The sequence below is a fragment of the Terribacillus saccharophilus genome, assembly GCF_046592595.1.
Classification (GTDB): domain Bacteria; phylum Bacillota; class Bacilli; order Bacillales; family Amphibacillaceae; genus Terribacillus; species Terribacillus saccharophilus_C.
This window is the reverse complement of sequence record NZ_JAWVPF010000002.1, coordinates 403,701-461,371: the sequence shown is the minus strand read 5'-3', so window position 1 is coordinate 461,371 and position 57,671 is coordinate 403,701. Positions and strand designations below refer to the sequence as shown.

The following is a 57,671-nucleotide window of genomic DNA, read 5'->3' as shown; positions in this document are numbered from 1 at the left end:
GCAGCTCCTTGGCCATAGCTCTCGTTACTATTCCGTCAAATGCCATATGATTCACCTCATTCTCTGCTAGTATAGCATTTTATCGGACAAGCACGCATATATTTACTCTAGAAATAAGGGTGGAGGTATGCAATGTGCGATGGTATCAAATCTCAGCAGAGGAAACAGCTAAACAAACAAACTCCGACACACATAAAGGACTTAGCACAAAGGATGTACAGCAACGGCTGAAGCGGGATGGAAGGAATGAATGGAAGGAAGAGAAAGGCGTCTCCCAGCTTGCCTTGTTCTTCGGCCAATTCAAAGACTTCATGGTACTGGTACTGCTTGCAGCGACGGTCATCTCAGGATTGCTGGGCGAGTATATTGATAGCATTGCCATACTGCTGATCGTTCTGTTAAATGCGCTGATCGGCTTCTTTCAGGAAAGGAATGCGGAAAAATCTCTCAGCAAACTGAAGGAATTGAATGCCCCGATGGCGCGTGTGCTGCGGGATGGGCAATGGACGAGGATTTCATCAGCCGAACTGGTCGTTGGCGATATCGTATCATTGACTGCGGGTGACCGGGTGCCTGCCGATCTGCGATTGGTTAATGTCACGAGTCTGGAAACAGAGGAATCGGCACTTACTGGGGAATCACTGCCGGTTGCCAAAGTGACCGAAAAATTGAATGCAGATCAGCTAGGGCCCCAGGATCAGCAAAATATCGCATTCATGAGTTCTCTTGTGACACGAGGCAGCGGGACCGGAATCGTCATCGGAACCGGTATGAATACAGCAGTCGGGCAAATCGCTGAGCTACTTGTAGATACAAAACGGAAACAGACGCCGCTTGAACGAAGGCTGGAGAAGCTCGGAAAAGTACTTATCGTCATAGCCCTGCTTCTCACCGCCTTAACAGTACTAGCAGGGGTTTATAGGGGCAATCCGTTGTATGAGATGCTGCTTGCAGGTGTATCACTGGCGGTAGCTGTCATACCGGAAGGACTTCCTGCCATCGTGACAGTCGCTCTTTCGCTTGGTGTGCAGCGTATGATCAAACAGAAGGCTATCGTCAGACGATTGTCTGCTGTAGAGACACTTGGCTCAGCTACAGTCATCTGTTCAGATAAAACAGGGACGCTTACAGAAAATCAAATGACGGTCAAAGAGATTTTCCTCGAAGGTAACACGTATACAGTAACGGGCGATGGGTACGATCCATCGGGTGGATTTTACCGGGACGGAAAAGAAACAAAAGAAGAAGCACTGCATCAGTTTCTTCGTTATGGTGTGCTGTCCAGCCATGCAAAGGCATTCCGAAAAAAGAAGCGCTGGATGATTGATGGTGATCCGACGGAGGGCGCGCTTGTTGTCGCTGGTAAAAAAGCGGGAATTGAAGCGGATGATCTAAATAGCTACAGTATCGTGCATGAAATACCTTTTGACAGCAAACGGAAACGGATGACGGTATTGGTCAAAACACCTGACGGAAAACTGGTTGCGATCACAAAGGGAGCACCAGACGTTTTAATAGAAAAAGCTGCGTATCATGGAGCAGAGAAAAACCTGCTTTCCGGCAAAGATAAGCAAGCATTATATGAAGCAGTAGATCAAATGGCTGCAAAAGCGCTGCGGACGATTGCTGTTTGCGTCCGTCATTTCCCAGCTGGATATCAGCCGAAAGAAGAAGAGCTGGAGAAAGAAATGGTATTCATCGGCTTGAACGGATTGATCGACCCGCCGCGTAAAGAAGCGAGAGATGCAATTATCGACTGCCGTAAAGCTGGCATCAAGACGGTCATGATTACAGGTGATCATGTGAAAACGGCCGCTGCCATTGCGAATATGCTGCATATTCTGCCCCCAGCCGGCAGAGTGGTGGAAGGCAAGGAATTGGATCATATGTCAGATGAAGAACTGCAGGCAGAAGTGGATAGTATGTATGTGTTTGCGCGTGTGACTCCCGAGCACAAACTCAGAATTGTCCAAGCTCTGCAGCATGTCGGCCATATCGTGGCAATGACCGGTGATGGCGTCAATGATGCCCCGGCAATCAAAGCGAGCGATATAGGCATCAGCATGGGTGTCACAGGGACGGATGTTGCCAAGGAAGCAAGTGCGCTTGTCTTAATGGACGATAACTTTGCTACTATCAAAGCTGCCATCAAGGAAGGGCGGACGATTTACTCCAACATAAGAAAGTTTGTGCGCTACTTGCTTGCTTCCAATGTAGGGGAAATCCTGGTGATGCTGTTTGCCATGATTCTGGCATTGCCGATGCCGCTAGTACCTATCCAAATATTATGGGTGAACTTAGTGACGGATGGTCTGCCAGCCATTGCCCTCGGGATGGACAAGGCAGAGGATGAAGTAATGAAGCAGAAACCGCGTCATCCGGATGAAGGAATTTTTGCCAGAGGACTTGGAACGAAAATCGTAACACGTGGTATTTTGATTGGATCTGTGACGATCATTGCTTTCATGCTGATGTACCAAGGAGATCCGGAAAGACTTGTTTATGCGCAGACAACAGCGTTTGCTACATTGGTCATGGCACAGCTGATCCATGTATTTGACTGCCGCAGTGAAAAATCGGTATTTGCCCGCAATCCTTTCGGGAACGGCTGGCTTATCGGAGCTGTCGTCTCCTCTGTGGTTCTATTGCTTGCTGTTATCTACGTGAGTCCGCTGCAGCCGATCTTCCACACAACAGATTTGATTATGCGGGACTGGTTGCTGATTTTGGCACTTAGTGCGGTTCCTACCGTCTTGTTCGGTTTTATAAAGAAATAGAGGAGAAGCATGCTGACTAGCAACACAGGCAGCATGCTTCTTCTGTTCCTGCGTTCTTATGACAGGACAAACAGCCTTTATTCTGATACACTGTGACTACTAAAAAGCCGGAGGGATTAGCTTGGCGAAAAGCATGACAGGGTATGGCAGAGATGCAGCATCCGGTAACAGTCTTACGGTCACAGCGGAATTGAAGGGTGTCAATTCCAGGTACTTGGATATCAAATGCAAGCTGCCCAAAGCGGCTTCCTTTCTTGAATCGGCTGTGAAGGAGCAGCTGCAGCACTCTGTAAGCCGGGGTAAGCTGGAACTGACAGTGGATATTGATGGCAGTGCTTTGCGAAAACGCGAATTATCCATTGATTGGGAATTAGCTGAGGAATATATGGTTAAGCTGAAAGCTATACGCACCGCCTTTGATCTTCGCGGGGATATAACGATTGATACATTACTCTCCCAATCTGCCGATATACTCATGGAAGAAGCACAGCCAGAGCTGACAGAGCTGCCAGGCTTGGTGGAAAAGGCAGTGCAAGGCGCATTAGCAGCATTCATACAAATGCGAGTTGCGGAAGGAAGTGCTTTGACCAGGGATATTCAAAACAGGATGACTGACATCCAAGCGATGCTGGAGCAATTGACGGAGCTCAGGCCTCAGGTGATGGAAGCATACAAGCGGCGCATCGAGGATAGGATAAACAGCTATGTTGCCGGCAGTTTGCCGGAAAACAGCCGTCTGTACCAGGAAATAGCGCTGCTGGCTGAAAAAGGTGATATAACAGAAGAACTCATCCGATTGGAGAGTCACTTGGATCAGCTTGCTATGAACCTGAAAAAGGAAGGACCTGTCGGCAGAACTTGTGATTTCATATTGCAGGAGATGCAGCGGGAAGTGAATACGATCGGTTCCAAATCCACAGCTTCCTCTATCAGTATAATCGTAGTCAGTCTGAAATCGGAGCTGGAGAAGATAAAAGAGCAAGTGCAAAATATAGAATAGTGTTGAGTTTGGAATAAGATATATTTATAATGAATAAGATATGGTTTATTTGATGATAAAGGTATAATGAGTAAAAGACCCTTCTATGAAGCAGAGCGGTAGAGGGAATCCTAATGACATTATAAGAGTTTGGAACGCCAGTCAAAAGAGCAGTACAGCAAGAAGGGAGAAGCAAGATGAGTTTAAGATTGATTAATATCGGGTTCGGAAATGTCGTTTCCGCAACCAGGATAATCTCGATAGTTTCTCCTGAATCGGCTCCCATCAAGCGCATCATCACGGTTGCCCGTGACGCGAATAAGCTGGTGGATGCTACATATGGTCGGCGAACAAGAGCTGTCATCATCACAGATAGTGACCACGTCATCCTTTCGGCCGTACAGCCTGAAACGGTGGGACAGCGTGTCCTGCGTGACGATGAACTATCTGAGGAATAGCTAGGAGGAAGCACATGATTGAACAGAAAGGGATCCTTTTCATCCTGTCCGGACCTTCCGGTGTTGGAAAAGGGACGGTAAGGAAGGCATTATTCGAACAGGACACACATTTGCGTTACTCAATCAGCATGACAACCAGAAACATGCGGCCGGGAGAACAGGATGGCGTGGACTATTTCTATAAATCGAAGGAAGAATTCGAGCATTTGATTGGTCAGAACAAGCTCCTTGAATATGCGAGCTATGTAGACAATTATTATGGCACTCCTCGTGATTATGTAGAAGAGACGTTGGAAGCAGGTCATGACGTCTTTCTTGAAATCGAGGTGCAAGGTGCACTTCAGGTGAAAGAGAACTTCCCGCAAGGTGTATTCATCTTCCTTATTCCGCCTAGTCTGGAGGAATTGAAGAATCGAATCGTCGGACGCGGTACTGAGACGCCGGATCTTGTGAAGAACCGCCTGAATGCTGCCCGGGACGAAATCGAAATGATGGATGCTTACGACTATGTAGTCGTCAATGATCAGCTGGATCACGCTGTGTCGAAGATTCAATCCATTGTACAAAGTGAGCACTGCAAACGCGAACGCGTTGCAAAAGAATACAAGAAAGCATTGGAGGTTAATTGATATGATGCTAGAACCGTCTATTGATAAACTACAGGAAAAAATCAATTCTAAATACACATTGGTTACGTTGTCTTCCCAGCGTGCACGTCAGCTTCAGGAAACAAAGACAACGAAGATTGCAAACCCGAAATCGCATAAATATGTTGGTATCGCGCTGGAAGAAATTCAAGCTGACCAATTGGAATACACAGAAGAATAAACGGTGAGGATGCCAGGTGCATCCGATGGAGATGCCCTCGCGATGGTGAACACCAAGCGGGGGTTTCTTTCTTATTGTGCATCAGGAGGGGGAAGTGAAATGAATTTAGCTGGAAAGACTATTTGTCTGGGAGTTTCCGGAGGCATCGCTGCATACAAGGCATGTGCATTGACAAGCAAACTGACACAGAAGGGTGCAGATGTGCATGTGATCATGACCAAGCATGCAGCAGAATTCGTGACACCGCTCACGTTCCAGGCTTTATCCCGCAACCCGGTATATACCGATACCTTTGACGAAAAACACCCGGAGAAAATTGCTCATATAGATTTAGCGGACAAAGCAGACTTATTTCTGCTTGCGCCGGCAACAGCTAACCTGATAGGAAAACTTGCAGCTGGTATGGCAGACGATATGCTGACAACGACATTGCTTGCAACAGAGGCACCAGTTTACATTGCGCCGGCTATGAACGTTCATATGTACGCGCATCCTGCAGTGATCCGAAATATGCAGCAGCTTGATGACTGGGGCTACAACTTTATCGAACCAGAAGCAGGGTATCTTGCTTGTGGATATGTCGGAAAGGGCAGACTGGAGGAACCGGAATCCATTATCCGAATCCTGGAAGAAAGAACAGAGCCCAAGCGTGATCTGGAAGGTAAAAAGGTGCTAGTGACAGCTGGACCGACACAGGAAACGATTGATCCGGTCCGCTTCTTTACAAATCATTCCTCGGGTAAGATGGGTTACGCTCTTGCGGAAGCTGCTGCTAAACGCGGCGCTGATGTGACGCTTGTGAGCGGACCGACACAGTTACCTGCACCTGCTGGCGTAAAACGGATGGATATTACAAGCGCCCATGAAATGCTCGAAGAGGTACTGGCAGTATACGATGAACAGGATATCGTCATCAAAGCTGCAGCTGTGGCTGATTACCGGCCGGTACAAACATTCGATTCCAAGGTGAAAAAACAGGATGGGAATATGTCCATTGAAATGGAACGGACAACGGATATCCTCCTGACGCTCGGACAGCGCAAGCAGCATCAATTCCTTGTCGGCTTTGCTGCCGAGACTAATGATGCCGTCATGTATGGTAAAGGAAAGCTCGAGCGCAAGCATTTAGATGCCATTTGCGTGAATACAGTCGGGAAAGAGGGCACAGGCTTTCAATCTGACAGCAATGAAGTGATTTATTTAAATAGAGAAGGTAAGGAACAGCATCTGCCTACTGATACGAAGAAACACATTGCCTGCCGGATTCTAAATGAGATCGCAGAAGATATGGAGGCTCGCAGAAAATGAACATCGCGAAGGTTGTTGTCGACGTCCCGGCCAGTCAGACCGACCGCGTGTATGATTATCTGATTCCTGAACACCTGATCAACGTGCTCCAGCCGGGGATGCGTGTCATCGTCCCATTCGGAAATCGCCGCATCATGGGTTTCGTCCTGGAGATTGGCAATTCGGCTGAAGTGGACAAGCTGAAGGAAATACAGGAAACGATGGATTTGCTTCCGGCACTGACTCCTGAATTGCTTGATTTAGGAGTGTGGATGGGAGAGCAGACATTAAGCTTCCATATCACCGCCCTCCAGGCGATGCTGCCGCAAGCGATGAAGGCGACATACAAGAAACTGCTTGTCCGAACTGGAAACATACCAGAAGCCTTGCGACCATTATTTCTGGAAGACGACACGAGCATATATGAGCAATTCGAACAGAGCGGTATACCGCTGACAGTACTGCAGCAGGCGATCAAAGCAGGTCAAGTCGAACTGCGCTACCAAGTAAACTCCAAGGAAACGAAGAAAACAATTCGTATGATAGATGCAGACAAGCCTGTTGAAGAACTTCAAGAGGCGTTAGCTAATGTCAACGCCCGTGCTATGAAACAAAAAGCACTGCTTGAGCATTTCATTGAAGAGCCGGGTCAGATTGCTCAGAAACAATTGCTGGAAATGTATCAGACAACCGCTTCTACTCTTAAGCCCCTGTTGGATGCAGGCTTGCTGCATTCCTATGACAAAGAAGTATTGCGGGATCCTTATGAAAATAAACAAATTGAGCGTACACAACCACTGCAGCTATCTGATTCACAGGCGAATGCACTCGAACCGGTATTGGAGAGCATCCATTCTGACACACATGAAGTATTCCTTCTTCATGGGGTCACAGGAAGCGGAAAGACGGAAGTGTATTTGCAAGCAATCCAGCAGGTGCTGGAAAAAGGGCAGGAAGCAATTGTATTGGTTCCTGAAATCGCACTTACTCCGCAGACAGTCAACCGATTCAAAGGAAGATTCGGCTCTGATGTTGCTGTGCTGCACAGTGCTTTATCTGCAGGTGAGAAGTACGATGAATGGCGAAAGATACAGCGCAAGCAAGTGAAGGTGGCCGTGGGCGCCAGATCTGCGATTTTTGCCCCTTTTGAAAATTTAGGAATCATCATCATCGACGAAGAGCATGAAACAAGTTACAAACAGGAAGATCATCCAAAATATCATGCCCGGGATATTGCTGTTTTCCGTGGTAAATATCATCATGCTCCAGTGGTGCTTGGCAGTGCTACCCCTTCGCTCGAATCGTATGCGAGAGCGGAAAAAGGCGTTTACCATATGCTGGAGCTGCCGGAGCGTGTGAATCAGGCATCAATGCCAGATTATCAAATCATCGATATGCGGGATGAGCTGCATGCCGGCAATCGGTCGATCTTTGCCCGCGAATTGCTCGAACAGATGAAAGAACGCATACGCCGGAAGGAACAGATCGTCCTCTTCCTTAACCGTCGCGGCTACAGCACATTTGTAATGTGCCGCGACTGCGGTCATACAGTGGAATGTCCGCATTGCGATATCACACTCACATACCATAGAAGCAGTGAACAGCTCAAATGCCATTATTGCGGCTATGAAGAGCAGATGCCTTCCATCTGCCCTGCATGTGAAAGTGATACAATACGCTACTTTGGTACAGGTACGCAAAAAGTGGAAGAAGCACTCACGCAGCTGCTGCCTGAGGCCCGTGTGATTCGAATGGATGTCGACACAACCAGGCGCAAGGGTTCGCATGAAAAGCTGCTTGGCGCATTTGGCAGAGGCGAAGCTGACATTCTGCTCGGTACCCAGATGATTGCCAAAGGTCTGGATTTTGAAAGAGTGACGCTTGTCGGTGTCCTGGCGGCAGACTCGATGCTGCACTTGCCGGATTTCCGTGCAGCAGAGAAGACATTCCAGCTGCTCACACAGGTGAGCGGACGAGCTGGGCGGCATAGTCTGCCTGGTGAGGTCATCATCCAGACGTACTCACCGGAGCATTATAGTGTTGAACTTGCAGCGTCAGGGGATTACCGGCCATTTTTCCAGACGGAAATGCAAACACGCAGAGCCTTTCAATATCCGCCGTATTATTATCTCGCGCTATTGACAATCAGTCACCAGAACCAGGTAAAAGCGATGCAAACAACCCAGACGATTGTACAGCTGCTCCAGAAGCACCTGTCCGATCAGGTCCGGATTCTAGGACCTACCCCATCACCACTGGCGCGGATCAAAGATAGATATCGCTTCCAGTGCATGGTAAAATACAAAAACGAACCGAACCTTCGGGATGTGATCAGGAGAATCCTCCATCACTACGAAGATGCCCGGAAAAAAGAAGATTTGCAAATACACGTTGATTTACAGCCGTATTCGCTCATGTAGGAAAGGAGCTTTTTTTGAATGAAACGAATCGTATTCATGGGTACACCAGATTTTGCAGTACCCGTACTAAAACAGCTGACAGAGGAAGATTGCGAGGTGGTGCTCGTTGTCACCCAGCCTGACCGCCCGAAAGGCCGCAAGCGCATCCTCACCAGTTCACCTGTGAAGGAGGAAGCTCTCAAGCACGGGATCCCGGTTTATCAGCCGGAGAAAATCAAGCAAAGTTACGAAGAAATCTTTTCCTATGAGCCGGATTTGATCGTGACTGCTGCGTTTGGACAGATATTGCCAAAAGAATTGCTTGATTATCCGCAATATGGCTGTATCAATGTACATGCCAGCTTGCTGCCGGAACTTCGCGGCGGTGCACCTATCCATTATGCCATCCAGCAAGGAAAGGCTGAGACGGGCGTTACAATCATGTATATGGTCGAAAAGCTGGATGCCGGCGATATGCTCCTGCAGCGTTCGGTACCAATTACAATGAAGGATCATGTAGGTACGATGCATGATAAATTGGCAACACTTGGTGCGGAAATGGTTCACGATATCCTTCCTGATATTTTTGCTCGTTCCGTGAATCCAGTCAAACAGGACGAAGAGAAAGTAACCTTTGCCCCAACAATAAAACGGGAGCAAGAAGTGATTGATTGGAACCGATCAAACTGGGAAGTGTTCAATCATATCCGAGGCATGCATCCATGGCCTGTAGCTTTTACAATGTACAGGGACAAGCCTTTCAAGATATGGTGGAGTGAACTTCTGGATCGTGAATATGAAGGAGCACCTGGAGAGATTGTAAGCGTTGAAGCCGATGGCATTATCGTTGCATGCGGTAATAACACGGCAATTAAATTGACTCAGGTGCAGCCAGCAGGCAAAAAGCAAATGACTGCAGCAGATTATCTGCGCGGTGTAGGCAAAGACATGCAAGCTGGAGAAAGGTTGGGCCAGCATGAAGAAGTATGAACTGCGTGACACAGCTGTCACTTTGTTATCCCGTATTGGAGACCAGGGAGGCTACAGTCATTTACTGCTGGATCAGACAATCCGCAATAAAGGTTTTGACAGCAGAGACACAGGTCTGCTAACCGAAATCGTCTATGGAACATTATCTTATAAACTGACGTTGGAGTATTTCCTTCGTCACTTTGTAACAAAGAAATTGGAACCATGGGCGAAATGGCTTTTATTATCTGCCTTTTATCAAATGTACAAATTGGACCGGGTGCCCGATCATGCTGTCATCCATGAATCCGTCGAAATAGCCAAGCAGCGGGGCCATAAAGGTATCGCATCGCTTGTGAATGCAGTCCTGCGTAATGCCCAGCGAAAAGGATTCCCTAAATTGGATGACATCCAAGATTCTGCTGAGCGCATCTCACTGGAAACAAGTCACCCGCAGTGGCTTGTCGAACGCTGGATTTCACAATATGGAGAGAAGACAGCACGCGAAATGTGTGCCGTTAACCAAGTGGAAAAGCCGATAAGTGTGCGCGTGCAGCCAATGCTGATCTCGCGCGAGGAAGCGATGGAAGAGCTGGAGTCCCAAGGATTCAAGATTCGTCCATCAAGTATCAATCCGCAAGGCATCATCGTGGAAGAAGGGAACATCCTGAAAAGTGATTTATTCCTTTCCAATCAGGTGACTGTCCAAGATCAGACGAGTATGCTGGCTGGTCAGATGGTTGATGCGGCAGCAGGTATGACAGTTTTGGATGCGTGCAGTGCACCGGGCGGAAAAACGACTCATATTGCCGAAACTATGGAAAATAAAGGGAAACTTTTCGCCTATGATCTGCATGCCAAGAAAGCAAAGCAGGTACAGCAAAAAGCGGAGAAGCTGAAGCTGACTATTATCGAAGCCAATCAAGCAGATGCACGGAACTTGCAGGAGCAGCATAAACCGGAGAGTTTCGATCGTATTTTACTTGATGCACCATGCTCCGGACTAGGTGTGCTTAGAGGGAAGCCGGATATCAAGTATCATAAATCGGAACAAGATGTTTTGTCACTTGCTTCCATTCAGGCTGACTTGCTGGAAGAGGTGGCACCGCTTTTGAAGAAGGACGGAAAATTAGTTTACAGTACGTGTACAGTGGATCAAGCCGAGAATGAACAAGTTGTCCGAGCTTTTCTGGAGCAGCATCCAGAATTTCAAGTCGATCCGGAATTCCAGGCTGATTTACCGCAAGCTGTCAAGGATGCCCCTGGTCTAACGGATGCAGGTTTGCAAGTATTCCCTCAGGATTTTGATACGGATGGCTTTTTCCTTGTCCGGCTTGTTAGAAAAGGGTAAAAAATGTGGTAGGATGAATTTGGAGCAACAACAGACTGCATATAGATGAGGTGAAAAGCGTGAGAGGTTTTTTCATTACCGATCGTGGTCAGATCAGAAGTCATAACGAAGACGCAGGCGGGGTATTTTCCAATTCCAATGAACAATACCTTGCTGTCATTGCTGATGGTATGGGCGGACATAAAGCAGGTGATGTTGCCAGTCAGCTAGCCATTTCCCATTTACGCACATGGTGGGAGTCTGCTGCCAGCTTCGATTCTCCGCAAAAGACAGAAGAGGCAATCAAGCAAGCAATTAAAGCTGTCAATTTACGCGTGTATGAAGAATCACGTCAGAGCGCAGAATTGACAGGCATGGGAACGACAGTTGTCGCTGCTGTTTGCACAGACGATTTCGTTACCATCGCCCATATTGGGGATAGCCGCTGCTACTTGCTGAATGAAGAAGGGTTCAAACAAGTGACAGAGGACCATTCCCTCGTAAATGAACTGGTCCGATCTGGTGAGATAACAGAACAGGACGCCGAGCACCATCCGCGGAAGAATGTCTTGCTGCGTGCACTCGGAACGGATCAGGATGTAGAGATGGATTTGGTGTCGATCACTTGGGAAGCCGGAGATCGCCTTCTGTTGTGCTCGGATGGATTGTCAAATAAATTCGACAAGCAGGAGCTTTTGGAGCACCTCACTTCTGGAGAAGAGATTGAACATATTGCTTCGCAGCTCGTGACGGTTGCCAATGAGCGAGGCGGGGAAGATAATATTTCCCTGATCATTGCCGATTTGGCTGATACACCTGTCCGGGAGGGTGCATAGCATGCTCGAAGGACGTACGCTGAATGAACGGTACGAAATTCACCGTCTGATCGGCGGAGGCGGTATGGCAAATGTTTATCTTGGCCAGGATATCATCCTCGATCGCGAAGTCGCCATCAAAGTCCTGAAGCTGGAATATGCGAATGATGATGAATTCATTGCAAGGTTTCACCGGGAAGCCCACGCGGCAACCAGTCTTTCACATCCGAATATCGTTACGATATATGATGTGGGGGATGAGGAAGGCATCTACTATATGATCATGGAATATGTCAGCGGAATGACATTGAAGCAGTACATACAGACGCATGGTCCAATTGTGGTACCTGATACAGTCGATATAATGAAACAAGTCACTTCCGCGATTTCACACGCACACGCGAATGGAATCGTTCATCGTGACATCAAACCGCAGAATATCCTGATAGATGACTATGGAAAAGTAAAAGTAACCGATTTTGGCATCGCCACAGCGTTGAGTGCGACATCATTGACACAGACGAATGCCATGTTGGGTTCTGTGCACTATTTGTCACCCGAACAAGCCAGGGGAGGCATAGCTACCAAGAAGTCAGATGTTTATTCCCTAGGTATTGTCATGTTCGAATTGCTAACTGGTCGTTTGCCATTCTCCGGTGAATCAGCCGTCAGTATTGCTTTGAAGCATCTTCAGACGGACACACCATCCGTCAGAAGATGGGCTGGCGATATTCCGCAAAGTGTCGAAAATATCGTATTAAAAGCTACTACCAAAGACCCTTTTTACCGTTATATGAGCACATACGATATGGAGACGGACTTGGAAACATGTCTGAATCCGTCCCGGGCGGATGAACCGCGTTACGCGCCGCCGAAGGATGATGGAGAAACTACGAAAGCTATTCCGATCATTTCGGAGAAGGATCTGAATAAAGCGTCGTTAGCTGATACGATCGTACATAACGGTCATACGAATCCACCGAAACAAGAAGAGCAGAAAAAACCGAAAAAGAAGAAAAAACGATGGAAAGTGCTTATATGGATTACTGTCATACTCTTATTGCTTGCGGGTGCAGGCGTAGGTATCGTACTTGCTACAGCACCAAAAGAAGTTACGATGATCGATGTAAGAGGGGATTCTTACGCAGATGCTGTCGATAAGCTATCTGACCTTGATTTGCACGTAAAACGGGAAGCGACCGCTTCTGATACGGTAGAAGAAGGAAGTGTCGTCAAGACAGATCCCTCAGCTGGCAGTAAGATCAAAGAAGGTACCAGTGTGACAGTCTATACAAGTATCGGCAAGGAAAAAGAAGAATTTGATGATTACGAGGGAAAAACATTTTCCCAAGTGGAAAAACTATTGGATGATAAGGGTTATAAAAATGTACGCTCTTATGAGGAGTTCTCTGATGAGCCAGTAGGTACGATTATCTCTCAAATACAGCCGCAAGCGGGATCAAAGGTGGTCCCAGAGGATACAACAGTCATTTTTGAAGTAAGCAAAGGACCGGAAGCAGTGACGTTGACAGATTTGATTGGGATGACGGAAGAGGAAGCGCAATCCTATTTAGATAAAAATGATTTGGATGGCAACTTTATCGAACAACCGTCAGATGAAATCGAAGAAGGTGTCGTGATTCGGCATGATCCAGGATCAGGACAATCAATTGAAGAAAATGGCAGCGTTGATTTGTATGTTTCAACTGGTCCGGAGAATCTGCCTCCTGCGACGCATACGGTAACATTTACTGTTCCTTATGAGCCAGCTGATACTCAAGAGGGTGAAGAAGGACAAGATGGAGAGACACAAGATGATCCTGTCCCGCAGACAGTCCAGCTTTATGTAGGAGATGCAGATCATGATGTAACGGAGCTCTATGATGAACGTACGATCACAGAAGATGAGGAAATTACGCTTACGCTCAGCATACCTGCTGGCGGAGAAGCTGAATATCGTGTTTTGCGTGATGATGAAGTAGTTTTGGAAAAAACGGTTCCGTATGAAGACAGGGAAGGTGAATAAATGCCATCAGGTAAGATTATGAAAGCACTGAGCGGATTTTATTACGTGCTTACAGAAGACGGAGAGACCTATCAATGCCGTGGCAGAGGTGTATTCCGAAAACAGAAGATAACACCGTTGGTCGGTGACCAAGTAGAATTCGAAGCTGAGACGAAGCAAGAAGGCTATGTACTGGATGTACGCCCGCGGAAGAATGAGCTTGTCAGGCCGCCGATTGCCAATATCGATCAGGCAATCATCGTAACATCTGCAGCACAGCCGGATTTCAGCACAGCATTGCTTGACCGATTCCTTGTATTGGTGGAATCAAAAGCTATCGAGCCAATCATCCTCATTACGAAAATGGACATGCTGTCAGACGATCAATTGGATAGAATTGAAGCTTTTAAAAAGGACTATCAAGAGATTGGATATTCGGTTGAGATGCTTTCCTCCAAAGAAGAAACCAATTTGGAGCAAGTGCAGCTCCATATGAAAGATAAGATTTCAGTCATAGCAGGTCAGTCAGGTGTCGGCAAGTCTTCGATGCTGAATGCTATTGATCCGCATCTGGAATTGGAAACAAATGAGATATCCGAAAGTCTGGGTCGCGGACGCCATACGACAAGGCATGTGGAACTTATACCAATCGGCGGCGGCCTTGTAGCGGACACACCCGGATTCAGCTCATTGGAGTTCACTGAACTGGAAGCTGAGGAGCTGCCATCTTGTTTCCCTGAATTCAGGGCAAGAGAAGACGACTGTAAATTCAGGGGCTGCATGCATCACAAGGAACCGAAATGTGCGGTAAAACTAGCGGTCGAATCAGGAGAGGTCCCTGAATACCGCTACACGCATTATCTGCAGTTCCTAGAGGAAATCAAATCGAGAAAGCCGAGGTATTAATGATGACGAAAATCGCACCATCTATTCTTTCAGCTGACTTCGCCAATTTGGCAAATGAAATTCGGGATGTGGAACAGGGCGGAGCCGACTACATCCATGTTGATGTCATGGACGGTCATTTTGTCCCGAATATAACGATCGGCCCCCTTATCGTAGAGGCAATCCGTCCTGTGACGAAGCTGCCCCTTGATGTGCATTTGATGATCGAAAATCCGGATCAATACATTGAGGCTTTCGTCAAGGCTGGAGCCGATATCATTACAGTGCACCAAGAAGCTTGTGTCCATTTGCACCGTACAATCATGATGATCAAAGAACAAGGAGTAAAAGCTGGCGTAGTATTGAATCCTGCCACTCCGGTCAGCTTGATTGAAGAGATCTTGCCAGAGTTGGACATGGTGTTATTGATGACGGTGAATCCGGGCTTTGGCGGCCAGCGATTTATTCCTTCCGTGCTGAAGAAAGTAGAAGAGCTGTCCAAGCTTCGCGAAGCACTCGAGCTTGATTTTGAAATCGAGATAGATGGCGGTGTGAATATCGAAACAGCAGGTCTATGTACGGATGCAGGGGCGGATGTGTTAGTTGCCGGAAGTGCTGTCTATAATCAGGAAGACCGGGCTGAAGCAATTGCGGCAATCCGGAAAGCAGCTGAATGAAGTATGAGTACCAAGCTTAGTATCGGGCTTGTCGGCGGTGCAGGTAGACTGCCGGACTTACACTCTGAACATCATCACGTTTGGATCGGAGCAGACGCAGGTGCATTGGCACTTGCATCTGCCGGCATCCGGATGAAAGTGGCAATCGGTGATTTTGATTCTGTATCAGAAGAAGAATTGCTTACGATCCGTCAGTATGCAGATCAGGTGCTGGTTTATCCGCCCGAAAAAGATGAAACGGATTTTGAACTCGCGATTCGGCAAGCGGAAGAAATGGGCGCCGCTTATGTAGCAGTATATGGAGTGACTGGCGGAAGGCTTGATCATGAACTGATCAACATCCAGATGCTTTACCGGCTGCTTGACAGTTTCGAGCAAGCAGTGATCATTGATTCGCAAAACAATATCCGGATGCACCGACCGGGCTCATACCGGACAGAACAAGATGATACATACCGATATATATCATTTCTTTCCTTCTCCGAGCAAGTTACTGGTCTAACATTGACTGGCTTTAAATATCCTTTAACAGATGCTTCAATCCATTGGGGAGAAACATTGTCCATCTCCAATGAGCTTGTTGCACAAACTGGTACTTATTCATTCGCTTCAGGCATAGTAATAATGATAAAGAGCAAGGATGTTTAAAAGCTACAGCGTTAGGCTGCTCAGGAAAAAGGAGGAAGGGGATCTTATGAAATTTTATACCTTTAAACTCCCGAGGTTCATCGGTGGCTTTGTCCGCGTCATTATCGGAACGTTTAAAAAAGATTAGCACAAAAAAAGCACTCCTTTTGAAAAAGGGTGCTTTTTTTGTCGCATGCGAATGCTACCATAAAAGTATTTTAGAAATGCTATTTATACGCGTTCGATGTTACCTTTTTTAAGCGCACGAGCTGAAACGTAAACTTTTTTCGGTTTACCGTCAACAAGAATGCGAACTTTTTGAACGTTTGCTTTCCAAGTACGTTTATTAGCGTTCATGGCATGAGAACGAGCATTACCAGAACGAGTAGTACGTCCTGTGATTACACATTTGCGTCCCATGTTATCCCTCCTAATATTACGAGTAGTTTGTAACACTAAACAAATTTATCACAACTCGGCACGTAATGCAATAATCTAACAAAAATATATCAAGAAAAATTACTTGACAGTAATCTGTTTAGCTGGCATTGTAAAAAGGGCTAATTTTAATCCGCTTTCAAATGGAGCTTCCATATAGTATAGTAGGGATAGATTTGAGAAGCGTTAGGAGGAGCCGTATGACCCTTCATCTGAATACAGAAGATGGAAGTATTACGATCGCCACGGATGTGATCGCAACATTGGCAGGAAGTGCCGCGGTAAAATGCTACGGCATCGTGGGTATGGCTTCCAAACATCAATTACGTGACGGCATAGCAGAAATTCTCCGCAGGGAGAACTACTCGAAAGGGATAGTTGTTACCCAGGCGGATAACAAAGTCCAGATCGACTTGCATATTATTGTAAGTTATGGAACGAAGATATCCGAGGTTGCACATAATGTGCAGTCCCAAGTGAAATATACATTGGATCGGGCATTGGGCGTACTGACGAGCTCTGTGAACATTTATATACAAGGCGTCAGTGTTTCTGCAGACTAGGATAGCCGGCAGATTTAAGGAGGAAACAGTTTGAGTGTTGGAAATGTGGATGGAAAGACATTTGCGGGAATGCTGCTGACTGGTGCACATCATCTGGCGAATAACGCTGAGACGATTGATGCGCTTAATGTATTTCCTGTGCCAGATGGCGATACGGGGACAAACATGAATTTGACGATGACGTCTGGGGCAAAAGCTGTGCAAGAGTCCGATAGTGAAGAAGTCGGCGTGCTTGCTGCTGCTTTTGCCAAAGGTCTGCTGATGGGAGCAAGGGGTAACTCTGGAGTCATCCTCTCTCAGCTTTTCCGTGGCTTTGCCAAAGCATTGGAAGGGCAAAAGGATCTGACAGCCGGTCAGCTGGCCAATGCATTGGATGCAGGAGTCAAAACGGCTTATAAAGCTGTGATGAAGCCTGTTGAAGGAACAATCCTTACAGTAGCAAAGGATGCTGCAGCAGCTGCAGTCGAAAAATCCAAGTCTGAGGCGGATCCAATCCAGCTGTTCAGATATGTGGTGGAATCTGCAAAAGAAAGTTTAAGCCGTACACCTGATTTGCTTCCAGTTTTGAAGGAAGTCGGTGTTGTGGACAGCGGAGGTCAAGGTCTGGTCACTGTTTATGAAGGATTCCTTGCAGCATTGACAGGAGAAGAACTGCCTGCGGAGGTACAGCATGGCAAGATGGAGAATCTCGTCAGTGCGGAGCATCATAAGCAGGCGCAGGACTTTTTGGATACAGCTGATATCACATATGGCTATTGCACAGAATTTATGGTCAAATTCGAAGCGGACAAGCTGAAGGAACATCCTTTCGATGAGCAGGCGTATCGTGAGGAATTGAACGGCAGAGGCGATTCCTTGCTTGTTGTAGCTGATGAAGATGTTGTGAAGGTGCATATTCACACAGAGTATCCTGGTGAAGTGATGACATATAGCCAGGCATTCGGCAGTTTGATCAATATGAAAATAGAAAATATGCGGGAACAGCATGCAGCGATTGTCGGTACGAAAGAAAAGAAGGAACGCAATCAGCATGCCATTGTAACGGTAGCAATGGGAGATGGTGTGAAAGCATTGTTTGAGAGTCTTGGAGCAAATGTAGTCATCTCAGGCGGACAGACCATGAATCCAAGCACACAGGACATTGCGGATGCCATTAAAGCAGCCAATGCAGATTCTGTCTATATCCTTCCTAATAATAAGAATATCATCATGGCTGCTGAGCAGGCAGCTGAAATGGCCGAGGTGCAAGCATTTGTCGTTCCGACGAAGACGGTGCCGCAGGGGATGCGTTCATTGCTAGCTTTCGATGCTTCCCAGCAAGCAGAAAGCAATGCTGAGGCTATGACAGAAGCAATCTCTCAAGTGAAGTCCGGACAAGTGACACATGCTGTTCGTGATACGACAATCGAGGGAGTAGCAATAAAAGAAGGTCAATTTATCGCAATCCATGAAAGCAAGATCATAGCAGCTGCTTCCAGCGCGGAAGAAGCGCTTGAGCTGCTTCTTGAGCAAATGGTCAGTGAAGAGGATGAATTGATTACAGTTATTCGCGGAGAAGACGCGGCCGACGCTGAAGATCGCTTGGAGGATTTCGTAGAAGGAAAATTCCCTGAAGCGGAATTGGAGATCCACGAAGGAAATCAGCCTGTATACACGTACTTGGTCGCAGTTGAATAATTACGGGGAAAGCTCCTTGACGGGAGCTTTTTTCAATGGTTGCAGTAGGAACATATGTGTGATGCATGCTAAAATAGAAGAAGAAGGAGTGATCCTATGAAATATCAATCCGTATTCGATATTATCGGGCCGGTCATGGTCGGTCCATCCAGTTCGCATACTGCCGGAGCGGCTCGTATCGGCCGCGCAGCAAGATTGATCTTTGGAATAGAACCGACTTGGGCAACGGTACATTTATATGGCTCGTTTGCGAAAACGTATCGCGGTCATGGCACGGACTTGGCGATTGCCGGCGGCCTGCTCGGCTATGATACAGATGATGATCGAATCAGGTTCGCATTGGAGACAGCAAAAAAACAAAATATGAAAATTGAATTCATTGAAGATACAGCTGCTACGGAACATCCAAACACAGCAAGAATCAAGCTGGGTACAGAAGAAAGCAGCATGGAGCTGGTAGGAGTATCTATCGGCGGCGGAAAAGTGGAAATCACAGAGCTGAACGGCTTTGAACTGCGTATGTCGGGCAATAAGCCGGCTATTTTGATAATGCATAATGATCGTTTTGGTGCGATAGCTTCCGTGACGCAGATATTGGCACAGCACGAGATAAATATAGCGCATATGGAAGTTTCCCGGAAGGATGTCGGGAAGGACGCGCTCATGGTGATCGAGACGGATCAAAACGTGGAAGATGATGTGATGCATATATTGGAAAAAGCTTCTCACATCAACCGTGTTTCCCGCTTGATCAATTAAACAGGAGGAATGAATATGTTTCGCAACGTAGCGGAATTGCTTGAACAAGCAAAGGCGGACAGTATTTCCATATCAGAGGTGATGATTCGCCAGGAGATGGATGTGCATCAACGTTCCCGCGAGGAAGTAATGGGACAGATGGAGCGGAATCTGGTAATCATGGAGGAAGCAGTGGAACGGGGGTTGCAAGGTGTAACATCCCACTCTGGTCTGACGGGAAATGATGCAGTTTTGCTTCAGCAATATATGGCTAAAGGCAACACACTTTCTGGCAATCTGCTTTTGGATGCCGTAAGCAAGGCTGTTGCAACCAACGAAGTAAATGCAGCGATGGGCATGATTTGCGCCACACCGACAGCAGGTAGTGCCGGCTGTGTGCCGGGAGCTTTATTTGCTGTGAAAGAAAGATTAAATCCGACTCGGGAAGAAATGATCCGTTTCTTGTTCACAGCAGGTGCATTTGGATTCGTGGTAGCCAACAATGCATCCATCAGCGGTGCTGAAGGCGGCTGTCAGGCTGAAGTAGGTTCTGCAGCCGCGATGGCTAGTGCAGCTGTCGTGGAAATGGCCGGTGGATCACCAGAACAAAGTGCCGAAGCATTTGCGATTACATTAAAGAATATGCTGGGTCTTGTATGCGATCCAGTCGCTGGTTTGGTGGAAGTACCGTGTATCAAACGAAACGCAGCTGGTGCTTCTAATGCAATCGTATCAGCTGATATGGCGCTGGCAGGTGTGACAAGCAGAATACCTTGTGATGAAGTGATCGGAGCAATGTACCGGATTGGCAAGAGTATGCCATCAGCGCTTCGGGAAACAGCCGAAGGAGGTTTGGCTGCCACGCCGACAGGGCGCCGACTGGCAGATATGATTTATGGGATAAACAAAGGGAAAGAGTGAGGAATGTGCTGAAGCAACCGGTTGATCAAGTCAAGGGGATCGGTGCGAAGCTTGCGGAAGGATTGGCGAATATGGGGATCTTCACAGTCGAAGATCTCCTTTTTCATCTGCCGTATCGGTATGACGTTTTCGATGTCCAGCCGTTAGCTGAACTGATTCATGATGATAAAGTGACGATTGAAGGTGAGATCGCCTCACCGGCCCAAGTGCAATATTACGGGCGGAAAAAGAACAAACTAACTGTAACCCTGTTGGTTGAGAATGTTGCAGTGAAGGCGATCATGTTCAATCGTGCATTTGCCCAAAAGCAGCTGATGCCTGGCAAGAAGGTGACGATGACAGGGAAATGGGACCAGCATCGTCTGCAGCTTACTGTCAGTAACTTCAAAGTCGGCGGAGCAGACGAGCTGACACCAGTGCAGCCTGTCTACGGTGTGAAAGGTACAGTGACAGTACGACAGCTGCAAAAAAGTGTAAAACAGGCGCTGGAACAGTATGATGAGGACATTGAGGAAATTCTGCCCGAATCATTTTTAGCTTCGTATAAATTGCCAGATAGAAAAACAGCATTGCATTATATGCACTTTCCTCCTGACAGAAAGGCGCTGGCTCATGCTCGGAGACGATTCACATACGAAGAATTTTTGCTGTTCCAGCTGAAAATGCAGTTTATTCGAAAACAAAAAAGGGAAGCGTCCGCTGGTGGAAGCTTAGCTTATGATAAAGAAAAGGTACAAGGTTTTGTAGCAACGCTTCCTTTTACATTGACGAATGCACAGCAGCGTGTGCTGAAGGATATTATGCGTGATCTCCATTCTCCTTACCGGATGAACCGTCTGTTACAAGGGGACGTTGGCTCCGGTAAAACGGCTGTTGCAGCCGTTGCGCTTTATGCGGCTGTTACAGCAGGTAAACAGGGTGCCATCATGGTTCCGACCGAGATTTTAGCAGAACAGCATGCACAGTCCTTATCCAGTATGCTGGATGGTTTTGCAACAGTTGCGCTGCTCACTGGCAGTGTCAAAGGCAAGCGCCGGAAAGCTGTCCTGGAACAGATAGTAAATGGCGAGGTGGACATTGTTGTTGGAACACATGCGCTGATTCAGGATGAAGTACACTATAAAAATCTTGCACTTGCTATAGTCGATGAACAGCATCGATTTGGCGTTGCGCAGCGACGAACACTTCGGGATAAAGGGCTTCATCCGGATGTTTTGTTCATGACTGCTACTCCGATTCCGCGGACACTGGCCATCACAGCATTCGGTGATATGGATGTATCGGCTATCGATGAGATGCCAGCTGGACGTAAAGAAATAGAAACATATTGGGTAAAAGAAAATACGATAGATCGGGTACTGGATTTCATTCGGAAGGAAGTGGCAGCTGGACATCAGGCATACGTCATAAGTCCGCTGATAGAGGAGTCGGACAAGCTGGACATCCAGAATGCAGTCGATCTGCATCAAATGCTATCAGCTGTCTTTGAGCCTGATATTCGTGTTGGCCTCATGCATGGACGCTTGCCTTCTGATGAAAAAGATGCGGTTATGAAGCAATTCGCAGAGAATGAAACCCAAGTTCTTGTTTCCACCACAGTAGTGGAAGTCGGGGTGAATGTTCCGAATGCTACGCTTATGATCATCTATGATGCTGAGCGTTTCGGGTTATCCCAGCTGCATCAGCTCCGGGGGCGTGTAGGTCGTGGAGATGCACAAAGTTACTGTATATTGATTGCTGAGCCAAAAGGTGAAATAGGAAAAGAGCGTATGCGTATCATGACGGAAACCACGAATGGATTCGAGCTGTCCGAACAGGATTTGCAGCTGCGGGGTCCAGGTGATTTCTTCGGTAAAAAGCAGAGCGGTATTCCAGAATTCAAGGTTGGCGATATGGTGCATGATTACCGGGCACTTGAAACTGCGCGTAAGGATGCAGAAGAAATCATTGCAGAAGAAAGACTGGAAAATGACCCTGCTTATCGCAATTTATTACAAGCGCTGGATACAGAGTTTGCGCTGAATGGGAATGTGCTTGACTAAAAACGGCTGTTGCAAATTCTGGTCTGCTATTATATATTACTTTTAGTACCTAGTCTTAATTTTGGCGGTGGAGAAATGAGAAGAAGCAAAAAAGACAGACAGGACTTACTGCGTGAAACGATTGAAAAAACACCGTTCATAACAGATGAGGAATTGGCGAAGAAATTCGCAGTCAGCATACAGACAATCCGCTTGGATCGTATGGAGCTGACGATTCCGGAGCTGCGGGAACGAATTAAGCACGTCGCTAATTCTCAGTGGGATGAAACCGTGAAATCTATGAATATTGATGAGGTAATCGGAGAAATCATCGATTTGGAGCTGGATGAACGGGCGATCAGTATATTGGATATAAAACCAGAGCATGTTTTCACACGGAACCAGATTGCCAGAGGGCATCATCTGTTTGCGCAGGCCAATTCCTTGGCTGTTGCGCTGATCGATGACCCGTTCGCACTCACCTTCCATTCAGAAATCACCTTCACCAGACAAGTGAAACTCCATGAGCGGGTAGTAGCCAAAGCTAAGGTAATTAGACAGGATAGGAAGCGGACGGTCATCCAAGTGGATAGTGCTGTTGATCAAGAAGAAGTATTCAAAGGAACGTTCGAGATGTTCCGCTCGAGCGTCAAAGAAGGGAAATAAGTTATGCGAATTGCAATTGACGCAATGGGCGGCGACAATGCACCGGAAGAGATTGTCAAAGGTGCCGTGCTCGCAGCCAAAGAGGATTCATCCTTGGAGCTGACACTGGTTGGGGATCAAAGCAAGATTGAGCCTCATTTAGGTGAAATCCGTCCGGCTAATATCCGGATCATACATACAGAGGAGTACATTACTGCTGACGACGAACCTGTCCGGGCTATCCGGCGCAAAAAGCAATCGTCACTTGTACTTACTGCTCAGGAAGTGAAAGAAGGCCGTGCCGATGCTTGTGTTTCTGCGGGAAATACAGGTGCACTGATGACAGCCGGTCTGATGATCGTCGGCCGTATTAAAGGCATTGAGCGTCCGGCACTATCTCCAACTCTTCCGACAGTGGATGGAAAAGGATTTGTCCTGCTTGATGTTGGCGCCAATATTGATGCTAAAGCAAACCATCTATTGCAATACGGCGTGATGGGCTCCATCTATGCGGAAAAAGTTCGCGGGATAGAAAATCCTCGCGTAGGATTGCTCAACGTAGGTACGGAAGAAGGGAAGGGCAATGATCTTACGAAGAAAGCTTTCGAGCTTTTAAGTAAGGCACCAATAAACTTTATTGGTAATGTAGAAGGACGGGATTTTCTTTCCGGGGATTTTGATGTTGTCGTGACGGACGGCTTTAGCGGCAATATTGCGCTGAAAACAACTGAAGGAGCAGCAACCATGTTCTTCTCGATCATTAAGAAGGCATTCTTGAAGAATATGAAAACAAAGCTTGCTGCTGGCATGATGAAACCAGAATTGAAGGAACTTAAAGCAAGCACAGAATATGCGGAGTATGGCGGCGCTGCATTGTTTGGTCTTGCTGCACCAGTTGTGAAGGCGCATGGTTCCTCCAATGCGCGTGCCATCCAAGTTGCAATCCATCAGACCAAACAAATGGCAGAAAATAATGTAACAGGAATCATCAAAGATACGATACAGAGCATGAAACAGGACGAGGAGGACGTTAAGTGAAACGAGTAGCTTTTGTATTCCCTGGACAAGGTTCACAAGCAGTGGGCATGGCTCAGGAGATGTACAACGAATATAACGAGGTAAAAAGTCTTTTCCAGGCAGCGGACGAATTATTGCCGCAGCCTATTACACCTTTGATGTTCGAGGGTCCGGCAGAAGAGCTGACGAAAACAGAAAATGCTCAGCCGGCATTGCTTTTGACAAGTGCTGCTATTTACCAAGTATTGCAGAATGAGGGTGTCAAACCAGTCGTTACGGCCGGACACAGCTTAGGAGAATACAGTGCACTTGTTGCGGCGGGCGTATTCCGTGCAGAAGAAGCTGCTGTGCTCGTTAACAAGCGCGGCCAGCTGATGGAAAAAGCCTATCCGGCAGGAGAAGGATCAATGGCTGCAGTATTAGGCTTGAGTTTGGACGACATCAAGGCCGTTCTTGAGACTGTTGATAAGGAGCATAGCGAAATTGTCGATGCTGCGAATATCAACTGCCCTGGTCAGATCGTTATCTCCGGTACGAAAAAAGGTATCGAACTTGCCGAGCCTCTTTTGAAAGAAGCTGGAGCTAAACGTGTGCTTCCGCTAAACGTGAGCGGTCCGTTCCATTCCAGATTGATGAAGCCGGCTGCAGAAGAATTCGCATCTGTACTGGCAGACGTGGAGAAAGCTGATGCATCCATACCGGTTTATGCAAACGTAACAGCAGAAAAAGTACTGGATCAAAAAGAAATCGAGCAGCTGCTCGTACAGCAGTTATACTCTCCGGTCCGTTTCGAAGAGATTGTTGTCAATATGCTTCAAAATGATGAACTGGATGCCATTGTAGAAGTGGGGTCAGGAAAAGTGCTTAGCGGATTAGTGAAGAAAATCAACCGCCGTACAACAACTTTCAACGTACAAGATCCGGAATCATTGCAAGCATTCTTGACGTGGTACAAGGAGGAAGCATAATGCTATCAGGTAAAGCAGCACTCGTTACTGGTGCATCCCGCGGGATTGGCAGAGAAATCGCGCTGGAACTTGCGCGCAATGGAGTGAATGTAGCGGTAAATTATTCCGGAAGCAAAGAAAAGGCAGAGGCCGTTGCTGAGGAAATCCGTGCCCTTGGGCAGGAATCGATCGTAATCCAGGCGAATGTAGCAGAAGAAGAAAGCGTAAAAGATATGGTCAAGCAGACTATTGAAGCATTCGGAAGTTTGGACATACTAGTGAATAACGCTGGTATTACGCGGGACAACCTGCTGATGCGTATGAAGGAAGCAGATTTCGATGCAGTCATCCAGACGAATTTGAAAGGTGTATTCCTTTGCACGAAAGCAGTAACTCGTCAAATGATGAAACAAAAGGCTGGCCGTATCATCAACGTAGCGAGCATTGTTGGGGTCAGCGGTAACCCTGGACAAGCCAACTATGTCGCTGCAAAAGCAGGAGTCATCGGTTTGACGAAAACGGCTGCCAAAGAGCTTGCTGCGAGAAACGTTCTAGTGAACGCAGTTGCTCCAGGATTCATCACGACTGATATGACGGATGAGATGACAGATGAGCAGAAGCAGGCAATGCAAAGCATGATTCCGCTGGGTAAACCAGGCAAGCCGGAAGACGTTGCCCGTGTCGTTCGTTTCCTTGCATCCGAGGATAGTAACTACATGACAGGCCAAACGCTGCACATCGATGGCGGCATGGTGATGTAAGACAATGAAAAAATTGTAGTTTTCCGGGACAATATGTCCTATAATACTGAAGGGAGGTGAATTTCCTATGGCAGATGTATTCGAGCAAGTAAAACAAATCGTTATTGATCGTCTTGATGTAGACGAATCCAAAGTAACACTAGAGGCTTCTTTCAAAGAAGATCTAGAAGCAGATTCCCTTGATGTTGTGGAATTGGTTATGGAATTGGAAGATCAATTCGACATGGAAATTTCTGATGAAGATGCGGAAAAAATCGCTACTGTTGGCGACGCTGTAAACTACATAAACAGCAAACAGTAAGATTTAAATAAGATGCATAGGAGAAAGTCCCGTCACTTTGTAGGCGGGACTTTCTCCGCATCATCACAACAATTGGAAAGTGGGGACAGCAGAATGAGCTTATATACACTGCAGGAGAAGCTTGGGATTCATTTCCACGATGAAGCTTTATTGCAGAATGCCTTGACCCATTCATCTTATGTGAATGAACATCGTCACCTGAAGAAGACGGATAACGAACGTTTGGAATTCCTCGGCGATGCTGTATTGGAGCTTGGTGTATCACAATTTCTGTACAAGCATTATCCTGACATGCCGGAAGGGAATATGACGAAGTTACGCGCTGCTATCGTCAGAGAGGAATCCCTCGTACTGTTCGCCAAAGAAATGGATCTTGGTACATATGTGCTGCTTGGAAAAGGCGAAGAGCGCACAGGAGGCAGAACACGTCCTGCATTGCTGGCAGATGTGTTCGAAGCATTTGTCGGTGCTTTGTATCTTGATCAGGATTTCGATGTGGTACTCGGATTTTTTGAAAAAATCGTCTTCCCAAAAATCAGTCAAGGTGCTTTTTCACATGCGATGGATTATAAGAGCAGGCTGCAGGAGGTTATCCAGCAGGACAAAGATAAAGTGATCACGTATACGATCGTTGATGAAAGAGGTCCTGCCCACAGTCGTGAATTCGTTGCAGAGCTGAAGGTTCAGGGAGAGCTTGTCGGAACTGGAACAGGACGGACAAAAAAGGAAGCAGAGCAGCAGGCTGCCCGGATTGCGTTGGAATCTTTAACAAAATAGAAAAAACGGCGGAGAACAAGTCAGTCTCCGCCGTTTTTTCTATTTTCGGTAGTTCGCCAGCTCCTGGATGAATGCTTCTGTCTCCGAGACACTTAGCTGTCCTTTTGATTCGATATGATCATATAAGAACTTAATATCATGGTACTTCTCAAGCTTGTAGTCCTCTGGCTGCATGATGGCACGGTTGACGACAACGAGCCGGTCGGCAATGCCATTAATCAGGATGGACAGGTTCTCCTCTGATGCTTGTTCGAGCTTCATAGGCGAGCCTCCTTTGACGTAATTGATACCTATTATGTACCCTTACTTTATGATAAAATAAATAAGTTAAAAACAAAAGAAAAACCAATAACAATGCAGAAATAAGCGATAAGCTTTCAATATAGGAGAATGAGTATGTTCCTGAAACGATTAGAAACCGTCGGATTCAAATCATTTGCCGAAAAAGTGACACTTGACTTTGTACCAGGTGTAACGGCAGTGGTGGGTCCGAATGGAAGCGGGAAAAGTAATATAACCGATGCCATCCGCTGGGTATTAGGCGAGCAGTCGGCAAAAAGTCTGCGAGGATCCAAGATGGAAGATATCATCTTCCAGGGCAGCGATACGAGAAAAGCGCTAAATGTGGCGGAAGTGACACTTGTATTGGACAATGCCGATCAGACGTTACCGCTGGAGTATCAGGAAGTGAGTGTGACCAGACGGGTATTCCGTTCGGGAGAAAGCCAATTTTTGATCAATAACCAAAGCTGCCGTCTGAAGGACATCATTGACTTGTTCATGGATTCCGGTTTAGGAAGGGAAGCCTTCTCCATCATCAGTCAAGGAAAGGTAGAGGAGATCCTGAGCTCCAAACCGGAAGAAAGGCGATCTATCTTCGAAGAAGCTGCTGGTGTACTGAAATACAAGCAGCGGAAGAAGAAGGCTGAATATAAGCTGGCAGAAACACAGGAGAATCTAAACCGAGTTGAAGATATCACGTATGAAATTGAAGGGCAGCTGGAACCATTACGTGAGCAAGCTGCAATTGCGAAAGACTTTCTGGAGAAAAAAGCACAGCTGAAAGATGTCGAAATCGGATTGCTTGTTGCTGAAATCGAGCAATTACATAAGGAGTGGCAAGCGGTACTTCAGGAGCTTGAAGTGAACAAACGTGAGCTTGAAATCCAGAAGCAGGCGATAGGAGAAAAAGAACAGCTGCTGGTGTCGGAGAAGACAGAATTGCATGCGCTGGATGCTTCTATTGACGAACTGCAAGCCTCCTTACTGATCGTGACACAAGAGCTTGAGAATTTGGAAGGCAAGAAACAGCTGTTGAATGAGCGCTCCAAGCATCTGGCAGAAAACAAAGAAAAGCTGGAAAAAGACACAGAACAGCTTGGAATTACGCTGGGTCAGCAGCTGAAACAGCTCGGGCAGGAGCAAGCAGCCCTGGATGCATTGGATACAGAGAATAAAACAATCAAATCAGATTTGCGGTCTTTGGATAAACAGTTATCCAGAACACAGGAAGATCTGAGTGAACAAATCGAAGAAAAGAAAAGTGATTACATCGATTTGCTGAATGAACAAGCTGCCAAACGCAATGAAACAAACTCACTCAAACAGCAGCTCACTGGCATCGACGCAAAAAAAGAACGGCAGCGAACCAAATATAAAGATGTCGTTTTGAATCGTGATGAAATCAGTGAAAAACGAGAACAATTGGCTGCAAGTTTGAAAGATGCAACCGTAAGCCGCGAACAGGCTGAGGAAAAAGCAGATTCACTGCGGATGGAAGCTGCGCAGAAACGGGAGCAGTATCAGGAAGCACAGAGCAAATTGTACACTGGCTACCAGCATATTGAGAAGCTTCGTTCCAAGCAGGAGATGCTGCAGGAAATGAAAGAGGAGTTTCAAGGATTTTTCCAAGGGGTAAAAGCAGTCCTCAAAGCGCGCCAGGATCAAAAGCTTGAAGGTATCGAGGGTGCTGTCATCGAGCTGATCGATGTACCGTCTGCGTACGTCACTGCGATGGAAACCGCCCTGGGAGGACAAGCACAGCATATCGTGGTTGATACAGAGGCGAGTGCCCGTCAGGCAATCAATTGGCTGAAACAAACGCATAATGGCCGGGCGACATTCTTGCCGCTATCATCGATTCAGCCGAAACAGATTCCGGTGAATGTGCTTGGGAATGCTTCTAATAGGGAAGGATTCATCGGTATTGCGGCAGATCTCATTCAGGTTGATCCGCAGTACAAGCGGGCAGTCGATTTCCTTTTAGGAAATGTGGTCATTGCAGAAGACCTGCAGCATGCCAATGCGATTGCTGCCGCTCTTGGCAGAAGATACCGCGTCGTTACGCTGACAGGTGATGTCGTAAATCCAGGTGGATCTATGACAGGGGGAGCGCAAAAGCGCAACAGTCAATCTCTGTTTACGAGAGAAAAGGAAATGCAGGAAGTAACAGAGAAATTATCTGATTTCCAGGCGCGAACAGAAGTATTTGAACGTAAGGTTGCCCAGCTGAAAGAGGAACTTCAGCAATTGGAGACGTCAGCTGAGGAAACCCGGCATACCTTGAAGCAGCTGCAGGAAGCAGAACAGGAGCTCCAGGCAGCATTTACCGAGACGAGTATCCGCTTTATGCATGCCAATGACAACCTCACCATGTATGACCAGGACAATGCGCAGTATGACGCAGAACGGGAAGAAGTGGAAAAGCGCATCGAGCAGCTGCAGGCTGAACTTGCCGGTTTGGATCTCAAGCTCCAGGATATACAGCAGGAGATCAGTGAGCTGACAGAAGCCCACCAGGCATGGCAGCAAACAAAGGAAATTAAACGGGAAGAACACCAGGCTCTGCAGATACGTTCGGCAGAAAGCCTTGCGAAGCTTGAAAATCAGCGTCAGCGTCTCCGTGAGTTCACCGAGCAGCTGGATCTGACGAAACAGAAGTATGAGGAGCAGCAGCGAGTGCTGCAGCAAATGGCCGAAGTTGGCGAGAAAGGCCAGACAGAGGAAGAAATCGCTGAGCTGATCACAGTGAAGCAGCAGCACAAACAACAGACGACAACCTTGATCGAGGAGCGTAAAGCTGAACGGCAGGAGCGCTATGACTGGGTGCAGGAAGAAGAGGTGTCTGTCAAAGAAGCGAATCGTCTCCATCAGAATCTGGTACAGCAAGTACAAGATCAGGAAGTCCGCTCCAACCGTTTGGATGTGGAGCTGGAGAACCGCCTGATGAATTTGCAGCAAAGCTACTCCCTGTCCTTCGAAAAAGCATTGGCGACATTTGGAAGAGCAGAAGATATCGAAACTGCCCGGACAGAAGTGAAGCTGATCAAACGTGCCATTTCGGAACTTGGCAGCGTCAATGTAGGTGCAATCGAGGAATTTGACCGGATTAATGAAAGATACAGCTTCCTTACCGAACAAAAGGATGACCTTTATCAGGCGAAATCGACATTGCTTGCTGTAATTGACGAAATGGATGAAGAAATGAAGCGTCTGTTCGAAGATGTGTTCAATAAGATTAAAACAGAATTCACGGAAGTGTTCCGTTCGCTCTTTGGCGGGGGTCACGCGGAGCTGAAGCTGACTGATTCCAATAATCTGCTGGAAACCGGAGTAGATATTATCGCACAGCCGCCAGGCAAGAAGCTGCAGAATCTAGGATTGCTCTCAGGCGGAGAACGCGCCTTGACTGCAATTGCCTTGCTGTTTGCTATTTTGCGAGTAAGGCCTGTACCATTCTGTATTCTCGATGAAGTAGAAGCAGCATTGGATGATGCAAACGTCAGCCGTTTTGCGCAATACATGAAGCAATTCAGCGAAAAGACACAGTTCATTGCCATTACCCACAGAAAGGGTACAATGGAGGAAGCGGACGTTCTGTATGGCGTAACGATGCAAGAATCGGGTGTATCCAGATTGGTATCTGTACGGCTGGAAGATGCACCTGAACTAGTGAATGTATAAGAAAGGAAGAACAAAATGAGCTTTTTTCAGAAACTGAAAAACAAATTCTCCAATACAAACAATGAAACAGAGCAGCAAGCACCTGAAAAGTACAAAGAAGGTCTGAAAAAGACACGTACTTCCTTCTCTGATCGGATGAATAACCTAATGGCGCGCTATCGAAAAGTGGATGAGGACTTCTTTGAGGAATTGGAAGAAGTACTGATTGCTTCAGACGTAGGCGTGAATACAGTGATGGATCTGGTGGATGAGCTCCGAATGGAAGCAAAGCGTCAGAATATCAAAGACAGCATCCAGCTGAAGGATGTTATCTCAGAAAAACTGGTTGAAATTTACCAAGGCGATGAGGATGAGCAGCCGCAGAAGCTCAAAGTAAATGAAGAAGGACTTACGATTTACTTGTTTGTCGGCGTCAACGGTGTCGGTAAAACGACAAGTATCGGTAAGCTGGCATATAAGCTGAAGCAGGAAGGCAAAAAAGTCGTCATGGCAGCCGGGGATACATTCCGGGCTGGAGCGATCGAACAGCTGCAAGTATGGGGAGAGCGGACTGGTGTAGAAGTGATTCGCCATAATGCCGGCAGTGATCCAGCAGCTGTCATCTATGACGGTATCAAAGCAGCGCAGGCCCGCGGTGCAGATGTTTTGCTTTGTGATACGGCAGGACGTCTGCAAAATAAAGTGAACCTGATGAATGAATTGAACAAAGTACATCGCGTCATCGAACGTGAAGTTCCTGGAGCTCCGCATGAAGTGCTGCTCGTCTTGGATGCAACGACAGGGCAGAATGCTCTTGCACAGGCAAAGACATTCCAAGAAACAGCCAATGTTTCAGGCATCGTTTTATCCAAGCTCGATGGAACAGCCAAAGGTGGTATTGTACTGGCAATCCGGAACGAAATGAAGATCCCAGTTAAGTTTGTCGGGCTCGGCGAACAAATGGAGGATTTGCAGGAATTCGATCCAAATGCGTTTGTATATGGTCTGTTTGCTGATTTGATGCAGGATGAAGAAAAGGCAGAATAGCAGATTCTTGACAGCTGCGCACTAGGTTGGCTACAATTTTGTAAAGGCATTTCACTTAACAAGGGGTGCGGCGCATGTTAGAGAAAACAACTCGGATGAATTATCTATTCGATTTTTATCAGGCACTGCTAACGCCGAAGCAGCGCAGTTATATGGAAATGTATTATCTGGAAGATCTGTCACTCGGGGAAATTGCGGAATCATTTGATGTTTCCCGTCAGGCAGTCTATGATAATATCCGGCGTACCGAAGCGATGATTGAGAGCTATGAGAAAAAGCTGCATCTTTATGATCGTTTCAAGGAGAGGAGTGCTTTGCTGGATGAGCTGGAGGAAATAACAGATTCCAGCAGCCAGCCCGGTGCTAAAGAATTAATCCAAAAGATAAAAGAATTAGATTAGGAGGTCGATTCCATGGCATTTGAAGGATTAGCCGACCGACTGCAGAGTACGATACAGAAAATTCGCGGGCGCGGTAAAGTTACAGAACAAGATGTAAAAGAAATGACACGCGAAGTACGACTTGCTCTTTTGGAAGCAGACGTTAACTTCAAAGTTGTAAAGCAGCTGATCAACAAAATCAAAGAGCGGGCCATTGGACAGGAAGTAATGGAGAGCCTGACACCCGGCCAGCAGGTCATCAAGGTTGTTCAGGAAGAACTGACACAGCTCATGGGCGGCGAGCAGAGCAAGATTGCTGTCGCAGACAGACCGCCGACTGTCATTATGATGGTTGGTTTGCAAGGTGCAGGTAAAACGACAACAACTGGAAAGCTTGCAAACCTTCTGCGCAAGAAGCATAACCGCAATCCATTGCTCGTAGCAGCTGACGTCTATCGTCCAGCAGCCATCGACCAGCTGGAGACGCTCGGCAAGCAGCTTAGCCTGCCGGTATTTTCAATGGGGACAGAAGCTAACCCTGTCGATATTGCGAATGAAGCGATCAAGAAAGCAAAAGAAGAGCATCATGATTATGTCATCATTGATACTGCGGGCCGTCTGCATGTAGATGAGAAGCTGATGGATGAACTGACACAAATCAAAACGAACGTCAAACCTGCTGAAATCTTCCTGGTGGTGGATGCCATGACAGGTCAAGACGCTGTAAACGTAGCGGAGAGCTTTGACAGCCAGCTCGATATTTCCGGTGTCGTATTGACAAAGCTCGATGGTGACACACGAGGCGGGGCTGCATTATCCATCCGGGCTGTTACTGGAAAGCCAATTAAATTCGTCGGTATGGGGGAACGCACGGACCAGCTGGAAGCCTTCCACCCGGAACGTATGGCTTCCCGTATCCTCGGCATGGGAGATGTGCTTTCCCTGATTGAGAAAGCGCAGGAAAATGTCGATGAGAAGCAAGCGCGTGACTTGGAAGAGAAAATGCGCAGCATGAGCTTCACCTTTGACGATTTCCTGGAGCAGATGAGCCAGGTGAAGAAAATGGGTCCTCTTGGTGACCTTCTTGATATGCTTCCTGGAGCAGGCAAGATGAAGAACATGAAGAACGTCCAGCTGGATGAGAAGCAGCTTGTGTACGTCGAAGCGATCATCCAATCGATGACGCGCAAGGAACGGCAGGAGCCTTCTTTAATCAATGCCAGCCGGAAGAAACGGATCGCAAAAGGCTCTGGCCGCAGCGTCTCCGAGGTCAATCGTCTTCTGAAACAATTCGAAGATATGAAGAAGATGATGAAGCAAATGACGAACATGCAAAAGGGCAAAAAAGGGCGCGGAATGAAATTTCCTTTTATGTAATGTAAAAACCCTTTACAGTGATTATTTAATCTGATACAATCATATCTTGTGAGAAACATTATTTTGGAGGTGCAACAACATGGCAGTTAAAATTCGTCTAAAACGTATGGGTTCTAAAAGAAACCCTTTCTATCGTGTCGTAGTTGCTGATTCTCGTTCTCCTCGTGACGGACGTATTATCGAGCAAATCGGAACATATAACCCAACAGTTAACCCAGCTGAGGTTAAATTGGATGAAGTAAAAGCGATGGACTGGATGGCTAAAGGCGCTAAGCCAAGCGACACAGTTCGTAACCTTTTCTCTAACGAAGGAATCTTGAAAAAGTTCCACGACTCAAAAAACCAGAAGTAAAGGGCTGATCGATTCTGAAAGCACTCATTGAAGCGATGGTTGCTCCGCTTGTTGATTTTCCCGAGCATATCGTCGTGCGTCAAAGGGAAGAGCAGCATAAGGTCATCTATCAGCTTCAGGTGCATGAATCTGATATTGGCAAAGTGATCGGCAAGGACGGCCGTAATGCTCGTGCCTTTCGCACAGTGCTGCGGGCTGCATCCGCTGATCATAAAAAACGCATTTATCTGGACATAATGTAAAAGGGAGAGGGAAACCTTTCCCTTTTTTACAATGTAAAAAAAAGCTTTTCCAGCAGAAAGCCGGGGTGTCCGATGAAGATTATCCGAAGCTTGCGCGTCGATGAAGTGATCACTGAATCCAGCAAAAAAGCCATCAGAGAACGTCTTCAAAAGACAGCGCGTCAACTTGACCAAGAGTGTCAACAGCTGTTGTTCGAGAAACGGAAACTCGAAAAGAAACAAGGTGTATCCAAACAGGATGTGCACAAGCGTTTCCAGGCAGAGATCCGGAAACGAGAGGAAAAAGCGGCTACGATCGCATTCCAGCTAACGCAGCTGGACGTACTGCCGATTGGCAGTGAGATCATGATCCAAGAGGTTGAAGCTCTTGTTGAAGTTGAAGTAGGCATGAAATGGGACGAGCTTACCACGAAAAAAATCGTCATCCAAGATGGCATTGTCATCCGGATAGAATAATGAAGGTGATACTATGGATATAAAAATGTTTAATGTAGGAAAAGTCGTCAATACACATGGGATAGCTGGAGAAGTCCGTGTTGTTCGAATTACGGATTTCGATGAACGCTTTGAGCCAGGAGAAGAACTATATTGGTTCCAAGATGAAAACAGCAAGCCGCAAAAACTAATTGTAAACACGCACCGGAAGCACAAAACTTTCGATTTGCTTACATTCCAGGGGTATACATCGATTAATCAAGTGGAAGAATTGAAGGGCGGTATCCTGAAAGTCCGTGAAGATCAGCTCAGCGATTTGGAAGAAGATGAGTTCTATTACCATGAAATCATCGGTTGTACAGTGGAGACAGCCGAGGGAGAGATGCTTGGCAAAGTAAAAGAGATCCTATCCCCTGGTGCAAATGATGTTTGGGTCGTACAGAGACCAAAACAGAAAGACCTGCTGATACCGTATATCGAACCAGTCGTCAAACAGATTGATGTTGATGCCAAGCGTATCGTCATCGAACCAATGGAAGGATTGCTAGATCTATGAAAATCGACATCCTGACACTTTTCCCGGAAATGTTCGAAGGTGTGCTGCAGCATTCCATACTGAAAAGAGCGCAAGAGCTTGGAGCCTTTCAGCCCAATCTGGTGAACTTCAGGGAATTCACAACCAATAAACATAAAAAAGTAGATGACTATCCATATGGCGGCGGAGCAGGTATGGTATTGGCGCCGCAGCCAATCTTCGATGCAATCGAACATGTGACAGAGGGATCTGCCAAACCTCGTGTCATTCTCATGTGCCCGCAGGGTGAGCCGTATAACCAGAAGAAAGCGGAGGAATTGGCGAAAGAAGAGCATTTGATCTTTATTTGCGGTCATTATGAAGGATATGATGAACGTATTCGCGAGAACCTTGTAACGGATGAGATCTCTATCGGGGATTATGTACTGACTGGAGGAGAAATCGGTGCGATGGCGGTTATGGACAGTGTTGTCCGTCTTCTGCCAGATGTATTGGGCAATGCTGCATCTGCACCTGAGGATTCATTCTCGACCGGACTGCTGGAACATCCCCACTATACACGCCCTGCTGACTTCCGGGGTATGCAGGTGCCGGAAGTGCTTACTTCCGGCGATCATGGCAGAATCGAGGCTTGGCGGCGTGAGCAGTCGCTTTATCGGACAGCCACAAGACGGCCAGATCTGCTTTCGGATGCAGAGCTGTCCGACAAAGAACGCGATCAAGTGAAAAAGTGGCAAAAAGATTGAATAATGCTTTGAATTCATAGGCCAAGTATGGTATATTAAATGCTGTGCTTACAACGGTAAGCGCCATATTACAATGTTCCGCTGTCGTAAATTTGCGAGAATGAGCATTGGTGAGAAGGAGTTGAACAGAATGCAGGAACTAATTCATGACATTACAAAAGAACAGCTTCGCGCTGATCATCCTGAATTCCGTCCCGGAGATACTGTTAAGGTTCACGTTAAAGTAGTAGAGGGAACACGTGAGCGTATCCAGTTATTCGAAGGTGTCGTTATCAAACGTCAAAACGGTGGAATTTCTGAGACTTTCACAGTACGTAAGATTTCTTCAGGCGTTGGTGTGGAACGTACTTTCCCAGTACACAGCCCGCGTTTGGAAAAAATCGAAGTTAGCCGTCGTGGTAAAGTACGTCGTGCGAAACTTTATTACCTACGTAAACTTCGCGGAAAAGCTGCTCGTATCAAAGAAATCCGCTAAGTACCAGAAAAGAGAGCTTGCTTCGTCAAGCTCTTTTTTTGCTATATAGACCAAATAGATCTAGTAGACAATTGGAGGCTTATAGATGGCCAAACAGAAAAATGAATGGCTAGATTGGCTGAAGGCTTTGATCATCGCTGTCATCATTGCGGTGGTCGTTCGGATGTTCCTGTTTGCTCCGATTGTAGTTGACGGACCTTCCATGCAGCCAACCTTGCATGATAATGATTTCATGATCGTGAATAAGATAAGCTACCGGTTCGGCGAGCCTGATCGGAAGGATATCATAGTCTTCCACGCTACTGAATCAAAGGATTACATCAAACGGGTTATTGGTGTGCCGGGAGATCATGTCGAGATGGTCGATGATACATTGTATATAAATGGTGAAGTCGTGGATGAACCTTATCTGGAAAGTGAGAAAGCGGCGCTTGAAGATGGCGGTAACCTGACAAATGACTTCACTCTTGAAGATCTGCCGGGCAATTACGAGGAGATTCCAGAGGGCTATGTGCTTGTACTCGGGGATAATCGCAGAAATTCAACCGATAGCAGATACATCGGCTTAATACCGGAAGATCAAATTGTCGGTAAAGTACAGCTAACGTTCTGGCCGCTGGATCGCATCGGTCTGACAAAATAGGAGGAACATATTCTCGTGACGATTCAATGGTTTCCCGGCCATATGGCCAAAGCTAGAAGAGAAGTAGAAGAAAAACTGAAGCTCGTAGACTTTGTCATCGAGCTGGTGGATGCAAGGGCACCGGAAGCATCACAGAACCCGATGCTTCGCAAAGTGCTGGGCGACAAGCCGAAGATGGTCGTGCTTATGAAGAAGGACTTGGCTGACAAATCGGTTACGGATGCTTGGATCCGGCATTATGAGGAACAAGGTACACCGGCTCTTTCGGTCAATGCTGATGAGAAAAACGATATTCAGCGTGTTGTCCAGCGCGCTCATGATATGCATGCTGCAAAACGTGAAAAATGGAAGCGCAGAGGCGTGCAGAATCCGCCGCCTGGTCGTGCGATGATCATTGGTATTCCGAATGTGGGTAAATCCACACTCATTAATCGACTGGCAAGTAAAAAAATAGCTAAGACAGGCGACCGTCCAGGTGTTACGACACAGCAGCAGTGGATCAAAGTGAAAAAGGATTTCGAACTGCTGGATACACCGGGGATACTTTGGCCGAAATTCGAGGATCCGCAGGTTGGGTTGGTATTAGCTGCAATTGGTACGATTAAAGATCAGATTTTGCCGATGGAAGAAGTAGCAACGTTCATCCTTAACTATCTGAAAGAGCATTATCCAAAGCAGCTTGCAGAAAGATATGCGATTGAAGATATTGCCATGGATACAGTTGAAATGTTCACCCATATCGGTAAATTCAGAGGTGCGCTTGAAGCTGGCGGTGCAATCAATTATGAAAAAACGTACGAAATCATCATTCGAGATCTTCGCAGTAAGCGAATTACGAATGTGACGTTCGAAAAACCAACAGTGTAAGAAAGGGACATACATATTTCTTTTATGTATGTCTTTATTTTTTGTCTACATAACCGATAAACAGAGAAAAGGGAGATTGTTCATGAAAGATGTGTTGACGATCCAGCAGATACGGACTCATTTACAGGAAGGCACATACTCGGATGAGATGCTTTCATCCTGGGGAGAAGATCATCGTACAGGTGTCCAGAAGCTGATGGATGCACATAAAAAGAAACTAATGAAAGAACAGGAGCTTCGCGAGCAATACGATCGAATGTGCAGCTTTGAAAATACCTGTTATGCCAAAGGAAAGCAGTACATTGCAGGTATAGATGAAGCAGGCAGAGGTCCGCTTGCAGGGCCGGTTGTTGCAGCAGCAGTGATTTTGCCAAGAGATGCCTATATAGCAGGCTTGAATGATTCAAAACAGCTCAGCGAGGCGAAAAGAGAGGCTTTATATGATCAAATCCTAGACATTTGTATCGCTTATGGAGTCGGTATCGTTTCAAGCCAAAGAATTGATGAGGTCAATATCTATCAAGCTGCCAAACTGGCAATGCTGGAAGCGGTCGATAAGCTGGAATGCCAGCCGGATCATGTGCTGGTCGATGCTATGCCGCTCTCTGAATTGTCTTGTACGCATGAATCTTTGATTAAGGGAGATCAGCGCAGTGTCTCAATTGCAGCAGCAAGTATCATTGCGAAAGTCACGCGAGACCGAATGATGAAAGAAGCTGATTCAGCTTATCCTGGTTATGGTTTTAAAGATAATATGGGTTATGGGACTAAACAGCATCTGGAAGCACTGCGTGAGCAGGGGATCACGCCGTTACATCGACTGAGCTTTGCTCCAGTGAAGGATCTTTCCCGCGTTTAAGAAGGAAGTGACGTCTTGTATCATCTTAGTATTCAAAGCGCTCAATCTATCAAACAAGCGCAGCAGTCACAACAGGAAAGAAACTTTCAGCCTGGTGAGGTAGTGACCGGGAAGATTACAAAGTTTTTCCCTGATAATAAAGCATTGCTGCAAATCGGTGCCAAGCAAGTTATCGCACAATTGCAGGCATCATTGACTGCAGGAAATACGTATTGGTTTGAAGTAAAAGAAGGCGGCGAGCGTCCTCTATTGCAGGTGCTGCCTCAACCAGGAGGAAAACAAGCTGATGTTTCCCAATTGATTGAGCTTGCCGGCATAAAACCGAATAAAACGAATATCAGCCTGTTGGAAGGTTTGCTGAAACAGCAGACTGCTTTTACGATGCCGCAGCTGAAACAAGCATTGAATCTTTTGCAGCAGAAAGAAGTACAGCCTGTAGAAGTCAGGAAAGAATCTCTACAGCTTATGCTTCAGCGGCAGCTGCCCTTGACAGAAAATGTCCTACAGGCAATCACAGCTCGTCAAACACAAGACATGACAGCTTCCCTTCATGAGCTTAAGCATACGATAGCTGTAGGAAGTGATAAAGCAGCTCCGCTTCAACAGATGCTAGGAAAATTGGCACCAGCTGGGCCAGCAGTACAGGAACAGCAGCTTGTACAGCAGATTGTACAAGAAGCAAAAGCAGGAAAACAGGATATATTTCTAGCTATACGCCCATCTTTTCCTGCTTCGGTACCATCCTTTGCAGCTTGGCAAGACGAATGGCTGGCATATGATAACGAATTGGTTGTAAGCAAGAGTAGTGCTCCGCAGCAGGTAACCCAGGAATCAGGGAGTTCGTCCAATAAACCAACGGCTGCACTTCCATTTTCACAAGTACTTGAGCGTTTCATGTCTGATATACAACTAGTCGGCAAGCAAGCTCCAGCTATCCAAGAAAGCCTCCAGACGACACTGAAGACTGCCCAGCAGCTGCTGGGCATGTTTCCGGATCGTACATTGCCCGCTGACATAACCAGCAGTCTGCGTACAGCCTTGGAATCTTTCCGTTCCATTCCAATGGCCCAAGATGTATACAGCCAGCTGGCAAAAGGGAATGCGGATAATGGCCAACTGCTGGCGAAGAGTACGGAACTAGTGCACCTGCTCCAAGTGGCTCAGACGAATGAGCAAAGCAAAGATGGTGATTTTTTTAAAAATCTCATGCAGGATATTCTCCGCCAGACTGGTTTTTCATATGAACGTGAATTGAACGACACGGATCTTGCGGATTTGCCTTTGAAAGGTCTGCTGATGCAGCAAGCAGCACAAGGTAATGAAACAGCGGAGCTTTCTTTCCAGCTTCTGCAGCAAATCACCGGAAGCCAGCTGCTGCAGATTCAGGATGATAAACAAATGGCTTACATCCAGCTTCAGCTCCCCGGAGCTCCATTTGGATTTGATAAGGATATCCTGATGGAAATGGAAGGCAGAAAAGAAGCGGATGGACAGTTATCTTCTGAGCACTGCCGTATTTTATTTTATTTGCATCTGCCCTTTCTTGATGACATGGTGGTGGATATGTATGTGCAGAAAAAGGCTGTCAATCTGCATATTTATACAAATGAACAAAAAGCTGAACAAGTCATGCGTCCGCTTCAGCATAAACTGAAAACAGCACTCGATACGAACGGCTATCATCTATCTTCAGTAAAATACACGGTTAGCAAAAACACGAGAGAAGCAGATCGTATGGATACAAATTTCCATGCTGCACATGTCGAACAGAAAGGTGTCGACTTTCGCATATGACAGAGAAAAGAAACATAATCCAAGCTGCGGCCTTGAAATATGACGCTGCTAAAAAACAGGCGCCAGTGCTTACAGCTAGCGGGAAGGGCCTGACTGCCGAGGCAATCATAAAACGTGCGAAGGATAATGGGGTGCCCATACAGCAGGATCCTGCCTTAGTAGGTCTTTTGACAGAGCTGAAAGTAAATGAGACAATTCCAGCAGATCTCTATGAGGCAGTTGCAGAGGTCTTTGCATTTATCTATCAGGCGGACAAGCTTGCAGGAAAATAAGCGTCTCTTTGCCAGGAGGCTTTTTCCATAAATTCTCTTATGAAAGCATTTTCATAATTCTGCAGCAAAAGGGCACCTTCTTCTTTGTCCGCCCTTATAAGTTTTATGTAGATTCTGTCTTTTCCATAGTTTTTGGTAGACTTTTGCAGAAGAAATCGTTTACAATAGTCTTGCACGGAATCTGACGGGGAGGGTACAGAATGAATATTCATGAGTATCAAGGCAAAGAGGTTTTACGTGAATTTGGTGTGTCTGTTCCTGCTGGTAGAGTGGCATTCAGTGTCGAGGAAGCTGTGGAAGCAGCCGAAAGCCTGGGCACAAATGTATGCGTTGTCAAAGCGCAGATCCACGCTGGCGGACGCGGAAAAGCAGGCGGTGTGAAAGTAGCGAAAAGCTTGGATGAAGTTCGTACATACGCCGAGGAAATCTTAGGCAAGACGCTTGTAACGCATCAGACAGGCCCGGAAGGAAAAGAAGTGAAACGGCTTCTTATCGAAGAGGGCTGTGATATCCAGAAAGAATATTATATCGGTCTTGTTCTTGACCGCAGCACATCCCGAATCGTAATGATGGCGTCTGAAGAAGGCGGTACAGAGATCGAGGAAGTTGCAGCAGAGACACCGGAGAAAATCTTCCGGGAAGCGATTGACCCTGTTGTCGGTTTGACTGGCTACCAAGCTAGAAGATTGGCATTTGCTATTAATATTCCGCCAGAGTCTTTGAACAAAGCTGTAGGGTTCATGATGAGCTTATATCAGGCTTTCGTTGAGAAGGATTGCTCTATTGCTGAGATCAATCCGCTTGTTACGACTGGCGACGGTCAGGTACTGGCACTCGATGCTAAACTGAATTTTGATGAAAATGCACTATACAGACATAAAGATATTGTCGCGCTTCGCGACTTGGATGAAGAAGATGAAAAAGAAATCGAAGCCTCCAAGCACGATTTAAGCTACATTTCCCTTGATGGGAATATCGGCTGCATGGTAAATGGTGCAGGCCTGGCAATGGCAACGATGGATATTATCAAACACTACGGCGGAGATCCCGCTAACTTCCTCGATGTTGGGGGCGGTGCTACGACTGAGAAAGTGACCGAGGCTTTCAAGATCATCCTGGCTGATCAAAATGTTAAAGGTATCTTAGTCAATATTTTCGGAGGCATTATGAAATGTGACGTTATTGCCGAAGGTGTAATCAGTGCATCCCGTCAAGTCGGATTGGATATTCCGCTTGTCGTGCGTTTGGAAGGAACAAACGTTGAGCAGGGCAAGAAGCTGCTCGAGGAATCCGGATTGAACATCACATCGGCAGCGTCCATGGCAGATGCAGCAGAGAAAATCGTCGCACTTGTAAACTAACGGGGAGGTACTAATTCATGAGTGTTTTTATTAATAAGGAAACAAGAGTACTCGTACAAGGTATTACTGGGTCTACTGCGCTTTTCCACACAAAGCAGATGATTGAATACGGCACCCGTATTGTTGCAGGTGTCACGCCGAAAAAAGGCGGCACTGAAGTGGAAGGTGTACCTGTTTATAATACTGTGAAAGAAGCAGTCCACGAGACGGGCGCTACTGCTTCTGTCATTTATGTTCCAGCAGCTTTTGCAGCTGACGCGATTTTGGAAGCTGTGGACGCAGAGCTTGATCTTGTCATCTGTATCACGGAGCATATTCCAGTCATGGACATGGTACGTGTAAAACGGGCGATGGAAGGCAAGAAAACTAGATTGATCGGACCGAACTGCCCAGGTGTCATCACGCCAGAGGAATGTAAGATTGGTATCATGCCTGGATATATCCATAAAAAGGGTCATATCGGTGTTGTATCACGGTCTGGTACATTGACATATGAAGCGGTGCATCAGCTTACACAGGCTGGCATCGGTCAGTCCACAGCGGTTGGTATCGGCGGCGACCCAGTTAACGGTACTGATTTCATCGATGTATTGAAAGCATTCAATGAAGACAGAGAGACGAAAGCGGTTATCATGATCGGAGAAATCGGTGGAACAGCGGAAGAAGAAGCTGCCGAATGGATCCGTGAAAATATGAACAAACCTGTTGTAGGCTTCATTGGCGGTGCAACAGCACCTCCGGGTAAGCGTATGGGTCATGCTGGTGCCATCATTTCAGGCGGAAAAGGCACAGCTGATGAAAAAATCAAGGTTTTGGAAGCATGCGGTGTAAAAGTAGCGGATACACCGGCAGTTATGGGAGAGACTTTGATTGAAGTGCTGAAAGAAAAGGGACTGTACGAAATCTGTCAAACGCATTAAGATGAAAGTGGGCCGATCATTCGGCCCGCTTTTCTATCTTTTCCAGAGACAGGAGTGGAATATTGGAGAAACGTAAAAGATTATTGTTGCTGCACCGAGTGCTGCGGGGACGACGCAAAGTCCTGCAGCGTATCCTTACGCTCGACCCTCAATTGGACAACCTTCTACATTCACCCTTCCATGAACTGATGATTCATTATCAGCTCCCCAAATCTTTTGCAATTACTTTGTCCCAAGAACTGCAGGACGAAACGCATCTTACTTCTTTGGAACAGGATATGAAGACCTATTGCACGCTAACTTGCTTTGATGAGGCTTATCCCGCTGCTCTAAGGCATATACCGGATCCCCCGATTGTACTTTATGCTGCCGGCAATATCGACATCCTTGACAGGATGCCGGCAATCAGCGTGGTGGGCACGCGCCAGCCGACAAAAGCTGCTGCCGAAAAAGTGGCTCATTTTTTAGATCCATTAGCTGCTGCCGGGTGGACGATAGTCAGCGGCATGGCAAAAGGAATCGACAGTATGGCACATCATTCGGCAATCCGCGGTAATGGCAATACAATCGCTGTATTGGGAGGCGGGCTGCGTCAGGTATATCCTCGGTCGAATCAGGAGTTATTTGATAAATTGGCAGTCAGACAGCTGGTTCTCAGTGAATATTTTCCTGATCAGCCGCCGCGCCAGTATCATTTCCCTGAACGAAATCGGATCATCAGCGGACTCGGATTCTGTACCCTTGTGGTCGAAGCCAAAAAACATAGCGGTACGATGCACACCGTCATGCATGCATTGGAACAGGGGAGGGATGTATTCGCTATACCGGGCGATCCCCTGGAGGACCGGACAGCGGGTTGTCACCAGATGATTTCAGAGGGAGCTGGAATCATATTTGAACCAGGTCAGCTGATTGACGAATGGGAGCATAATAAGTCGAAATGGATACACTTTATATAGTAGAAACTCGCTTTTTTATGTATGCTCTGTTACAAAAAATAGCAACTTATGTTTGACAAACGGAATATAAGTATTTAATAATAGGGAAGATTTATCGGACAATATATAGATAAAATAAACATTAAAAAGAAAACCTCTTGGGAGGAAACAATATGGCAGATTATCTTGTAATCGTGGAATCTCCAGCTAAAGCGAAAACAATAGAACGTTATCTAGGTAAGAAATATAAAGTAAAAGCGAGCATGGGACATATACGTGACTTGCCGAAAAGTCAGATGGGTATCAATGTAGAGGAAGACTTTGAACCCCGCTATATCACCATCCGCGGAAAAGGGCCTGTGCTCAAAGAACTGAAAAGTGCAGCAAAGAAAGTTAAGAAAGTATATCTCGCAGCCGACCCCGATCGTGAAGGGGAAGCTATCGCTTGGCATTTGGCACATAGCTTGAACATCGATGAAACCTCTGAGTGCCGTGTGGTCTTCAATGAAATCACGAAAGACGCGATCAAGGAATCATTCAAGCATCCGCGCAGCATTGATATGGATTTAGTTGATGCACAGCAAGCACGTCGTATCCTGGACCGACTTGTCGGCTATAATATCAGTCCGCTGCTATGGAAGAAAGTGAAAAAAGGCTTGAGTGCAGGCCGAGTCCAATCAGTAGCTGTCAAAATGATCATGGATCGGGAAAATGAAATCAAAGAGTTCGTTCCAGAAGAATACTGGTCAATCGATGCAAATTTCCAATCCGGCAAAGACAATTTTGAAGGATCATTTTATGGAGCTGATGGAGAGAAAGTTGGCCTGGCGTCCGAAGAGGAAGTCAATGAAATACTCGATAAATTGAAAGGGAAAGACTTCCAAGTTGATAAAGTGAACAAAAGAGAACGCAAACGAAATCCGGCAGCTCCGTTCACAACATCCTCCCTGCAGCAGGAAGCAGCACGCAAACTCAATTTCAGAGCCCGTAAAACAATGATGGTGGCGCAGCAGCTTTATGAAGGAATCGATCTGGGTAAAAAAGAGGGCGGTATCACAGGTTTAATCACTTATATGCGTACCGACTCGACTCGTATTTCCAACACTGCCAAAGAAGAATCATCTAATTACATCAAAGAGAAGTATGGCGATGAGTTTCTTGGCTCAGGCACCAAAACGAAACAAACCGAAGGTGCTCAGGATGCCCATGAAGGTATTCGTCCCACATCCGCATACCGCCATCCTGACAGCGTGAAAGCAATCTTGTCACGTGACCAGTTCAGACTTTATAAACTGATCTGGGAGCGTTTCATCGCAAGCCAGATGGCACAGGCTGTGCTGGATACGATGACCGTCCATCTTGTAAATGAAGGTGTGGAGTTCCGGGCAACAGGATCCAAGGTTAAGTTCAAAGGATTCATGAAGGTTTATGTAGAAGGTAACGACGATAATAAGAATGAAAAAGATCGGCTGCTTCCGAATCTGGAAGAAGGCATGACAGTGAAGGCCGAAGAAATCACACCGAATCAGCACTTCACACAGCCTCCTCCTCGCTATACGGAAGCCCGGCTTGTCCGTACGATGGAAGAGCAGGGTATCGGCCGTCCATCTACATTTGCACCGACACTGGATACGATACAGCGCCGCGGTTATGTCACGCTGGATAACAAGCGTTTTGTACCGACAGAACTGGGGGAAATCGTTATCGATATCCTGAAGGAATTCTTCCCTGAAATCATCGATTTGGAGTTCACGGTGAAGATGGAGGAAGACCTGGACCACATTGAGGACGGCAAAACGCAATGGGTCACCATTATTGATGAGTTTTACAAAGGCTTTGATACAAGACTGGAAAAAGCAGAGCAGGAAATGGAAAAAATCGAGATACGTGACGAACCAGCCGGCATCGACTGTGAGGAATGCGGTCATGAGCTGGTATACAAGATGGGACGCTATGGTAAGTTCCTCGCTTGCTCTAATTTCCCGGATTGCCGCAACACGAAGCCGATTCTGAAAAAGATCGGAGTCACTTGCCCGAAATGTAAGGAAGGCGAAGTAGTTGAGCGTAAATCGAAGAAGAACCGCGTATTTTACGGCTGTGACCGCTATCCGGACTGTGATTTCCTAAGCTGGGATAAACCAATTTCAAGACCATGTCCGAAATGTGCCAGTATGCTTGTGGAAAAGAAAGCAAAAAAAGGAACACAGATTACATGTTCCAGCTGTGACTACAAAGAAGAAATTCAGCAGTAGTACGAAAAGACTCCGGCTAAAGGGAAGCCGGAGTCTTTTGTTTGAATTGTTAAGACTTTGTGAAAACAAGAGCACGAACCGGAAATGATTTGACACAGTTTTATACGAGGTCTATAATAACGGATTGGAAAGGGATTTTGCTTGACACACTTGAGGGGGAAATACCGTATGATAAACGAATTCGTAACCGTTATCGGCGCAGGACTTGCTGGCAGTGAAGCGGCTTGGCAGCTGGCAAAGCGCGGCGTCAAAGTGCATCTTTATGAAATGCGGCCTGTAAAACAGACAGCTGCCCACCATACTGATAAGTTTGCAGAACTTGTATGCAGCAACTCCTTGCGGGCAAACAGCCTTACGAATGCAGTTGGCGTTTTAAAAGAGGAAATGCGTCAATTGGACTCCATCATCATCAAAGCTGCAGATCACTGCCAAGTTCCAGCTGGCGGGGCATTGGCAGTAGATCGTCACGAGTTCAGTGCTTATGTAACCGAACACGTAAAGAACCATCCGAATGTGACTGTTTTTAATGAAGAAATTGGTACTATTCCTGAAGGTCCTGTCATCATCGCGACTGGTCCGCTGACATCTGCGGATCTCTCCAATGCTTTAAAGGAACTTACAGGTGAAGAATATTTCTATTTCTACGACGCAGCTGCACCAATCATCGAAAAAGACAGCATCAATATGGACAAGGTTTACCTCAAATCACGCTATGATAAAGGTGAAGCTGCATATTTGAACTGTCCGATGACAAAAGAGGAATTCAATCGTTTCTATCAAGCTCTCATCTCAGCTGAAACGGTACCTTTGAAAGAGTTCGAGAAAGAAATCTATTTCGAAGGATGTATGCCGATTGAAGTAATGGCAGAACGCGGTAAAAAGACGATGCTTTTCGGCCCGTTAAAGCCGGTAGGATTGGAAGACCCGAAAACTGGGAAAAAACCATATGCAGTCGTTCAGCTTCGCCAGGATGACGCAGCTGGAACACTTTATAACCTTGTCGGATTCCAGACTCACCTTAAGTGGGGACCGCAGAAGGAAGTGCTTCGTCTTATTCCAGGTTTGGAGGAAGCGGAGATTGTCCGGTACGGCGTGATGCATCGCAACACATTCCTAAATTCTCCAGACTTGCTGCGTCCGACATATCAATATAAAGATCGAGATGATCTGTTGTTTGCCGGTCAGATGACAGGCGTGGAAGGATATGTCGAATCGGCAGCATCTGGTCTGTTGGCAGGCATCAATGCTGCTAGGATCGCTGTTGGAGAAGAACCGGTTGTTCTGCCGCAGGAAACTGTCATCGGGAGCCTTGCTCATTATATAACGCATACGAACAGTAAGAATTTCCAGCCAATGAACGCGAACTTTGGTCTGCTTAAAGAATTGAATAAGACGATCAAAAATAAGCAAGATCGCAACCAAGCTTATGCTGAGCGTGCATTGACATCAATTCAGAATTTTTCTACAATTTAATTTCTAACGTTTGCTTCATTGCTTGAAGGTATGATAAGCTTTATACGCTTGAAGTGAGGCGATTAAATTGAAAAATGCAGAACAGTTCGTTCAAGAGTTTAAATCTTATCTGCAAGTGGAGAAGCATGCTTCTCCGCATACGGTCTACTATTATCTGAATGATGTGAATTTTTTCCTTGAATTCCTTCATGTGGAATCTGTTTCGTTTGAAAAAGCAGATCCAGGTGTAGTACGTTTATTTCTGACACGATTATATGAAAAGAAGCTATCAAGAAGGACGGTATCCCGGAAGATATCCAGTCTTCGTTCTTTTTACAAATTCTTGGAGCGGGAAGATGTTGTCGCGGCGAACCCATTTCTTCGGCTAGTACAGCCGAAGTCGCCTGCTTATGTACCCAGCTTCCTTTACGAACAGGAGCTTGAGAAACTATTTGAAGCTTCTGATTTGGAAACCCCGATGGGGCAGCGGGATCAGGCTATCCTTGAGTGCCTGTACGGAACTGGTATGCGTGTCAGTGAGTGTGCTGGTATTACCTTAGATGACATAGATCTGTCTATAGGGACGGTCCTTGTCCGCGGGAAGGGACGCAAAGAGAGGTATGTTCCGTTCGGCAGTTTCATGGAAAAAGCAATTCAGAGATATGTACAGGATGGTCGCAATCGCCTGTTAGAAAAGGCGAAGGAAGATACTGACAAATTGTTCTTGAACAGCAGAGGAAAACCGATTACGGAACGGGGGATCCGTCTCATCCTGAATAAACTGGTTGAGCAGTCCGCTGTACATATGCACCTGCATCCACACAAGCTGCGCCACACATTTGCCACGCACATGCTGAATGAAGGTGCTGATTTGCGTGCTGTGCAGGAACTGCTTGGCCATGAGCATCTGTCCTCTACACAGATTTATACGCATGTGACGAAAGATCGGCTGCGTACGATATATATGAACACCCATCCGAGAGCGAATCGGGAATAAAGGAGATGGATAGCCATGAGTTCGGAATTTCATGCCACCACTATTTTCGCCGTACGTCATAAAGGTGAGTGCGCGATGTCTGGAGATGGACAGGTGACACTCGGCAACCAAGTTGTCATGAAACACAAAGCAAAAAAAGTCAGAAGATTATTCAAAGGGCAAGTGCTTGCAGGTTTTGCAGGTTCGGTAGCTGACGCTTTTACACTATTCGAAAAGTTCGAAGGCAAATTGGAAGCATATAACGGAAACCTTGCCAGGGCTGCAGTGGAATTGGCGAAGGAATGGCGCAGTGACCAAGTCCTTCGAAAGCTTGAAGCAATGCTGATCGTAATGAACAAAGAACAAATGTTTCTTGTTTCAGGTACTGGGGAAGTCATTGAACCGGATGACGATATTCTTGCAATCGGCTCTGGAGGGAATTTCGCCTTAAGCGCAGGACGCGCACTGAAAAGATACTCGGAAGAGAAGTCTGCAGCCGAAATTGCTCAGGCTGCCCTTGAGATTGCCGGAGAAATCTGTGTATTCACAAACGATCAAATCACGTTGGAGACATTGGAGGCGTAATGATGGAGGCAAATTTGACCCCGAAACAAATCGTAGCGCAGCTGGATCGTTATATCATTGGTCAGCAAAAAGCAAAGAGATCGGTAGCGGTGGCATTAAGGAACCGCTATCGCCGCATGCAGCTTGATAGTGAGTTGCGCGATGAGATAACGCCGAAGAATATCCTGATGATCGGACCGACAGGTGTTGGTAAGACAGAAATTGCCAGAAGGCTGGCGAAACTGGTCGGAGCACCGTTTATTAAAGTGGAAGCAACAAAATTCACGGAAGTCGGCTATGTTGGTCGTGATGTAGAATCGATGGTGCGGGATTTGGCTGAAGCTTCCGTACGGCTTGTACGGGAGAACAAGATGGAAGCTGTACAGGATAAAGCCGGTGAACAAGCTAAGAAACGCCTTGTCAAACTTCTTGTTCCTGAAACAAAGAAGCAGGCGAATAACTTTAAAAATCCATTCGAGATGCTCTTTAACCAGCAGCAAAGCGAAGAACAGGAAGAAAAACCATCTGATGAAATTGAATCCAAACGAGCTCGTACAGAGCGAATGCTCGAAATGGGCGAGTTGGAAGACACTATGGTGACAATTGAAATAGAAGAGCAGCAATCTTCGATGTTCGATATGCTCCAAGGTTCTGGTATGGAGCAGATGGGGATGAATATGCAGGATGCATTAGGACAATTCATGCCGAAGAAAAAGAAAAAGCGACGTTTGCCAGTGTCTGAAGCACGGCCTTTGCTCGTCCAGCAGGAAGCGCAAAAACTCATCGATATGGACGAAGTATCGCAGGAAGCGGTACAGCTGGTAGAACAAGCTGGCATTATCTTCATTGATGAAATAGATAAAGTTGCTGCAAAAGGCGACCAAGGTGCCAACGTATCCCGAGAAGGTGTCCAGCGAGATATCCTGCCGATTGTAGAAGGGTCTACTGTGACTACGAAGTACGGTCCTGTTAAAACAGATCATATTTTGTTCGTGGCAGCAGGTGCCTTTCATATGGCAAAGCCTTCTGATTTAATTCCGGAGCTTCAGGGACGTTTCCCGATCCGTGTAGAGTTGGAAAAGCTATCTGTCGAAGATTTCAAGAAGATACTTGTTGAGCCTTCCAATGCATTGCTGAAGCAATATAAGGCTTTATTGGAAACAGAAGGTATAATTGTGGAGTTTACGGACGAAGCTGTTACCAGACTAGCGGAAGTGGCTTTTGAAGTGAATCAGGAAACAGATAATATCGGTGCTCGCCGTCTTCATACCATTTTGGAGAAGCTGCTGGAGGACTTGAGCTTCGAAGCAGCAGATATCAACATGGGGACAATCCAGATCACCCCTAGTTATGTAGACGACAAATTAGCATCCATTGCAAAAAACAAAGATCTGAGCCAATACATTTTATAACCATTACAGGAGGAAATCATGAAATTATTAGATAAAGCAAGAGATATAAACTTTATGCTGCAAAAGACAGCAGGAAAGGCTGTTAACTTCAACAATATGTCAGAGACATTGCAACAGGTTATTGAAAGTAACATCTTTATCGTAAGCCGCCGCGGTAAACTGCTCGGCGTATCAATTAACCAGGCAATCGAGAATGACAGAATGAAGCAGATGCTTGAAGAAAAACAATTTCCGAAAGAATATACAGAAGGACTTTTCCAAGTGCAGCAAACAACTGCAAACATTGGAATCGACAGCCCTTACACAGCATTCCCTGTCGAAAACAAAGATCTTTTCCAGGGTGGCTTAACAACGATTGTACCGATTATCGGTGGTGGTGAACGCCTTGGTACATTGATCCTTAGCCGTCTTGCAGAAAACTTCAGTGATGACGACTTGCTGCTTGCTGAATACGGTGCTACTGTTGTAGGAATGGAAATCCTTCATCAGAAAACAGCAGAAATCGAAACAGAAGCACGCAGCAAGGCTGTTGTGCAAATGGCGATCAGCTCCCTCTCCTATAGTGAATTGGAAGCAATCGAGCATATCTTTGAGGAATTGGACGGCAGCGAAGGTTTGCTAGTGGCAAGTAAAGTGGCAGACCGCGTAGGTATCACACGTTCCGTTATCGTAAACGCATTGCGAAAGCTGGAAAGTGCAGGAGTTATCGAGTCTCGTTCTCTAGGAATGAAAGGAACTTATATCAAGGTTCTTAATAATAAATTCCTAGTTGAGTTACAAAAACATACAAGCTGATTATCAGGAAGCAGGCCAAAAAGCCTGCTTCCTTTTTTTATGTCATAACCATGACTCTTATACCATAAAAAAACCTCTTCTTAGGTACTTAAAAGGTACTTAAAAAGAAAACCCTTTCAAAACTAAACTTCTTTTACGTACTACTGTAGTAAAATGTGTTTAGTTTTTTTGATGAAGAAAGGGAAAAACCCGGGATTTAAAATCAGGGCGGTGGGCTTTAATCACGCCATCATAAAAGTTAACATCAAAAAGCAGGTCAAATATGTAAGTTAATGGCTATAAGGTAGTCTTAAAGACTTAGTATGCTTTGACCATTTTCTTATATATAAGAAAATTATCATAGAACATATAGACATGACATCCTCCTTTCAATACAATAATCGTGTACATTAGAGCTAATTCGACGGCATACATAGCACTCTGGGAGGAACTACAATGGACCTATACGGCAAAACGATACAAACTTTGGATCGCTCACTGGATTATGCCAATCTCAAGAATCAAACTATTGCTAACAATATAGCAAATGCCGATACACCTGGATATAAGTCGGAAACTGTTTCATTTAAAGATACTTTACAAGAGGCGATGGATACGTCATTTACTGCAAAACGCACAAATTTGAAGCATCTAGCTTTTGGCAGTACAGCACAAACATCTGAATTTCAAGTTACAAAGAAGGAAGATACAACTTATACCAACAGCGGAAACAATGTTGATATTGATAAGGAGATGTCTGAGCTAGCAGATAACCAGTTATACTATCAGGCACTTGTAGACCGTATGAGCGGTAAATTCAACAGCTTATCCAAAGTGATCAAAGGAGGTAATTGATTTTGACTATTTTCTCTTCCTTGAATACAAGCGCTAGTGCGCTTACAGCACAACGGCTGCGAATGGATGTAGTGTCTTCCAATATTGCGAATGCAGAAACGACACGAGCAACTATTGATGAAGATGGGAACTATGTCCCGTACAGACGTAAAATGGTCTCCTTGGAGACACAGGGAACAAATAGTTTCTCTTCTTTCTTGGAAAGAGCACAAGGAGGCTCTTCTGGTTCTAACGGTGTGAGAGTATCTGAAATCACGGAAGATGAATCGGAATTTCAAATGGTTTATAATCCGACTTCACCTGATGCGAACGAAGAAGGATATGTAGCAATGCCAAATGTTGATCCCCTAAAGGAAATGACGGATTTAATCAGTGCTACACGATCCTATGAAGCTAACGTTACAGCAATGAACGCAACAAAGGGCATGCTTCAAAAAGCTTTGGAGATCGGAAAATAAAGGAGGGTGACAGATGGCAGTTGAAGGGATCAGCGGATTGGCCGGAACGAGCAGCCTTACAAACGTAAAGCAAGCGACACCAGCCCAAGCACAATCAAGTTTCACTGAAAGCTTGAAATCTGCAATCGAAGGTTTGAATGAAACGCAGCAAGAATCGGACAAAATGACACAAGCTCTTGCTGCAGGAGAGGTTGATAACTTGCATGATGTTATGATTGCGTCTCAAAAAGCAAGTGTTGCAATGGATGCAGCTGTACAAGTACAGAAAAAAGCAATCGATGCTTATACTGAAATGATGCGCATGTCTATGTAGAGGGTTGGTAATGTATCCTCAGTCAAAGTAGATATGCTTTTATTATGAATTTGACCTATGCTTTGGGGGAACAAGATGAATCAACGAATTGCAAACTATAAAGAAAAGATAACTAGTTTCTGGCAGACAAGACCTGGTTGGCAAAAGGCACTGCTTATATGTACCCCGATTGTTCTTATTTTAATCATCGGTATCAGTTCTTTTTTTGCGACAAAAGAGACCATGGTTCCATTGTATAAGGATCTCTCAGCCCAAGAAACTGGAAAGATAAAAGAAGAACTGGATGCGCAGGGTGTCAAGTATGAGCTTGAAGGGAACGGATCAACCATTCTAGTCCCGGACACACAAGCTGAAGGGCTGCTTGTTGATTTGGCAGCAGAAGGTTTGCCGGAAACAGGAAGTATTGATTATTCCTTCTTCAGCAACAACGCTTCATGGGGTATGACAGATAACGAATTTGATGTTATTAAACTAGATGCTTTGCAGACCGAATTATCAACGCTTTTAACCAATATAGACGGAATTAAAAGTGCAGATGTACTGATTAATAAACCTACTGATCCTGTTTTCGTGACAGATGAGCAAGAAGAAGCATCAGCATCAATTGTCTTGAATACAGAAACAGGTTACGACTTTCAGCCTGAACAGGTAGAAGCGATGTACCGATTGGTATCGAAGACTGTGCCGAATCTTCCAGAAGAAAATATTGTCATCACCAACCAGGATTTTGAGTACATCAACATGGATACTGCTAAGTCTGGCGGAGATGCTTATACAAATCAGATGGGCATCAAGCAGGAAGTGGAACAAGGAATACAACAGCGCGTGCAGCAAATGCTAGCAGCGATGGTAGGCGCCGAGAATGTTCGAGTTTCGGTAACAACGGATATTGACTTTGATCAGGAGACACGTACAGAAGAACTTGTAGAACCTGTCGATGAAGAAAACAATGAAGGTCTTCCAGTTAGTGTGGAGACTATAACAGAAACGTATGAAGGCGAACCAACGGAAGGCGGGGTTGCCGGAACTGGTGAAGAAGAAGTGCCAAACGTTGCTGCGGAGGATGAGACTACCGGAGACGGTGCTTATAACAATGTAAAAGAATCTGTAAACTATGAATTTAACAAAATCAAGAAAGAAATTACAGAGAGTCCTTACAGCATTCGGGATATCGGAATTCAAGTTGCTGTGGATAGCAACAAGAACACCACTGCACAAAACGGAGAGGCAGAGCAGCTTACACAGCAAGAACAAACGCAAGTAGAAGAAAGTATCACCTCGATTCTGAATTCGATCGTATCGACTTCCGTAGATGCAGAAGTCGCACAGACGATAAATCCTGAAAATAGTGTCTCAGTTGTCTTCCAGCCATTTGCTGCGAGTCAGGCTGCGCAAGGAGATGACACAGAAGGTTCAGGAATACCAGTATGGGCTTACATTGCTGGCGGAGTTCTTTTAGCTGCTGTAGCAGTACTAGTATTCATGCTCATTCGCTCCAGAAGAAATCAAGAAGAAGAGGAAGATGTTTTACTGGAGGAAGAAATGACGGCTGCACCAGTGATGGTCGAGGAAATAGACGATACTCCAGAAACCGAATCAACACTGAAACAAAAGCAATTGGAAAAATTAGCACAAGAGTCACCAGAGGACTTCGCCAAACTGCTGCGAAGCTGGATGACTGAAGATTAAAGGAGCAATGAAGGAATGGCAGCTGTGAAAGGACGTTTGACAGGAAAACAGAAAGCGGCGGTCTTGATGATCTCTCTTGGAGCTGATACTGCTGCGAATGTGTATAAGCATTTGACAGAAGAAGAGATAGAACGTATGTCTCTTGAGATTTCTTCTGTCAAGAAAGTGGACAGTGCAGAGAAGGAATCCATTATCGATCAATTCCACCAGATTGCCATTGCTCAGGATTATATATCCCAAGGCGGCATCGCCTATGCTAAGTCAATCTTGGAAAAAGCTCTGGGAGAGGAAGAAGCAGCTGCAATCATGAACAGGCTGACTTCCACTTTGCAAGTGAGACCATTTGATTTTGCAAGAAAAGCAGATCCGACTCAGATTCTCAACTTTATCCAAAATGAGCATCCTCAGACAATTGCACTGGTGCTTTCTTATCTGGATCCAGAGCAATCCGGACAGATACTATCCGAGTTGCCACAGGACATGCAGGCAGATGTTGCAAAGCGTATCGCTACAATGAGCAGTACCTCGCCTGAAATTATCAGTCAAGTAGAACAGATACTCGAGAAGAACTTGTCTGCGACTGCGACACAGGATTATACGCAGACGGGCGGTATCCAGGCGGTTGTAGAAGTACTCAATGGGGTTGACCGCAGTACGGAAAGAACTATCCTTGATGAGCTGGAAGTACAAGACCCAGAGCTTGCAGAGGAAATCAAGAAGCGTATGTTCATCTTCGAAGATATCGTCACATTGGATAATCGCGCAATTCAACGTGTCATCCGCGAAGTAGAAAATGATGATTTGAAGCTTTCACTGAAAGTGGCAAGCGACGAAGTAAAAGATATTGTATTCCAAAACATGTCTGACCGGATGGCACAGACGTTCAGGGAAGAAATGGAATTCATGGGTCCTGTACGCTTGAAGGATGTTGAAGAAGCCCAAAGTCGTATTGTGTCTGTCATTAGACGATTGGAAGAAGTTGGCGAGATAATCATATCCCGTGGCGGAGGAGATGACATCATTGTCTAATATCTGGCAATCAGTACCTGTGAAAGAGTCGAAAGTAATTGGTATCAAACCACTCAAGCTGTCGCTTGAGTCAGCTAATGACGTTGAACTAGCCGTATCTTTCCAAGCTGAGAAAGAACGGTCAGAGCAGTACATTCAGGATGCGAAGGTGAAAGCTGACGCAATACTGGCCGCAGCACGACAGACAGTAGAAGAGCAAAAAGCACAGTGGAATGCCGAACGGCAGGAATTAACCGAGCAAGCACAGCTGGAAGGCTATCAGAAAGGTTTTGCGGCTGGTCAGCAGGATGGTCTGCAGTCTTATCAAACGAAGATCGAAGAAGCACAAAATATGATCCGGCTGGCACAGCAAGACTACAAAGCAACAGTCGAAGGCAGTGAGAATGCGCTGCTTGAACTTGGTTTAAAGCTTGCCGAAAAGATTCTTCACCAAAAGCTGGACGAAGAGCCTGAGAGCTATCTGTCACTGGTAAAAGGTGCAATTACAGACTGGAAGGAAAGATCCGACCTCCGTCTTCACGTTCATCCAGACAGCTATGAACTTGTCCTGCAGCAAAAAGAGGAATTGGCCTTGCTGACTGGGAAGGATTTTGAGCTTATGGTTATGCCGCAGCATGATTTGCCTGCTGGCGGCTGTATCCTTGAAACCAAGCATGGACGTATCGATGCAAGCATTGATTCGCAACTGACCGTTCTCCGGGAGAAGCTATTTGAAATCAGACGCGAGGAAACTGTCTGATGTTAGGTCGATACATGGATGAGTTGGTACATTTGGATACCTACAAACGGTACGGAAGGATACACAGGGTTGTCGGATTGCTGATTGAATCACATGGTCCGGTCTCAAGTGTCGGAGAAGTCTGTTATATCCATACTTCTTCCAGTACAGGAGAAAGGTTCCTGGCAGAGGTCGTCGGATTTGATGATGAAAAAGTGCTGCTCATGCCTTTTGCTCCTTTGAAGGATGTGGGACCTGGCTGCTTGGTCGAGGCGACTGGTTCGCCACTGTCAGTCAAGATAGGTCGCGGACTGATCGGCAGCATCATTGATCCGCTGGGACAGCCATTGGATGGCAGTATGCTCCCCAAAGGCTTGAAATCCTTTACGACAGATCGCAATCCGCCGAATCCAATGACCAGACCTCGTATTTTAGAACCGCTGGAGACAGGTGTGCGTGTGATCGACAGTCTTTTGACAGTCGGGAAGGGGCAGCGTGTCGGAATTTTCGCCGGAAGCGGTGTCGGTAAAAGTACGCTTCTAGGAATGATAGCCCGGGAATCCAGTGCCGATGTCAATGTTATTGCGTTGATAGGAGAACGCGGACGTGAAGTTCGTGAGTTCATCGAAAAGGACTTGGGCGAGGAAGGTATTAAAAGATCGATAATCGTAGTTGCAACATCTGATCAGCCTGCTTTAATGCGAATTAAAGGTGCTTACACTGCGACTGCCATTTGTGAGTACTTCCGTGATCAAGGCATGCATGTGAACTTGATGATGGATTCGGTCACTCGTGTCGCAATGGCGCAGCGGGAAATCGGACTAGCCTCAGGTGAGCCACCTACGACAAAAGGCTATACACCGTCTGTTTTTGCCGCGTTGCCTAAACTGCTTGAGCGAACGGGAACAAACGAACTTGGTGCTATTACAGCATTCTATACCGTGCTTGTAGATGGTGATGACATGAACGAACCAATTGCCGATACAGTACGTGGTATTTTGGACGGACACTTCGTCCTAGATCGGAAACTAGCCGAACAAGGGCAATTTCCTGCCTTGAATGTACTTAAGTCAATTAGCCGGGTAATGCCGCAAATTACGGATGCAGCAGACTACCAGGTTGCACAGCGTTTACGGACATTGCTTGCACTGT

The 57,671-nt window shown here is 46.2% G+C and carries 60 protein-coding genes (2 of these 60 cut by a window edge); 57 read left to right on the top strand and 3 right to left on the bottom strand.

From position 1 onward, the window contains the following. On the bottom strand, window positions 1-46 hold the 5' portion of the coding sequence (locus tag SFC25_RS04765; RefSeq protein ID WP_411214164.1) for an Rqc2 family fibronectin-binding protein. Its footprint begins 1,661 nt before the window's first position; only the first 46 of its 1,707 coding nucleotides appear in the window; it begins with the start codon at window positions 44-46; the stop codon falls past the left edge of the window. An 88-nt stretch (window positions 47-134) separates the two neighbouring features. On the opposite strand from SFC25_RS04765, the gene SFC25_RS04760 reads away from it, so the two are divergent. The 15 genes from SFC25_RS04760 (at window position 135) to spoVM (ending at window position 16,184) form a co-directional block, all read left to right on the top strand. After that, a complete protein-coding gene (locus SFC25_RS04760) occupies window positions 135-2,777 on the top strand; it encodes a cation-translocating P-type ATPase (protein WP_411214163.1) in 2,643 nt (880 codons plus the stop codon). Between the two features lie 121 nt (window positions 2,778-2,898). Continuing rightward, a complete protein-coding gene (locus SFC25_RS04755; protein ID WP_411214162.1) occupies window positions 2,899-3,777 on the top strand; it encodes a YicC/YloC family endoribonuclease in 879 nt (292 codons plus the stop codon). Between the two features lie 176 nt (window positions 3,778-3,953). Beyond that, entirely contained in the window at window positions 3,954-4,214 is a 261-nt protein-coding gene (gene remA / locus SFC25_RS04750; RefSeq protein WP_038560050.1) for an extracellular matrix/biofilm regulator RemA, read from the top strand. Window positions 4,215-4,228: 14 nt separating this feature from the next. Beyond that, a complete protein-coding gene (gmk, locus tag SFC25_RS04745; protein WP_093726647.1) occupies window positions 4,229-4,843 on the top strand; it encodes a guanylate kinase in 615 nt (204 codons plus the stop codon). 1 nt (window position 4,844) lies between these two features. Beyond that, complete coding sequence (gene rpoZ, locus SFC25_RS04740) at window positions 4,845-5,042, top strand: DNA-directed RNA polymerase subunit omega (protein ID WP_095214652.1); 198 nt, start codon at window positions 4,845-4,847, stop codon at window positions 5,040-5,042. A gap of 99 nt (window positions 5,043-5,141) precedes the next feature. Beyond that, window positions 5,142-6,350 carry a bifunctional phosphopantothenoylcysteine decarboxylase/phosphopantothenate--cysteine ligase CoaBC gene (coaBC, locus tag SFC25_RS04735; protein WP_411214161.1) on the top strand — a complete coding sequence of 403 codons (1,209 nt, stop codon included), beginning with the start codon at window positions 5,142-5,144 and terminating at the stop codon, window positions 6,348-6,350. Next, on the top strand, window positions 6,347-8,749 hold the full coding sequence (gene priA, locus SFC25_RS04730) for a primosomal protein N' (RefSeq protein ID WP_411214160.1): 2,403 nt from the start codon (window positions 6,347-6,349) through the stop codon (window positions 8,747-8,749). The genes coaBC and priA overlap by 4 nt, the downstream gene beginning before the upstream one ends. 18 nt (window positions 8,750-8,767) lie before the next feature. Then, window positions 8,768-9,718 (top strand): methionyl-tRNA formyltransferase, encoded by a 951-nt coding sequence (gene fmt / locus SFC25_RS04725; protein WP_411214159.1) that lies wholly within the window; start codon window positions 8,768-8,770, stop codon window positions 9,716-9,718. Next, on the top strand, window positions 9,705-11,048 hold the full coding sequence (gene rsmB, locus SFC25_RS04720) for a 16S rRNA (cytosine(967)-C(5))-methyltransferase RsmB (RefSeq protein ID WP_411214158.1): 1,344 nt from the start codon (window positions 9,705-9,707) through the stop codon (window positions 11,046-11,048). The genes fmt and rsmB overlap by 14 nt, the downstream gene beginning before the upstream one ends. Window positions 11,049-11,107: 59 nt before the next feature. Then, window positions 11,108-11,863 (top strand): Stp1/IreP family PP2C-type Ser/Thr phosphatase, encoded by a 756-nt coding sequence (locus SFC25_RS04715; RefSeq protein ID WP_411214157.1) that lies wholly within the window; start codon window positions 11,108-11,110, stop codon window positions 11,861-11,863. A 1-nt stretch (window position 11,864) separates the two neighbouring features. Beyond that, entirely contained in the window at window positions 11,865-13,868 is a 2,004-nt protein-coding gene (gene pknB, locus SFC25_RS04710) for a Stk1 family PASTA domain-containing Ser/Thr kinase (RefSeq protein WP_411214156.1), read from the top strand. Then, entirely contained in the window at window positions 13,869-14,753 is an 885-nt protein-coding gene (rsgA, locus tag SFC25_RS04705) for a ribosome small subunit-dependent GTPase A (protein ID WP_411214155.1), read from the top strand. Window positions 14,754-14,755: 2 nt separating this feature from the next. Next, window positions 14,756-15,409 carry a ribulose-phosphate 3-epimerase gene (gene rpe, locus SFC25_RS04700; protein ID WP_411214216.1) on the top strand — a complete coding sequence of 218 codons (654 nt, stop codon included), beginning with the start codon at window positions 14,756-14,758 and terminating at the stop codon, window positions 15,407-15,409. Window positions 15,410-15,412: 3 nt separating this feature from the next. Next, on the top strand, window positions 15,413-16,057 hold the full coding sequence (locus tag SFC25_RS04695; RefSeq protein ID WP_411214154.1) for a thiamine diphosphokinase: 645 nt from the start codon (window positions 15,413-15,415) through the stop codon (window positions 16,055-16,057). Beyond that, window positions 16,050-16,184, top strand: coding sequence for a stage V sporulation protein SpoVM (gene spoVM, locus SFC25_RS04690; protein ID WP_369679055.1), 135 nt, complete (start codon window positions 16,050-16,052; stop codon window positions 16,182-16,184). Before SFC25_RS04695 ends, spoVM begins: the two co-directional genes overlap by 8 nt. A gap of 83 nt (window positions 16,185-16,267) precedes the next feature. Here spoVM and rpmB read toward each other — a convergent pair whose 3' ends face one another. Beyond that, entirely contained in the window at window positions 16,268-16,456 is a 189-nt protein-coding gene (gene rpmB / locus SFC25_RS04685; RefSeq protein WP_038560076.1) for a 50S ribosomal protein L28, read from the bottom strand. Between the two features lie 218 nt (window positions 16,457-16,674). On the opposite strand from rpmB, the gene SFC25_RS04680 reads away from it, so the two are divergent. From SFC25_RS04680 to rnc, 11 genes are all read left to right on the top strand, one after another. After that, window positions 16,675-17,037 carry an Asp23/Gls24 family envelope stress response protein gene (locus tag SFC25_RS04680; RefSeq protein WP_411214153.1) on the top strand — a complete coding sequence of 121 codons (363 nt, stop codon included), beginning with the start codon at window positions 16,675-16,677 and terminating at the stop codon, window positions 17,035-17,037. A 30-nt stretch (window positions 17,038-17,067) separates the two neighbouring features. After that, a complete protein-coding gene (locus tag SFC25_RS04675; RefSeq protein ID WP_411214152.1) occupies window positions 17,068-18,714 on the top strand; it encodes a DAK2 domain-containing protein in 1,647 nt (548 codons plus the stop codon). A 96-nt stretch (window positions 18,715-18,810) separates the two neighbouring features. Continuing rightward, a complete protein-coding gene (gene sdaAB, locus SFC25_RS04670) occupies window positions 18,811-19,473 on the top strand; it encodes an L-serine ammonia-lyase, iron-sulfur-dependent subunit beta (RefSeq protein ID WP_411214151.1) in 663 nt (220 codons plus the stop codon). 15 nt (window positions 19,474-19,488) lie between these two features. Continuing rightward, window positions 19,489-20,373: an L-serine ammonia-lyase, iron-sulfur-dependent, subunit alpha gene (sdaAA, locus tag SFC25_RS04665; protein WP_411214150.1), complete on the top strand. Its 885-nt coding sequence runs from the start codon at window positions 19,489-19,491 to the stop codon at window positions 20,371-20,373. A gap of 5 nt (window positions 20,374-20,378) precedes the next feature. Beyond that, complete coding sequence (gene recG, locus SFC25_RS04660) at window positions 20,379-22,415, top strand: ATP-dependent DNA helicase RecG (RefSeq protein ID WP_411214149.1); 2,037 nt, start codon at window positions 20,379-20,381, stop codon at window positions 22,413-22,415. A gap of 75 nt (window positions 22,416-22,490) precedes the next feature. After that, complete coding sequence (gene fapR / locus SFC25_RS04655; RefSeq protein WP_411214148.1) at window positions 22,491-23,060, top strand: transcription factor FapR; 570 nt, start codon at window positions 22,491-22,493, stop codon at window positions 23,058-23,060. Window positions 23,061-23,063: 3 nt separating this feature from the next. Beyond that, the gene (gene plsX, locus SFC25_RS04650; RefSeq protein ID WP_411214147.1) at window positions 23,064-24,077 is read left to right on the top strand and encodes a phosphate acyltransferase PlsX; all 1,014 of its coding nucleotides are present in this window, start codon (window positions 23,064-23,066) and stop codon (window positions 24,075-24,077) included. Then, window positions 24,074-25,024, top strand: a complete 951-nt coding sequence (fabD, locus tag SFC25_RS04645) for an ACP S-malonyltransferase (protein WP_411214146.1) — start codon at window positions 24,074-24,076, stop codon at window positions 25,022-25,024. Before plsX ends, fabD begins: the two co-directional genes overlap by 4 nt. Next, window positions 25,024-25,764 carry a 3-oxoacyl-[acyl-carrier-protein] reductase gene (fabG, locus tag SFC25_RS04640; RefSeq protein WP_411214145.1) on the top strand — a complete coding sequence of 247 codons (741 nt, stop codon included), beginning with the start codon at window positions 25,024-25,026 and terminating at the stop codon, window positions 25,762-25,764. Before fabD ends, fabG begins: the two co-directional genes overlap by 1 nt. A gap of 67 nt (window positions 25,765-25,831) precedes the next feature. Continuing rightward, entirely contained in the window at window positions 25,832-26,065 is a 234-nt protein-coding gene (acpP, locus tag SFC25_RS04635) for an acyl carrier protein (protein ID WP_093726628.1), read from the top strand. A gap of 93 nt (window positions 26,066-26,158) precedes the next feature. Then, window positions 26,159-26,842, top strand: a complete 684-nt coding sequence (gene rnc / locus SFC25_RS04630; RefSeq protein ID WP_411214144.1) for a ribonuclease III — start codon at window positions 26,159-26,161, stop codon at window positions 26,840-26,842. A gap of 39 nt (window positions 26,843-26,881) precedes the next feature. On the opposite strand, the gene SFC25_RS04625 is transcribed toward rnc, so the two are convergent. After that, on the bottom strand, window positions 26,882-27,103 hold the full coding sequence (locus SFC25_RS04625; protein ID WP_411214143.1) for a DUF1128 domain-containing protein: 222 nt from the start codon (window positions 27,101-27,103) through the stop codon (window positions 26,882-26,884). Between the two features lie 135 nt (window positions 27,104-27,238). Between SFC25_RS04625 and smc the strand changes: the two genes are divergently transcribed. The 31 genes from smc to fliI all read left to right on the top strand — a co-directional run. Next, window positions 27,239-30,805 (top strand): chromosome segregation protein SMC, encoded by a 3,567-nt coding sequence (smc, locus tag SFC25_RS04620; protein WP_411214142.1) that lies wholly within the window; start codon window positions 27,239-27,241, stop codon window positions 30,803-30,805. Window positions 30,806-30,820: 15 nt separating this feature from the next. Then, window positions 30,821-31,831 (top strand): signal recognition particle-docking protein FtsY, encoded by a 1,011-nt coding sequence (gene ftsY / locus SFC25_RS04615; protein ID WP_411214141.1) that lies wholly within the window; start codon window positions 30,821-30,823, stop codon window positions 31,829-31,831. A 74-nt stretch (window positions 31,832-31,905) separates the two neighbouring features. Next, window positions 31,906-32,232, top strand: coding sequence for a putative DNA-binding protein (locus tag SFC25_RS04610; RefSeq protein ID WP_411214140.1), 327 nt, complete (start codon window positions 31,906-31,908; stop codon window positions 32,230-32,232). A gap of 12 nt (window positions 32,233-32,244) precedes the next feature. Next, the gene (ffh, locus tag SFC25_RS04605) at window positions 32,245-33,588 is read left to right on the top strand and encodes a signal recognition particle protein (RefSeq protein ID WP_038560118.1); all 1,344 of its coding nucleotides are present in this window, start codon (window positions 32,245-32,247) and stop codon (window positions 33,586-33,588) included. A 79-nt stretch (window positions 33,589-33,667) separates the two neighbouring features. Beyond that, window positions 33,668-33,940: a 30S ribosomal protein S16 gene (rpsP, locus tag SFC25_RS04600; RefSeq protein WP_095217635.1), complete on the top strand. Its 273-nt coding sequence runs from the start codon at window positions 33,668-33,670 to the stop codon at window positions 33,938-33,940. A gap of 14 nt (window positions 33,941-33,954) precedes the next feature. Further along, complete coding sequence (locus SFC25_RS04595; RefSeq protein WP_411214215.1) at window positions 33,955-34,182, top strand: KH domain-containing protein; 228 nt, start codon at window positions 33,955-33,957, stop codon at window positions 34,180-34,182. 72 nt (window positions 34,183-34,254) lie between these two features. Beyond that, complete coding sequence (locus SFC25_RS04590) at window positions 34,255-34,638, top strand: YlqD family protein (RefSeq protein ID WP_411214139.1); 384 nt, start codon at window positions 34,255-34,257, stop codon at window positions 34,636-34,638. Between the two features lie 13 nt (window positions 34,639-34,651). After that, window positions 34,652-35,173 (top strand): ribosome maturation factor RimM, encoded by a 522-nt coding sequence (rimM, locus tag SFC25_RS04585; RefSeq protein WP_411214138.1) that lies wholly within the window; start codon window positions 34,652-34,654, stop codon window positions 35,171-35,173. Further along, on the top strand, window positions 35,170-35,898 hold the full coding sequence (gene trmD, locus SFC25_RS04580; protein ID WP_411214137.1) for a tRNA (guanosine(37)-N1)-methyltransferase TrmD: 729 nt from the start codon (window positions 35,170-35,172) through the stop codon (window positions 35,896-35,898). Before rimM ends, trmD begins: the two co-directional genes overlap by 4 nt. Window positions 35,899-36,028: 130 nt before the next feature. Further along, window positions 36,029-36,373, top strand: coding sequence for a 50S ribosomal protein L19 (rplS, locus tag SFC25_RS04575; RefSeq protein WP_038560133.1), 345 nt, complete (start codon window positions 36,029-36,031; stop codon window positions 36,371-36,373). 85 nt (window positions 36,374-36,458) lie between these two features. After that, the gene (lepB, locus tag SFC25_RS04570) at window positions 36,459-37,016 is read left to right on the top strand and encodes a signal peptidase I (protein ID WP_411214136.1); all 558 of its coding nucleotides are present in this window, start codon (window positions 36,459-36,461) and stop codon (window positions 37,014-37,016) included. Between the two features lie 15 nt (window positions 37,017-37,031). Continuing rightward, the gene (gene ylqF / locus SFC25_RS04565; protein WP_411214135.1) at window positions 37,032-37,883 is read left to right on the top strand and encodes a ribosome biogenesis GTPase YlqF; all 852 of its coding nucleotides are present in this window, start codon (window positions 37,032-37,034) and stop codon (window positions 37,881-37,883) included. An 82-nt stretch (window positions 37,884-37,965) separates the two neighbouring features. Further along, window positions 37,966-38,742 (top strand): ribonuclease HII, encoded by a 777-nt coding sequence (locus SFC25_RS04560; RefSeq protein ID WP_411214134.1) that lies wholly within the window; start codon window positions 37,966-37,968, stop codon window positions 38,740-38,742. A gap of 15 nt (window positions 38,743-38,757) precedes the next feature. Continuing rightward, complete coding sequence (locus SFC25_RS04555; protein ID WP_411214133.1) at window positions 38,758-40,536, top strand: hypothetical protein; 1,779 nt, start codon at window positions 38,758-38,760, stop codon at window positions 40,534-40,536. Then, window positions 40,533-40,808, top strand: a complete 276-nt coding sequence (locus tag SFC25_RS04550) for an EscU/YscU/HrcU family type III secretion system export apparatus switch protein (RefSeq protein WP_411214132.1) — start codon at window positions 40,533-40,535, stop codon at window positions 40,806-40,808. The genes SFC25_RS04555 and SFC25_RS04550 overlap by 4 nt, the downstream gene beginning before the upstream one ends. 200 nt (window positions 40,809-41,008) lie before the next feature. Next, window positions 41,009-42,169, top strand: coding sequence for an ADP-forming succinate--CoA ligase subunit beta (sucC, locus tag SFC25_RS04545; protein ID WP_095223104.1), 1,161 nt, complete (start codon window positions 41,009-41,011; stop codon window positions 42,167-42,169). Window positions 42,170-42,186: 17 nt separating this feature from the next. Beyond that, on the top strand, window positions 42,187-43,089 hold the full coding sequence (gene sucD, locus SFC25_RS04540) for a succinate--CoA ligase subunit alpha (protein ID WP_411214131.1): 903 nt from the start codon (window positions 42,187-42,189) through the stop codon (window positions 43,087-43,089). A gap of 62 nt (window positions 43,090-43,151) precedes the next feature. Further along, window positions 43,152-44,048 carry a DNA-processing protein DprA gene (dprA, locus tag SFC25_RS04535; protein ID WP_411214130.1) on the top strand — a complete coding sequence of 299 codons (897 nt, stop codon included), beginning with the start codon at window positions 43,152-43,154 and terminating at the stop codon, window positions 44,046-44,048. 152 nt (window positions 44,049-44,200) lie between these two features. Continuing rightward, a complete protein-coding gene (gene topA, locus SFC25_RS04530) occupies window positions 44,201-46,279 on the top strand; it encodes a type I DNA topoisomerase (protein ID WP_411214129.1) in 2,079 nt (692 codons plus the stop codon). Between the two features lie 168 nt (window positions 46,280-46,447). After that, window positions 46,448-47,752, top strand: a complete 1,305-nt coding sequence (gene trmFO, locus SFC25_RS04525) for an FADH(2)-oxidizing methylenetetrahydrofolate--tRNA-(uracil(54)-C(5))-methyltransferase TrmFO (RefSeq protein ID WP_411214128.1) — start codon at window positions 46,448-46,450, stop codon at window positions 47,750-47,752. 67 nt (window positions 47,753-47,819) lie between these two features. Continuing rightward, window positions 47,820-48,728, top strand: coding sequence for a tyrosine recombinase XerC (gene xerC / locus SFC25_RS04520; RefSeq protein WP_411214127.1), 909 nt, complete (start codon window positions 47,820-47,822; stop codon window positions 48,726-48,728). 15 nt (window positions 48,729-48,743) lie between these two features. Further along, entirely contained in the window at window positions 48,744-49,292 is a 549-nt protein-coding gene (gene hslV / locus SFC25_RS04515) for an ATP-dependent protease subunit HslV (RefSeq protein ID WP_093726606.1), read from the top strand. 2 nt (window positions 49,293-49,294) lie between these two features. After that, window positions 49,295-50,683 carry an ATP-dependent protease ATPase subunit HslU gene (gene hslU, locus SFC25_RS04510; protein ID WP_411214214.1) on the top strand — a complete coding sequence of 463 codons (1,389 nt, stop codon included), beginning with the start codon at window positions 49,295-49,297 and terminating at the stop codon, window positions 50,681-50,683. Between the two features lie 18 nt (window positions 50,684-50,701). Beyond that, entirely contained in the window at window positions 50,702-51,478 is a 777-nt protein-coding gene (gene codY / locus SFC25_RS04505) for a GTP-sensing pleiotropic transcriptional regulator CodY (protein WP_095230111.1), read from the top strand. Window positions 51,479-51,913: 435 nt separating this feature from the next. Continuing rightward, a complete protein-coding gene (flgB, locus tag SFC25_RS04500) occupies window positions 51,914-52,312 on the top strand; it encodes a flagellar basal body rod protein FlgB (protein WP_411214126.1) in 399 nt (132 codons plus the stop codon). Between the two features lie 2 nt (window positions 52,313-52,314). Then, on the top strand, window positions 52,315-52,770 hold the full coding sequence (gene flgC, locus SFC25_RS04495) for a flagellar basal body rod protein FlgC (protein ID WP_411214125.1): 456 nt from the start codon (window positions 52,315-52,317) through the stop codon (window positions 52,768-52,770). Between the two features lie 13 nt (window positions 52,771-52,783). After that, window positions 52,784-53,083 (top strand): flagellar hook-basal body complex protein FliE, encoded by a 300-nt coding sequence (gene fliE, locus SFC25_RS04490; protein WP_411214124.1) that lies wholly within the window; start codon window positions 52,784-52,786, stop codon window positions 53,081-53,083. A 75-nt stretch (window positions 53,084-53,158) separates the two neighbouring features. Continuing rightward, a complete protein-coding gene (fliF, locus tag SFC25_RS04485; RefSeq protein ID WP_411214123.1) occupies window positions 53,159-54,772 on the top strand; it encodes a flagellar basal-body MS-ring/collar protein FliF in 1,614 nt (537 codons plus the stop codon). Between the two features lie 15 nt (window positions 54,773-54,787). After that, a complete protein-coding gene (gene fliG / locus SFC25_RS04480) occupies window positions 54,788-55,801 on the top strand; it encodes a flagellar motor switch protein FliG (RefSeq protein WP_411214122.1) in 1,014 nt (337 codons plus the stop codon). After that, complete coding sequence (gene fliH / locus SFC25_RS04475; protein WP_411214121.1) at window positions 55,794-56,540, top strand: flagellar assembly protein FliH; 747 nt, start codon at window positions 55,794-55,796, stop codon at window positions 56,538-56,540. Before fliG ends, fliH begins: the two co-directional genes overlap by 8 nt. Next, window positions 56,540-57,671: the 5' portion of a flagellar protein export ATPase FliI gene (gene fliI / locus SFC25_RS04470; protein WP_411214120.1), read on the top strand. It continues 179 nt past the right edge of the window; the window shows 1,132 of its 1,311 coding nt (coding positions 1-1,132); its start codon is at window positions 56,540-56,542; the stop codon falls past the right edge of the window. Before fliH ends, fliI begins: the two co-directional genes overlap by 1 nt.

Excerpts from the sequence above, each read along its gene's own strand:
- remA (WP_038560050.1), top strand. The coding sequence starts at position 3,954 with ATGAGTTTAAGATTGATTAATATCGGGTTCGGAAATGTCGTTTCCGCA.
- gmk (WP_093726647.1), top strand. The coding sequence starts at position 4,229 with ATGATTGAACAGAAAGGGATCCTTTTCATCCTGTCCGGACCTTCCGGT.
- rpoZ (WP_095214652.1), top strand. The coding sequence starts at position 4,845 with ATGATGCTAGAACCGTCTATTGATAAACTACAGGAAAAAATCAATTCT.
- coaBC (WP_411214161.1), top strand. The coding sequence starts at position 5,142 with ATGAATTTAGCTGGAAAGACTATTTGTCTGGGAGTTTCCGGAGGCATC.
- priA (WP_411214160.1), top strand. The coding sequence starts at position 6,347 with ATGAACATCGCGAAGGTTGTTGTCGACGTCCCGGCCAGTCAGACCGAC.
- fmt (WP_411214159.1), top strand. The coding sequence starts at position 8,768 with ATGAAACGAATCGTATTCATGGGTACACCAGATTTTGCAGTACCCGTA.
- rsmB (WP_411214158.1), top strand. The coding sequence starts at position 9,705 with ATGAAGAAGTATGAACTGCGTGACACAGCTGTCACTTTGTTATCCCGT.
- pknB (WP_411214156.1), top strand. The coding sequence starts at position 11,865 with ATGCTCGAAGGACGTACGCTGAATGAACGGTACGAAATTCACCGTCTG.
- rsgA (WP_411214155.1), top strand. The coding sequence starts at position 13,869 with ATGCCATCAGGTAAGATTATGAAAGCACTGAGCGGATTTTATTACGTG.
- rpe (WP_411214216.1), top strand. The coding sequence starts at position 14,756 with ATGACGAAAATCGCACCATCTATTCTTTCAGCTGACTTCGCCAATTTG.
- SFC25_RS04695 (WP_411214154.1), top strand. The coding sequence starts at position 15,413 with ATGAGTACCAAGCTTAGTATCGGGCTTGTCGGCGGTGCAGGTAGACTG.
- spoVM (WP_369679055.1), top strand. The coding sequence starts at position 16,050 with ATGTTTAAAAGCTACAGCGTTAGGCTGCTCAGGAAAAAGGAGGAAGGG.
- rpmB (WP_038560076.1), bottom strand. The coding sequence starts at position 16,456 with ATGGGACGCAAATGTGTAATCACAGGACGTACTACTCGTTCTGGTAAT.
- SFC25_RS04680 (WP_411214153.1), top strand. The coding sequence starts at position 16,675 with ATGACCCTTCATCTGAATACAGAAGATGGAAGTATTACGATCGCCACG.
- sdaAB (WP_411214151.1), top strand. The coding sequence starts at position 18,811 with ATGAAATATCAATCCGTATTCGATATTATCGGGCCGGTCATGGTCGGT.
- sdaAA (WP_411214150.1), top strand. The coding sequence starts at position 19,489 with ATGTTTCGCAACGTAGCGGAATTGCTTGAACAAGCAAAGGCGGACAGT.
- fapR (WP_411214148.1), top strand. The coding sequence starts at position 22,491 with ATGAGAAGAAGCAAAAAAGACAGACAGGACTTACTGCGTGAAACGATT.
- plsX (WP_411214147.1), top strand. The coding sequence starts at position 23,064 with ATGCGAATTGCAATTGACGCAATGGGCGGCGACAATGCACCGGAAGAG.
- fabG (WP_411214145.1), top strand. The coding sequence starts at position 25,024 with ATGCTATCAGGTAAAGCAGCACTCGTTACTGGTGCATCCCGCGGGATT.
- acpP (WP_093726628.1), top strand. The coding sequence starts at position 25,832 with ATGGCAGATGTATTCGAGCAAGTAAAACAAATCGTTATTGATCGTCTT.
- rnc (WP_411214144.1), top strand. The coding sequence starts at position 26,159 with ATGAGCTTATATACACTGCAGGAGAAGCTTGGGATTCATTTCCACGAT.
- SFC25_RS04625 (WP_411214143.1), bottom strand. The coding sequence starts at position 27,103 with ATGAAGCTCGAACAAGCATCAGAGGAGAACCTGTCCATCCTGATTAAT.
- smc (WP_411214142.1), top strand. The coding sequence starts at position 27,239 with ATGTTCCTGAAACGATTAGAAACCGTCGGATTCAAATCATTTGCCGAA.
- ftsY (WP_411214141.1), top strand. The coding sequence starts at position 30,821 with ATGAGCTTTTTTCAGAAACTGAAAAACAAATTCTCCAATACAAACAAT.
- SFC25_RS04610 (WP_411214140.1), top strand. The coding sequence starts at position 31,906 with ATGTTAGAGAAAACAACTCGGATGAATTATCTATTCGATTTTTATCAG.
- ffh (WP_038560118.1), top strand. The coding sequence starts at position 32,245 with ATGGCATTTGAAGGATTAGCCGACCGACTGCAGAGTACGATACAGAAA.
- rpsP (WP_095217635.1), top strand. The coding sequence starts at position 33,668 with ATGGCAGTTAAAATTCGTCTAAAACGTATGGGTTCTAAAAGAAACCCT.
- SFC25_RS04590 (WP_411214139.1), top strand. The coding sequence starts at position 34,255 with ATGAAGATTATCCGAAGCTTGCGCGTCGATGAAGTGATCACTGAATCC.
- rimM (WP_411214138.1), top strand. The coding sequence starts at position 34,652 with ATGGATATAAAAATGTTTAATGTAGGAAAAGTCGTCAATACACATGGG.
- trmD (WP_411214137.1), top strand. The coding sequence starts at position 35,170 with ATGAAAATCGACATCCTGACACTTTTCCCGGAAATGTTCGAAGGTGTG.
- rplS (WP_038560133.1), top strand. The coding sequence starts at position 36,029 with ATGCAGGAACTAATTCATGACATTACAAAAGAACAGCTTCGCGCTGAT.
- lepB (WP_411214136.1), top strand. The coding sequence starts at position 36,459 with ATGGCCAAACAGAAAAATGAATGGCTAGATTGGCTGAAGGCTTTGATC.
- SFC25_RS04560 (WP_411214134.1), top strand. The coding sequence starts at position 37,966 with ATGAAAGATGTGTTGACGATCCAGCAGATACGGACTCATTTACAGGAA.
- SFC25_RS04550 (WP_411214132.1), top strand. The coding sequence starts at position 40,533 with ATGACAGAGAAAAGAAACATAATCCAAGCTGCGGCCTTGAAATATGAC.
- sucC (WP_095223104.1), top strand. The coding sequence starts at position 41,009 with ATGAATATTCATGAGTATCAAGGCAAAGAGGTTTTACGTGAATTTGGT.
- sucD (WP_411214131.1), top strand. The coding sequence starts at position 42,187 with ATGAGTGTTTTTATTAATAAGGAAACAAGAGTACTCGTACAAGGTATT.
- topA (WP_411214129.1), top strand. The coding sequence starts at position 44,201 with ATGGCAGATTATCTTGTAATCGTGGAATCTCCAGCTAAAGCGAAAACA.
- trmFO (WP_411214128.1), top strand. The coding sequence starts at position 46,448 with ATGATAAACGAATTCGTAACCGTTATCGGCGCAGGACTTGCTGGCAGT.
- hslV (WP_093726606.1), top strand. The coding sequence starts at position 48,744 with ATGAGTTCGGAATTTCATGCCACCACTATTTTCGCCGTACGTCATAAA.
- hslU (WP_411214214.1), top strand. The coding sequence starts at position 49,295 with ATGGAGGCAAATTTGACCCCGAAACAAATCGTAGCGCAGCTGGATCGT.
- codY (WP_095230111.1), top strand. The coding sequence starts at position 50,702 with ATGAAATTATTAGATAAAGCAAGAGATATAAACTTTATGCTGCAAAAG.
- flgB (WP_411214126.1), top strand. The coding sequence starts at position 51,914 with ATGGACCTATACGGCAAAACGATACAAACTTTGGATCGCTCACTGGAT.
- fliE (WP_411214124.1), top strand. The coding sequence starts at position 52,784 with ATGGCAGTTGAAGGGATCAGCGGATTGGCCGGAACGAGCAGCCTTACA.
- fliF (WP_411214123.1), top strand. The coding sequence starts at position 53,159 with ATGAATCAACGAATTGCAAACTATAAAGAAAAGATAACTAGTTTCTGG.
- fliG (WP_411214122.1), top strand. The coding sequence starts at position 54,788 with ATGGCAGCTGTGAAAGGACGTTTGACAGGAAAACAGAAAGCGGCGGTC.